This is a genomic window from Amycolatopsis sp. WAC 01375, assembly GCF_003947325.1.
Classification (GTDB): domain Bacteria; phylum Actinomycetota; class Actinomycetes; order Mycobacteriales; family Pseudonocardiaceae; genus Amycolatopsis.
The window spans coordinates 115343-173013 of record NZ_QHHW01000029.1; the positions used below are offsets into that span (position 1 = coordinate 115343).

At 69.1% G+C, this 57671-nt stretch carries 46 protein-coding genes and 1 riboswitch (2 of these 47 running past the window's edge); of the genes, 26 read left to right on the forward strand and 20 right to left on the reverse strand.

All coding sequences use genetic code 11. From position 1 onward, the window contains the following. The 5 genes from DL991_RS19110 to DL991_RS19130 all read left to right on the forward strand — a co-directional run. Positions 1-379 carry the end of an ABC transporter substrate-binding protein gene (locus DL991_RS19110; protein WP_125785691.1) on the forward strand. The gene continues 683 nt to the left of window position 1, outside the view, so only the last 379 of its 1062 coding nucleotides appear in the window; its start codon lies off the left edge, out of view; it ends in the stop codon at positions 377-379. Positions 380-395: 16 nt separating this feature from the next. Further along, positions 396-1178: an ABC transporter ATP-binding protein gene (locus tag DL991_RS19115; RefSeq protein WP_125785692.1), complete on the forward strand. Its 783-nt coding sequence runs from the start codon at positions 396-398 to the stop codon at positions 1176-1178. Further along, positions 1165-2058: an ABC transporter permease gene (locus DL991_RS19120; protein ID WP_125785693.1), complete on the forward strand. Its 894-nt coding sequence runs from the start codon at positions 1165-1167 to the stop codon at positions 2056-2058. The genes DL991_RS19115 and DL991_RS19120 overlap by 14 nt, the downstream gene beginning before the upstream one ends. 27 nt (positions 2059-2085) lie before the next feature. Further along, positions 2086-3102 carry an iron-siderophore ABC transporter substrate-binding protein gene (locus tag DL991_RS19125; protein WP_199754004.1) on the forward strand — a complete coding sequence of 339 codons (1017 nt, stop codon included), beginning with the start codon at positions 2086-2088 and terminating at the stop codon, positions 3100-3102. 89 nt (positions 3103-3191) lie between these two features. Continuing rightward, positions 3192-4124, forward strand: a complete 933-nt coding sequence (locus tag DL991_RS19130; protein WP_125785694.1) for an acyl-ACP desaturase — start codon at positions 3192-3194, stop codon at positions 4122-4124. Positions 4125-4434: 310 nt separating this feature from the next. On the opposite strand, the gene DL991_RS19135 is transcribed toward DL991_RS19130, so the two are convergent. Beyond that, positions 4435-6072, reverse strand: a complete 1638-nt coding sequence (locus DL991_RS19135) for a DEAD/DEAH box helicase (RefSeq protein ID WP_125785695.1) — start codon at positions 6070-6072, stop codon at positions 4435-4437. Between the two features lie 275 nt (positions 6073-6347). On the opposite strand from DL991_RS19135, the gene DL991_RS19140 reads away from it, so the two are divergent. Beyond that, complete coding sequence (locus DL991_RS19140) at positions 6348-7685, forward strand: serine hydrolase (RefSeq protein WP_125785696.1); 1338 nt, start codon at positions 6348-6350, stop codon at positions 7683-7685. Between the two features lie 24 nt (positions 7686-7709). Continuing rightward, the gene (locus tag DL991_RS19145) at positions 7710-9440 is read left to right on the forward strand and encodes an acyl-CoA dehydrogenase (RefSeq protein WP_199754005.1); all 1731 of its coding nucleotides are present in this window, start codon (positions 7710-7712) and stop codon (positions 9438-9440) included. 279 nt (positions 9441-9719) lie between these two features. Here DL991_RS19145 and DL991_RS19150 read toward each other — a convergent pair whose 3' ends face one another. Next, positions 9720-12110 (reverse strand): Tex family protein, encoded by a 2391-nt coding sequence (locus DL991_RS19150; protein ID WP_199754006.1) that lies wholly within the window; start codon positions 12108-12110, stop codon positions 9720-9722. 161 nt (positions 12111-12271) lie between these two features. Between DL991_RS19150 and DL991_RS19155 the strand changes: the two genes are divergently transcribed. Next, positions 12272-13762: a chitinase gene (locus DL991_RS19155; protein WP_125785697.1), complete on the forward strand. Its 1491-nt coding sequence runs from the start codon at positions 12272-12274 to the stop codon at positions 13760-13762. A gap of 135 nt (positions 13763-13897) precedes the next feature. Here the strand turns inward: DL991_RS19155 and DL991_RS19160 are convergent, their stop codons facing one another. The 3 genes from DL991_RS19160 to DL991_RS19170 all read right to left on the reverse strand — a co-directional run bounded on the left by DL991_RS19160 (position 13898) and on the right by DL991_RS19170 (position 18253). Further along, positions 13898-15565, reverse strand: a complete 1668-nt coding sequence (locus DL991_RS19160) for a GMC oxidoreductase (protein ID WP_125785698.1) — start codon at positions 15563-15565, stop codon at positions 13898-13900. Further along, positions 15562-17019 carry an NAD(P)/FAD-dependent oxidoreductase gene (locus tag DL991_RS19165; RefSeq protein WP_125785699.1) on the reverse strand — a complete coding sequence of 486 codons (1458 nt, stop codon included), beginning with the start codon at positions 17017-17019 and terminating at the stop codon, positions 15562-15564. Before DL991_RS19165 ends, DL991_RS19160 begins: the two co-directional genes overlap by 4 nt. Positions 17020-17149: 130 nt before the next feature. Further along, the gene (locus tag DL991_RS19170; RefSeq protein ID WP_125785700.1) at positions 17150-18253 is read right to left on the reverse strand and encodes a winged helix DNA-binding domain-containing protein; all 1104 of its coding nucleotides are present in this window, start codon (positions 18251-18253) and stop codon (positions 17150-17152) included. Positions 18254-18331: 78 nt separating this feature from the next. On the opposite strand from DL991_RS19170, the gene DL991_RS19175 reads away from it, so the two are divergent. Beyond that, complete coding sequence (locus tag DL991_RS19175; protein WP_125785701.1) at positions 18332-19360, forward strand: AraC family transcriptional regulator; 1029 nt, start codon at positions 18332-18334, stop codon at positions 19358-19360. Here DL991_RS19175 and DL991_RS19180 read toward each other — a convergent pair. Next, positions 19287-19952 (reverse strand): TetR/AcrR family transcriptional regulator, encoded by a 666-nt coding sequence (locus DL991_RS19180; protein WP_125785702.1) that lies wholly within the window; start codon positions 19950-19952, stop codon positions 19287-19289. The two genes, DL991_RS19175 and DL991_RS19180, sit on opposite strands and share 74 nt — an antisense overlap. A 125-nt stretch (positions 19953-20077) precedes the next feature. On the opposite strand from DL991_RS19180, the gene DL991_RS19185 reads away from it, so the two are divergent. Then, positions 20078-20356 (forward strand): hypothetical protein, encoded by a 279-nt coding sequence (locus DL991_RS19185; protein WP_125785703.1) that lies wholly within the window; start codon positions 20078-20080, stop codon positions 20354-20356. A gap of 138 nt (positions 20357-20494) precedes the next feature. Here the strand turns inward: DL991_RS19185 and DL991_RS19190 are convergent, their stop codons facing one another. Genes DL991_RS19190 through DL991_RS19200 form a run of 3 tightly spaced genes read right to left on the reverse strand, consistent with a single transcriptional unit; the run spans position 20495 to position 22796 of the window. Continuing rightward, entirely contained in the window at positions 20495-21088 is a 594-nt protein-coding gene (locus DL991_RS19190; RefSeq protein WP_125785704.1) for a TetR/AcrR family transcriptional regulator, read from the reverse strand. Continuing rightward, entirely contained in the window at positions 21085-22371 is a 1287-nt protein-coding gene (gene paaK, locus DL991_RS19195) for a phenylacetate--CoA ligase PaaK (protein WP_125785705.1), read from the reverse strand. The genes DL991_RS19190 and paaK overlap by 4 nt, the downstream gene beginning before the upstream one ends. Continuing rightward, the gene (locus DL991_RS19200) at positions 22368-22796 is read right to left on the reverse strand and encodes a hotdog fold thioesterase (protein ID WP_199746644.1); all 429 of its coding nucleotides are present in this window, start codon (positions 22794-22796) and stop codon (positions 22368-22370) included. The genes paaK and DL991_RS19200 overlap by 4 nt, the downstream gene beginning before the upstream one ends. 216 nt (positions 22797-23012) lie before the next feature. Between DL991_RS19200 and paaZ the strand changes: the two genes are divergently transcribed. The 6 genes from paaZ to paaE are packed head-to-tail and all read left to right on the forward strand — an operon-like array spanning position 23013 to position 28673. Beyond that, a complete protein-coding gene (paaZ, locus tag DL991_RS19205; RefSeq protein ID WP_125785773.1) occupies positions 23013-25043 on the forward strand; it encodes a phenylacetic acid degradation bifunctional protein PaaZ in 2031 nt (676 codons plus the stop codon). Beyond that, complete coding sequence (paaA, locus tag DL991_RS19210) at positions 25040-25978, forward strand: 1,2-phenylacetyl-CoA epoxidase subunit PaaA (protein ID WP_125785707.1); 939 nt, start codon at positions 25040-25042, stop codon at positions 25976-25978. The genes paaZ and paaA overlap by 4 nt, the downstream gene beginning before the upstream one ends. Then, positions 25978-26262 carry a 1,2-phenylacetyl-CoA epoxidase subunit PaaB gene (gene paaB, locus DL991_RS19215; protein ID WP_005168080.1) on the forward strand — a complete coding sequence of 95 codons (285 nt, stop codon included), beginning with the start codon at positions 25978-25980 and terminating at the stop codon, positions 26260-26262. The genes paaA and paaB overlap by 1 nt, the downstream gene beginning before the upstream one ends. A 1-nt stretch (position 26263) precedes the next feature. Further along, positions 26264-27121 carry a 1,2-phenylacetyl-CoA epoxidase subunit PaaC gene (gene paaC, locus DL991_RS19220; protein ID WP_125785708.1) on the forward strand — a complete coding sequence of 286 codons (858 nt, stop codon included), beginning with the start codon at positions 26264-26266 and terminating at the stop codon, positions 27119-27121. Further along, positions 27115-27603, forward strand: coding sequence for a 1,2-phenylacetyl-CoA epoxidase subunit PaaD (paaD, locus tag DL991_RS19225; protein WP_125785709.1), 489 nt, complete (start codon positions 27115-27117; stop codon positions 27601-27603). Before paaC ends, paaD begins: the two co-directional genes overlap by 7 nt. Further along, positions 27603-28673 (forward strand): 1,2-phenylacetyl-CoA epoxidase subunit PaaE, encoded by a 1071-nt coding sequence (gene paaE / locus DL991_RS19230; RefSeq protein ID WP_125785710.1) that lies wholly within the window; start codon positions 27603-27605, stop codon positions 28671-28673. Before paaD ends, paaE begins: the two co-directional genes overlap by 1 nt. A gap of 61 nt (positions 28674-28734) precedes the next feature. On the opposite strand, the gene DL991_RS19235 is transcribed toward paaE, so the two are convergent. Then, positions 28735-30306, reverse strand: coding sequence for an ABC-F family ATP-binding cassette domain-containing protein (locus DL991_RS19235; RefSeq protein ID WP_125785711.1), 1572 nt, complete (start codon positions 30304-30306; stop codon positions 28735-28737). A gap of 353 nt (positions 30307-30659) precedes the next feature. Next, a complete protein-coding gene (locus tag DL991_RS19240; protein ID WP_125785774.1) occupies positions 30660-31838 on the reverse strand; it encodes an HNH endonuclease signature motif containing protein in 1179 nt (392 codons plus the stop codon). 875 nt (positions 31839-32713) lie between these two features. Here DL991_RS19240 and DL991_RS19245 point away from each other — a divergent pair. Further along, positions 32714-33802, forward strand: a complete 1089-nt coding sequence (locus DL991_RS19245; RefSeq protein WP_125785712.1) for a dihydrofolate reductase family protein — start codon at positions 32714-32716, stop codon at positions 33800-33802. A gap of 201 nt (positions 33803-34003) precedes the next feature. Here DL991_RS19245 and cobN read toward each other — a convergent pair whose 3' ends face one another. After that, a complete protein-coding gene (cobN, locus tag DL991_RS19250) occupies positions 34004-37600 on the reverse strand; it encodes a cobaltochelatase subunit CobN (RefSeq protein WP_125785713.1) in 3597 nt (1198 codons plus the stop codon). Between the two features lie 53 nt (positions 37601-37653). Further along, positions 37654-37728: riboswitch (cobalamin riboswitch) on the reverse strand. A gap of 239 nt (positions 37729-37967) precedes the next feature. Here cobN and DL991_RS19255 point away from each other — a divergent pair. Continuing rightward, positions 37968-38771 (forward strand): SDR family oxidoreductase, encoded by an 804-nt coding sequence (locus DL991_RS19255; RefSeq protein WP_125785714.1) that lies wholly within the window; start codon positions 37968-37970, stop codon positions 38769-38771. A gap of 68 nt (positions 38772-38839) precedes the next feature. Beyond that, positions 38840-39730 carry a helix-turn-helix transcriptional regulator gene (locus DL991_RS19260; RefSeq protein WP_125785715.1) on the forward strand — a complete coding sequence of 297 codons (891 nt, stop codon included), beginning with the start codon at positions 38840-38842 and terminating at the stop codon, positions 39728-39730. 110 nt (positions 39731-39840) lie between these two features. Here DL991_RS19260 and DL991_RS19265 read toward each other — a convergent pair whose 3' ends face one another. From DL991_RS19265 to DL991_RS19275, 3 genes are read right to left on the reverse strand one after another with little or no spacing between them, the layout of a single operon-like run. After that, complete coding sequence (locus DL991_RS19265; protein ID WP_005162705.1) at positions 39841-40086, reverse strand: helix-turn-helix transcriptional regulator; 246 nt, start codon at positions 40084-40086, stop codon at positions 39841-39843. 3 nt (positions 40087-40089) lie between these two features. Then, the gene (locus DL991_RS19270) at positions 40090-40941 is read right to left on the reverse strand and encodes an ABC transporter permease (RefSeq protein ID WP_125785716.1); all 852 of its coding nucleotides are present in this window, start codon (positions 40939-40941) and stop codon (positions 40090-40092) included. Beyond that, a complete protein-coding gene (locus DL991_RS19275) occupies positions 40938-41843 on the reverse strand; it encodes an ABC transporter ATP-binding protein (RefSeq protein WP_125785717.1) in 906 nt (301 codons plus the stop codon). The genes DL991_RS19270 and DL991_RS19275 overlap by 4 nt, the downstream gene beginning before the upstream one ends. A gap of 98 nt (positions 41844-41941) precedes the next feature. Here DL991_RS19275 and DL991_RS19280 point away from each other — a divergent pair, with 98 nt between their 5' ends. The 4 genes from DL991_RS19280 (at position 41942) to helR (ending at position 47619) form a co-directional block, all read left to right on the forward strand. Further along, the gene (locus DL991_RS19280) at positions 41942-43048 is read left to right on the forward strand and encodes a precorrin-3B synthase (protein ID WP_125785718.1); all 1107 of its coding nucleotides are present in this window, start codon (positions 41942-41944) and stop codon (positions 43046-43048) included. Continuing rightward, positions 43045-43668: a precorrin-8X methylmutase gene (locus DL991_RS19285; protein WP_125785719.1), complete on the forward strand. Its 624-nt coding sequence runs from the start codon at positions 43045-43047 to the stop codon at positions 43666-43668. Before DL991_RS19280 ends, DL991_RS19285 begins: the two co-directional genes overlap by 4 nt. Beyond that, positions 43665-45170, forward strand: coding sequence for a precorrin-2 C(20)-methyltransferase (locus tag DL991_RS19290; RefSeq protein WP_125785720.1), 1506 nt, complete (start codon positions 43665-43667; stop codon positions 45168-45170). Before DL991_RS19285 ends, DL991_RS19290 begins: the two co-directional genes overlap by 4 nt. Positions 45171-45444: 274 nt before the next feature. Then, positions 45445-47619 (forward strand): RNA polymerase recycling motor ATPase HelR, encoded by a 2175-nt coding sequence (gene helR / locus DL991_RS19295; RefSeq protein ID WP_199754007.1) that lies wholly within the window; start codon positions 45445-45447, stop codon positions 47617-47619. Positions 47620-47717: 98 nt separating this feature from the next. Here the strand turns inward: helR and DL991_RS19300 are convergent, their stop codons facing one another. Genes DL991_RS19300 through cbiE form a run of 5 tightly spaced genes read right to left on the reverse strand, consistent with a single transcriptional unit; the run spans position 47718 to position 54494 of the window. Next, complete coding sequence (locus tag DL991_RS19300) at positions 47718-50822, reverse strand: arabinosyltransferase domain-containing protein (protein WP_125785721.1); 3105 nt, start codon at positions 50820-50822, stop codon at positions 47718-47720. Between the two features lie 33 nt (positions 50823-50855). After that, positions 50856-51599 (reverse strand): cobalt-precorrin-6A reductase, encoded by a 744-nt coding sequence (locus tag DL991_RS19305; protein ID WP_199754012.1) that lies wholly within the window; start codon positions 51597-51599, stop codon positions 50856-50858. After that, positions 51596-52591: a Gfo/Idh/MocA family protein gene (locus DL991_RS19310; RefSeq protein WP_125785723.1), complete on the reverse strand. Its 996-nt coding sequence runs from the start codon at positions 52589-52591 to the stop codon at positions 51596-51598. Before DL991_RS19310 ends, DL991_RS19305 begins: the two co-directional genes overlap by 4 nt. Further along, complete coding sequence (cobM, locus tag DL991_RS19315; protein ID WP_125785776.1) at positions 52588-53349, reverse strand: precorrin-4 C(11)-methyltransferase; 762 nt, start codon at positions 53347-53349, stop codon at positions 52588-52590. The genes DL991_RS19310 and cobM overlap by 4 nt, the downstream gene beginning before the upstream one ends. Further along, on the reverse strand, positions 53346-54494 hold the full coding sequence (cbiE, locus tag DL991_RS19320) for a precorrin-6y C5,15-methyltransferase (decarboxylating) subunit CbiE (RefSeq protein WP_125785724.1): 1149 nt from the start codon (positions 54492-54494) through the stop codon (positions 53346-53348). The genes cobM and cbiE overlap by 4 nt, the downstream gene beginning before the upstream one ends. Positions 54495-54555: 61 nt before the next feature. Between cbiE and DL991_RS19325 the strand changes: the two genes are divergently transcribed. The 3 genes in view from DL991_RS19325 to DL991_RS19335 are tightly spaced (each overlapping or abutting the next) and all read left to right on the forward strand, a layout consistent with a single transcriptional unit that may run on beyond the window. Beyond that, positions 54556-56520: a putative cobaltochelatase gene (locus tag DL991_RS19325; protein ID WP_125785725.1), complete on the forward strand. Its 1965-nt coding sequence runs from the start codon at positions 54556-54558 to the stop codon at positions 56518-56520. Beyond that, complete coding sequence (cobO, locus tag DL991_RS19330) at positions 56520-57134, forward strand: cob(I)yrinic acid a,c-diamide adenosyltransferase (protein ID WP_125681135.1); 615 nt, start codon at positions 56520-56522, stop codon at positions 57132-57134. The genes DL991_RS19325 and cobO overlap by 1 nt, the downstream gene beginning before the upstream one ends. Beyond that, positions 57128-57671: the 5' portion of a cobyrinate a,c-diamide synthase gene (locus tag DL991_RS19335; protein WP_125785726.1), read on the forward strand. Its footprint extends 791 nt past the window's final position; the window shows 544 of its 1335 coding nt (coding positions 1-544); its start codon is at positions 57128-57130; the stop codon falls past the right edge of the window. Before cobO ends, DL991_RS19335 begins: the two co-directional genes overlap by 7 nt.

The following is a 57671-nucleotide window of genomic DNA, read 5'->3' on the forward strand; positions in this document are numbered from 1 at the left end:
GACCACGGTCGTGATCGTCCGCAGTGAGTTCCTGCAGCAGCATCCGGAGACCGTCACCGCCATCCTCAAGGGTGAACTCGCCGCCATCGACTGGGCGAAGACCAACCCCGCCGAGGCGAAGAAGGTGGTCAACGGAGAACTCAAGGCGCTCGCGGGCAGCACACTGAACGAGGCCGTCCTCGACCGCGCGTTCTCCGGCATCGAACTCGGCATCGACCCGGTGGCGTCGACCTTCACCCAGCTCGCGCAGGACTCGGTGACCGCGGGCGTGGTGAAGTCCGCGGTGGACCTCAAGGGGTTCGCCGATTTCGGCCCGCTCAACGCCGTGCTCAAAGAGCAGGGCAAGCCCGGCGTGAACGCGCCAGGGCTGACGAAGTGACCGGAGGGGATCAGCGATGACGACCACCTTGGAGCCCGGCCTGTCCACCGGTGTCGCCGTGCGGCTCGACGGGGTCCGGAAGGCGTTCGGGCCGACCGGCCGCGCCGTCGTGGCCCTCGACGGGATGGACCTGACGGTCGCCCCCGGCGAGTTCGTCTGCCTCCTCGGCGCCTCCGGCTGCGGCAAGAGCACGCTGCTGAACCTGGTCGCCGGTCTCGACCGGCCGACGTCGGGCACGATCACCCTCGAGACCTCCCGGCCGGCGGTCATGTTCCAGGAGGCCGCGCTGATGCCGTGGCTGACCGCGGCCCGCAACGTGGAACTGCCGCTGCGCCTCGCCGGTTTCAGCCGGTCCGAGCGCCGCGAAAAGGCGGCCGAACTGCTCGAACTCGTCCGCCTCGGCGGGGCGGGCGACAAGCGGCCGCACGAGTTGTCGGGCGGGATGCGGCAGCGCGTCGCGCTCGCCAGGGCACTGGCCGCGACCCTGCGCGTCGGCGGTGACCCGGAGCAGTCGCTGCTGCTGATGGACGAGCCGTTCGCCGCGCTCGACGCCATCACCCGCGACGTCCTGCAGGGTGAACTGCTGCGCGTCTACCGCAGCACCGGCACCTCGGTGCTGTTCGTGACCCACGACGTCCGCGAAGCCGTGCGGCTCGGCCAGCGGGTCGTGCTGCTCTCGTCGCGGCCGGGCCGGGTCGTGCGGGAATGGCGCGACGTCCAGGCCTCCGACGCCGAAGAGCTGACCTTGGAGATCACCGGTCACCTCCGGGAGGTGATCAGTACCCATGCCGCGGCTTGACCGCCCTGACACAGCGGCGGAGGAGGCGGACGAGGCCGTCGGCGCGGGGCTCGACTCGCTCGACACCCCCACCGGGGAGCGCCGGGAAAGCCGGGGGAAGCGGTTCCTGCGCGGCTTCGTGCCGCCGTTGGTCTTCCTGGCGTTGCTGGTCGCGCTGTGGCAGGCCTTGTGGGCGGCCGCGTTCTGGCCGGAGTCGATGCTGCCCGCGCCGCTCGCGGTCTGGGACGAACTCGTCGGCATCACCATCGACGGCGAGATCTTCGAGTTCGTCTGGACGTCGGTGCACCGCGCCGCGCTGGGCTTCCTGATCGGCGTGGTCATCGGGACCCCGCTCGGGCTGGTGGTGGCGAAGGTCCGCATCGTCCGCGCCGCCGTCGGCCCGTTCCTGACCGGGCTGCAGAGCCTGCCGTCGGTGGCGTGGGTGCCCGCGGCGATCCTGTGGTTCGGGCTGAACGACGCCTCGATCTACTTCGTGGTCCTGCTGGGCTCGGTGCCTTCGATCGCGAACGGTCTCGTCTCGGGCATCGACCAGATCCCGCCGATCCTGCCGAGGGTCGGCCAGGTGATGGGGGCGAACCGGCTCTCGTCGGCCCGGCACATCCTGCTGCCCGCCGCGTTGCCCGGCTTCCTGGCGGGGCTCAAACAGGGCTGGGCGTTCTCGTGGCGTTCGCTGATGGCCGCCGAGCTGATCGCGCTGTCCCCGGCGCTCGGCAAGGGACTCGGCGCGTACCTCAACGAAGGCTCGTCGTTCAACAGCATGGAAGGCGTGATCTCGGCGATCTTCCTGATCCTGCTGGTCGGCGTCGGTATCGAGCTGGTGGTGTTCCGTCCGCTGGAACGGTCGGTCCTGCGTGCCCGTGGTCTCACCGCGTCCCTTTAGGACTTTGGACAGGCTAGCCTTACCCGCATGTCCGTTACGGGGGTGCGGGTCAAGGCGACCCTGACCGCGCTGATGATGTCGTTGCTGGTGGCCGGTTGCGGTTCTTCGCAATCGGTCGACGAGAGCCTGGTGCCTCCGGAGGCCCGTGGCACCTTCCCGGTGACCGTCGAGCACAAATACGGGTCGGTGACGGTCGAGAAGCAGCCTTCGAGGATCGTCACGCTCGGCCTGTCCGACCACGACGCCGTGCTGGCGCTCGGGATCCGGCCGGTCGGCGCCGTCGACTGGTTCAAGGAGCGGCCGTACGGGAAGTGGCCGTGGACCCAGGCTCGCTGGGGTGACAAGCGGCCGGAGGTCGTCGGCGAACGGGACGACTTCAACTTCGAGAAGATCGCCGCGCTCAAGCCGGACCTGATCCTCGCCCAGTACAGCGGGATGAAGAAGGAGCAGTACGACAAGCTCTCGCAGCTCGCCCCGGTCGTCGCGCAGCCGTCGAAGTACGAGGACTACGCGGCGCCGTGGCAGGAGATGACCCGGATGGTGGGTCGCGCGCTCGGGTTGCCGCAGAAGGCCGACGACCTGATCGCCGGGATCGACCGGCGGTTCGCGCAGGCGCGGGCCGAACACCCCGGGTTCGCGAAGCTGTCGATGGTCGTCGCCGACACCTTCGAGGCGGGCAAGTTCTCCGCGTTCACCACCACCGACCCGAAGATGATCTTCATGACCGAGCTGGGTTTCCGGCCGTTCGATCCGGTCAAGGCGCTGAGCGAACCGGAGAACAACGTCGTCGAGGTCTCGTCGGAACGGTTCGACCTGTTCGACGCGGATCGCCTGGTGTGGCTGAACTCCGACGTCAACGCGGAGACCAGGGTGCGGGCCGACCCGGTGTACCGGAAGCTGAAGGTGTCGGCGGACAAGCGGGACTTGTTCATCACCTACGAGAACCCGCCGGTCGGGGCCGCGATCTCGTTCAACACCGTGTTGAGCATCCCGTACGCGATCGAACAGCTGGTGCCGAAGCTGGCGGCCGTCCCCGGCTCCTGAGCGTTCACCTTCCGGAGGTGGCAAACCTACGACACCGTAAGTTACGGTGTCGTAGGTGGCGTTTTCCGTACCCTGGAAGGACGAAACGCATGACGGTCCCCGAAAGCACCCGGCTGATGCTCGAGCTGGAGGGAACGGTCGAGGAAAACCTCAACCGGCACCTCTCGGTCGCCAAGGAATGGATGCCGCACGAGTACGTGCCGTGGAGCGAGGGCAAGAACTTCGCCGAACTGGGCGGCGAGCCGTGGGATCCCGAGCAGTCGCGGGTGTCGCCCATCGCGCGGACCTCGCTGGAGGTCAACCTCCTGACCGAGGACAACCTGCCGAGCTACCACCGCGAGATCGAGCGGGCGTTCGGCCGCGACGGCGCGTGGGGCACGTGGGTGCATCGCTGGACGGCCGAGGAGGGCCGCCACGGCATCTGCATCCGCGACTACCTGCTGGTGACGCGCGCGGTGGACCCGGTCGAGCTGGAGCGGGCGCGGATGCAGACCATGCAGGCCGGGTACGACAGCGGCGACAAGGCATTGCTGAACGTCTTCGCGTACGTGTCGTTCCAGGAGCTGGCGACGCGGCTTTCGCATCGCAACACCGGCAAGTACACGCAGGATCCGATGTGCGAGAAGCTGCTTTCCCGGGTCGCGATGGACGAGAACCTGCACATGGTCTTCTACCGGAACCTGGTGCAGGCCTCGCTGGAGCTTTCACCCGACGCGATGATGCGCGCCATCACCGACGAGGTCGTCCAGTTCCAGATGCCGGGCGCGGTGATCCCGAGCTTCGTGCGGAAGGCCGCGCTGATCGCGAAGGCGGGCATCTACGACCTGCGGATCCACCACGACGAGGTGATCTGGCCGTTGCTGCGGCAGTGGAAGATCTTCGAGCTCGAAGGGCTCGGCGAGGTGGGGGAGAAGGCGCGGGACGAACTCGACCAGTTCCTGAAGGCCCTCGACACCCAGGCGTCCCGCTTCGAAGAGCGTCGCGCGGCCGCGGCCGCCCGCGCCGCCGCCCGAACCACGTGATACGCCCCCGATCACGCGAGTTGCGCCCCTAGTCACGCGAGTTTCGCCCCCAATCACACGAGTTGCGCCTCCAATCACGTGAGTTCCGCCTCCAGTCACGTGACCAGACGGCCAACTCACGTGATCGGATGGACGGCACGTGTGTTCCGGTGGCCGACTCGCGTGGCCGGGCGGCCCGATCACCTGAGCCGGCCTCCGGAACTCGCGTGTTGGAAGGCGTAACTCACGTGACGGGAGCCGTAACTCGCGTGACGGGAGCCGTAACTCGCGTGACGGCCGCCGGATCACGCGTGGCGGCCGTCAGGGTGAGCTAGCGCGAGCGGCGCGAGCCGGCGCGGGTGCCCGAGGAGAACGCGGCGGCACCGCCCCGGCGGGCCGGAGCGCCACCGGACTGGGCCTTGCCCGCACCGGAAGCCCGGCGCGGCTGGGAGTCGGCGGCGCCGCGACGGCCCTGGCCGCCGCCCTTGGGCGCGCCTTCGCGACGTCCGGTGGACTCGGCCGCGCGACGGCCGCCCTGGCCGGCGGGGGCGCCGCCACGGCGGTCGCCTTCGGCGCGGGGCTGACGCGAACGGCCCTCCGAGGAACCGCCGCGACGCGAGCCGCCACCGGAAGCACCCCTGCCACCGACGGAGGGGCCTCGGCCGCGACCGGCGCGGCTGCCGCGGCCACGGCTGCCTGCCGGACGGTCTTCGTCGTCACCCTTGCCCGGGATGGCTTCGCCGCTGGCGCTGACGCGCTTCGGCCGCATGTCCACGATCGGCTGACGCGGGGACGCGGTGAACGAACGCTCGCCGGGCGCCAGCTCCGACAGCAGCGGGTGGCCGGGGCCGAGTTGCGTCGTGGTCGGCTTGATGCCCGCCTTGCGGGTGAGGTCGCGGACGTCGCCGACCTGCGCGTCGGTCATCAGCGTGACGACGGTGCCGGACGCCCCGGCCCGCGCGGTCCGACCTGAGCGGTGCAGGTACGCCTTGTGCTCGACGGGCGGGTCGGCGTGGATGACCAGCGTGACGTCGTCGACGTGGATGCCGCGGGCGGCGATGTCGGTCGCGACCAGCGTCTTCGCCGCGCCGGAGGAGAACGCCTCCAGGTTGCGCGTCCTCGCGGTCTGCCCGAGGTTGCCGTGCAGTTCGACCGCCGGCACGCCGGAGGCCATGAGCTTGCGCGTCAGCTGCTTGGCGCGGTGCTTCGTGCGGGTGAACACCAGTGTGCGGCCGGGCGCGGCGGTGAGGTCGATCAGCACCGCCAGCCGGTGGGTCTCCTCCAGGTGCAGCACGTGGTGCTTCATGGTCGATACCGGCGACTGGGCCGAGTCGACGCTGTGCGTGACCGGGTTGTGCATGAAGCGCTTGACCAGCACGTCGACACCCGCGTCGAGGGTCGCGGAGAACAGCAGCCGCTGCCCGCGCTCCGGGGTCTCGGCCATGATGCGCCGGACGTCGGGCAGGAAGCCGAGGTCGGCCATGTGGTCGGCCTCGTCCAGGACGGTGATCTCGATGTTGTCGAGCTTCACCTCGCCCGAACGCATGTGGTCGGCGAGCCTGCCGGGGCAGGCGACGACGATGTCGACGCCGTCACGCAGCCGGGTGATCTGCGGGTTGGGGCTGACGCCGCCGAAGATGGTGGTGACCTTGAGGCCGAGCGGCTTGGCCAGCGGCAGGAACGACGCCTCGATCTGGGTGGCCAGTTCGCGGGTCGGCGCCAGGACAAGCGCGCGCGGGCGGCCGGGGCGGCGCCGGGTCGGGCCGGCGGCGAGCCGGGCGAGGACGGGCAGCACGAAGCCATAGGTCTTGCCGGAGCCGGTGCGGCCGCGGCCGAGGACGTCGCGGCCCGCCAGCGAATGCGGCAGCGTGGCGGCCTGGATGGGGAACGGGCTGGTGACGCCCTGTTCGGCGAGCGAGTCCACGAGGGTCTTGGGCAGGCCGAGTTCGGTGAAGGTAGGTGTGCTCATAAGCGTGTGGGCACAGGTGCGCCCTGGTATCTCCGTAAGGATAGAAAGGGTTGTCCTGCCCGGCGCAGACCTCGGGGGGCCGCGGCGCGTGGTCTTCGACAACGAAACGCGGCCCGAGGCAGAACTGAGCGGACCGCGTTGTCCAGTGTACTGGGTCGTGATCTCCGGGGCTACGTGATATCGCCCGCACCGGTCCGCCGATGTTCGTCGGTTCGGACGAGCCGGACGCCGGGTCGCGGTGAAACGCTGGCCTGACCGGACGAAAGGGGACACGGGTGTCGAACGTTCAGGATCTGCGAGGCGTGCTCGAAGAGGAGGCGCGCGGGGCGGGTGTCCCTGGAGCCGTGGTGGGGGTGACGCATCGCGGCGAGGAGTCGGTGTTCGCCACCGGGGTGTCCAGTGTGGACACCGGGCTTCCGGTCGATCCCGGCACCCTGTTCATGATCGGCTCCACCAGCAAGACCTTCGCCGCGGCCGCCGTGCTGGCCCTGGTCGAAGACGGTGTACTGGACCTGGACCGGCCGGTCGTCGAATACCTCCCCGATCTCCCCTTGGCGGATCCGGTGGCGCGGAAGACGGTGACGCTGCGCCAGCTGCTCACGCACTCCGCCGGGTTCCTCGGCGACGTGGACTTCACCACCGGGTGGGGTGACGACGCGCTGGCCCTCGCGATCGCGAAGTTCGGCGACCTGCCGCAGAACTTCCCGCCAGGAGAGGTGTTCTCCTACTGCAACGCCGGGTTCCAGCTGGCAGGCCGGGTCGTCGAGGTGGTGGCGGGTGAACCCTTCGAGGACGTGGTCCGCGCCCGGCTGCTCGAACCGCTGGGCATGACCGAGTCGTATTACCTGCCGTGGGAGGTGCTCACGCGCCGTCACGCCGTCGGGCACGTGCTGCGCGACGGCGGACCGGCGGTCGAGCACACCGTGGGCCTCACCCGCGCGGACAGCGCGAGCGGCGGATTGTGGTCGACGGCGGGTGACCAGCTGAAATGGGCCCGGTTCTTCCTGACCGGCGAGGCCGAGGGCAAGCCGCCGATCAGCGAAGCCACCCGCGACCTGATGCGCGCGCCGCAGCGCAAGGCCGCGCTGCGGTTCGAACAGGTCGGGCTGAGCTGGCTGCACACGACCCACGGCGCTGCCCGGCTGGTCCGGCACGGCGGCAACGTGAGCAATCTGCAGTTGTCGGAGTTCGTGACCATTCCGGAGGAGGACTTCGCCGTCACCGTGCTGACGAACAGCGCGGGCGGCTCCGCGCTGGGCGCGAAGATCGTCGACTGGTGCCTGGAGAAGCTGGTCGGCCTGCCTCCGCTCGCGAGCCCGCCGCCGGTGCCCCAGCCGGACGTCGCCGAGTACCTCGGCCGCTACCAGACCGGTGACTTGGCGTTCGTGGTCAGCGACCGCGACGGCACGCTGTGGGCTCAGCTGGTCGCCGAGATCGAGGACTTCCCGTCGCCTCCGCCGTTCGAGGCCGTTTTCGTGGGCGGCGACGCGATCGCCCCCGCCGCCGACACCCGCAAGCCCACCGCGCGTTTCCTGCGGAACGACCACGGGGAGGTGACTTCGGTCGAGTTCGGTGGCCGGACGGCGAAGCGGCGCGCTACGGTTACCGGGTAGTAACTTCGGCGACCAGGAGTGACGATGAGCGAAAAGGCGACCGCGTTGTTGCTGAACCCGGGTGGGTACGACCCACGGCAGTTCGACCCGGAGACGCGTCGCCTGCTGCGTGCCACCATCGAGTGGTTCGAACAGCGAGGCAAGCGCAAGCTCGTCGAGGACTACCACGAGCGGACCTTCTACGCGGACTTCATCGAGTTCGCGGGCAAGGAAGGGCTCTTTTCGACGTTCCTCACTCCTGGCGCGAACGCCGAGGGGAACCCCGACAAGCGCTGGGATACCGCGCGCGTCGCGGCGCTGTCGGAGATCCTCGGCTTCTACGGCCTGAATTATTGGTACCCGTGGCAGGTCACCATCCTCGGCCTTGGCCCGGTGTGGCAGAGCGCGAACGAGGCCGCCCGCAAACGCGCGGCGGACTCGCTCGCGGCCGGCGGCGTCGCCGCGTTCGGACTGTCCGAAAAGGAGCACGGCGCCGACATCTACTCGTCGGACCTCGTGCTCACACCGGACGGCAAGGGCGGCTACCGCGCGAACGGGTCGAAGTACTACATCGGCAACGGCAACTGCGCGCGCACCGTGTCGGTGTTCGGCCGCATCGACGGCGTCGAGGGACCGGACCAGTACGTGTTCTTCTACGCGGACTCGGAGCACCCGAACTACCGCGTGGTGAAGAACGTCGTCCCGTCGCAGATGTACGTCGCCGAGTTCGAGCTCGATGACTACCCGGTGTCCGAAGAGGACATTCTGCACGTCGGCGCAGACGCGTTCTCCGCTGCGCTGAACACGGTCAACATCGGCAAGTTCAACCTGTGCTTCGGCGGCATCGGGATGTCGACGCACTCGTTGTACGAGGCGATCACGCACGCGCACAACCGGGTGCTCTACGGCAAGAAGGTCACCGATTTCCCGCACGTGCGCCGGGAATTCGTCGAGGCGTACGCGCGGCTCGTCGCGATGAAGCTGTTCTCCGACCGCGCCGTGGACTACTTCCGCAGCGCGAACGCGGACGACCGCCGGTACCTGCTGTTCAACCCGATCACCAAGATGAAGGTGACCACCGAGGCGCAGAAGGTCATCGGCCTGGTCGCGGATGTGGTGGCGGCCAAGGGTTTCGAGGCCGACACCTACCTCGCGATGTCCAAGAACGACATCGACGGCCTGCCGAAGCTGGAAGGCACGGTGGCGGTGAACCTCGCGCTGATCGCGAAGTTCGTGCCCGCGTACCTGTTCGCGCCGCAGGCCTACGAGCCGGTGCCGACCCGGTCCGACGCGGCCGACGACGAGTTCCTGTTCCGCCAGGGCCCCGCGCGCGGCCTGTCGAAGGTGCGGTTCCACGACTGGCGTGAGGCCTACGCCAAGGCGTCCGCGATCCCGAACGTCGCGCGGTTCACCGAGCAGGCCGAGGCGCTGGTGAAGCTGTTCACCGAAGCCGCGCCGGACGAGGCACAGCAGCAGGACATCGACTTCGGCCTCGCGCTGACCGAGCTGTTCACGCTGGTCGTCTACGGACAGCTGGTGCTGGAGCAGGCGGAGATCACCGGCATCGAGACCGAGGTCGTCGACCAGATCTTCGCCATCCTGGTGCAGGACTTCAGCGCCACCGCGATCGATCTGCACGGAAAGTCGTCCTCGACCGAGGCACAGCAGGCGCTCGCGCTGGCGTCGATCCGGAAGCCCGTCGTCGACGCGGCGCGCTTCGACCACGTGTGGTCGCTGGTGCGTGACCTCTCGGGCGCCTACGCCATGAACCCGTGAGCTGAAAGGGACCTTCCCCGCATCTGACGTGGTGAAGGGCGCTTTCCTCGCATCGCATGCGGGGAAAGCGCCCTTTCTATTTGAGGGGTAAGGCGAAGGTGGCAGGTTGCGAAAGCCACTTTGGCAACCTTCAACGTTGCGAAAGTGGCTTTCGCAACGTCGGGGGCAGGGGTGCGGTAGCGAAGAAGGGGTCCTTCGCGACACCTGGGTGCCCCACGGCCGCGAGTGAATCCCCGCGACCCGACGCCATTGCCTTACCCCTCGATAACGTGCCAACCCTTACTTGCCGAAGCCGGCCTTTCGGAGCGCGTCCGCCATGGCACCGCCACCGCCGCCGGAGTTCCCGCCCCGGTTGCCGCCGCCGCGTCCGCCCTGGCCGCCCTGACGCTGTCCGCCGCCCTGACGCTGACCGCCCTGGCCGCGGTCACGACCGCCGCCGCCACCACCGCCGCCGCCCTGCTCGCGGGCGGGACGGCCGGGCTCGTCGTCCAGCCGCAGGGTCAGCGAGATCCGCTTGCGCGGCACGTCGACTTCCAGGACCTTCACCTTGACGATGTCGCCGGGTTTCACGACCTCACGCGGGTCCTTGACGAAGTTCTTCGACAGCGCCGAGACGTGCGCGAGCCCGTCCTGGTGCACGCCGACGTCGATGAACGCGCCGAACGCGGCCACGTTCGTCACGACACCTTCCAGCCGCATTCCCGGCTTGAGGTCGCCGATCTTCTCGACGCCGTCGGCGAAGGTCGCGGTCTTGAACGCCGGACGCGGGTCGCGGCCCGGCTTTTCGAGTTCGGCGAGGATGTCGGTCACCGTCGGGAGGCCGAAGGTGTCGTCGACGAACTGTGTGGGCTTCAGCGCCTGCAGGGTCCGCGAGTTGCCGATCAGCGCGCGGATGTCCGTGCCGGTCGAGCTCAGGATCCGCCGCACCACCGGATAGGCCTCGGGGTGCACCGAGGACGAGTCGAGCGGGTCGTCGCCGTCCGGGATCCGGAGGAAGCCCGCGCACTGCTCGAAGGCCTTGGGGCCGAGCCGCGCGACCTCCTTGAGCCCGCTCCGAGTCTTGAACGGACCGTTCTCGTCGCGGTGCGCGACGATGTTCTCCGCCAGCGTCGTCGTGATGCCCGAGACGCGGGTCAGCAGCGGCGCCGACGCGGTGTTGACGTCCACGCCGACCGCGTTCACACAGTCTTCGACCACCGCGTCGAGTGACCGCGACAGCGAGATCTCCGACAGGTCGTGCTGGTACTGCCCGACGCCGATCGACTTCGGGTCGATCTTCACCAGTTCCGCCAGCGGGTCCTGCAGCCGCCGCGCGATGGAGACCGCGCCGCGCAGCGAGACGTCCATCCCCGGCAGTTCCTGCGACGCGAACGCCGACGCCGAGTACACCGACGCGCCCGCCTCGGAGACGACGGCCTTGGTCAGTTTCAGTTCCGGATGCTTCTTGATCAGCTCGCCGGCGAGTTTGTCGGTCTCGCGGGACGCGGTGCCGTTGCCGATCGAGATCAGGTCCACCTTGTGCCGGGCGCACAGCGCGGCGAGTTCGGCGATGGACTGGTCCCATTTGTTCGCGGGCTGATGCGGGTAGATCACGTGGGTGCCGACGACCTTGCCGGTGTCGTCGACGACGGCGACCTTGACGCCGGTGCGGAAACCCGGGTCGAGGCCCATCGTGGCGCGGGTGCCCGCCGGGGCGGCGAGCAGCAGGTCGCGCAGGTTCGCGGCGAACACGCGGACGGCGTCGTCCTCGGCCGACTGACGCAGCCGCATCCGCAGGTCGATGCCGAGGTGCAGCAGGATCTTCGTGCGCCACGCCCAGCGGACGGTGTCGCCGAGCCACTTGTCGCCGGGTCGGCCTTCGTTGGAGATCCCGAACTTGTGCGCGATGCGGGTCTCGTACTCCGTCGGCCCGGTACGCGGTTCCTCGGTGGGCTCCTCCGACTCCATGGTGAGGTCGAGGATGTCTTCCTTCTCACCGCGGAACATCGCGAGGATCCGGTGCGAGGGGAGCTTGGTGTAGGGCTCGGAGAAGTCGAAGTAGTCGGAGAACTTCGCGCCCTCTTCGGCCTTGCCGTCGCGGACCTTCGACGCGAGGCGGCCCTGCGACCACATCTTCTCGCGCAGCTCGCCGATCAGGTCGGCGTCCTCGGCGAAGCGTTCCACGAGGATCGCGCGGGCGCCGTCGAGCGCGGCCTGCGCGTCGGCGACTCCCTTGTCGGCGTCGACGAACACCGCGGCCGCGGCCTGCGGGTCGGTGTTCGGGTCGTTCAACAGCCCGTCGGCGAGCGGCTCCAGACCGGCCTCGCGGGCGATCATCGCCTTCGTCCGCCGCTTGGGCTTGTACGGCAGGTAGATGTCCTCGAGGCGGGACTTGGTGTCCGCCGCCATGATCGACGCTTCGAGCGCCTCGTCCAGCTTGCCCTGGCTACGGATCGACTCCAGCACCGCGACCCGGCGTTCGCCGAGTTCCCGCAGGTAGCGGAGGCGTTCTTCGAGGGTGCGGAGCTGGGTGTCGTCCAGCATCCCGGTGACCTCTTTGCGGTACCGGGCGATGAACGGCACGGTCGATCCGCCGTCCAGCAGGTCGACGGCCGCCTTGACCTGCCCTTCGCGCACACCGAGTTCTTCGGCGATCTTCTGCTCGACTGTCTGCAGGCCCTGCACGCTCACTCCCACGCTCCTGAATCCGCCCTCGGGTGCTCTCGGACCCTGCATTCTGCCGCTTCCGCCGAGCCGACTTTCGTATGGCCTCCTCTAACCGAACCCTTGACAGTTGTATTGGTCTAGTCCATTTTGATGTGGCCGACATCACCCGTTCGTGGAGGCCAGTCGTGAAAGTGAAGCCGAAACACGCGTTCCTCGCCCTGCTGTCGTCACTGGCCGTGTGCCTGGGGGTGACTTTCGCGGTCTCGGGCAGCGCCTCGGCCGCCAACATCCTGACCAACCCGGGCTTCGAACTCGGGACCACGAGCGGCTGGACATGCACCGGCGCGAACGCGGTGGTCACCACGCCGGTCCACTCGGGCAGCCGCGCGCTCAGCGCCACCCCGGCGGGTCAGGACAACGCCCGCTGCTCGCAGAGCGTGGCCGTGAAGGCCAACACCGCGTACACGCTTTCGGCGTGGGTGCAGGGCAGCTACACCTACCTCGGTGTCACGGGCACCGGGACGGGTGACAAGAACACCTGGACTCCGGGCGGGGCCAGCTGGTCGCAGCTCTCGCTGAGCTTCACCACCGGCGCGTCCACCACGAGCGTCCAGATCTACCTGCACGGCTGGTACGGCCAGCCCGCGTACTTCGCCGACGACGTGAATCTCGACGGTCCCGGCGGCTCGCCGACCACGACCCCGACGACCCCCACCACGCCGACCACGCCCACGACCACCACGTCGAACCCGCCGACGACCACGACGAGCACCCCGCCGACCGGGAACCTGCCGAAGCATGTGATCACCGGCTACTGGCAGAACTTCTACAACGGCGCGAAGGCGCTCAAGCTCGCCGACGTCCCGACGAAGTACAACATCGTCGCGGTGTCCTTCGCCGACGCGACGGCCACGCCGGGCGCGGTCACCTTCACCCTCGACTCGGGGCTGTCGAGCCAGCTCGGCGGCTACACCGACGCGCAGTTCAAGGCCGACATCAAGACGGCGCAGGCACGCGGGCAGAAGGTCATCCTGTCCGTCGGCGGGGAGAAGGGCACGATCCGCGTCGACTCCGCGGCCGCGGCCACGAACTTCTCCAACAGCATGAAGTCGCTCATCGCGACCTACGGCTTCGACGGCGTCGACATCGACCTGGAGAACGGCGTCAACGCGACCTACATGGCGCAGGCGCTGCGCAGCATCCACGCCGCGGGCGGCACGGTCATCACCATGGCGCCGCAGACGATCGACATGCAGAACCCGGCGGCGGAGTACTTCAAGCTGGCGCTGAACGTCAAGGACATCCTGACGATCGTCAACATGCAGTACTACAACAGCGGCACGATGCTCGGCTGCGACCAGAAGGTCTACTCGCAGGGCACGGTCGACTTCCTCACCGCGCTGGCCTGCATCCAGCTGCAGAGCGGTCTGCGGGCCGACCAGGTCGGGCTCGGCCTGCCCGCGTCGGGCTCGGCGGCCGGTGGCGGCTACCAGGCGCCCGGCAACACGGTCAACGCGCTGAACTGCCTGGCGAAGGGCACGAACTGCGGTTCGTTCAAGCCGACGACGACGTACCCGACGATCCGGGGCGCGATGACCTGGTCGATCAACTGGGACGCCTCGCAGGGCTACGCGTGGTCGAACACGGTGAGCGCGGGTCTGGCCGGCCTCCCGTGATGATCCGCTAGACCGGGGCGGGGCACCGTCGTCGCGCGGGCGACGGTGCCCCGCCCTTTCCATGTCGCAATTCGTCACCTACTTGCGAGATTTGCGCGACGCGAACATTGCAAGTAGGTGACGAATTGCGTGGGGTCAGAGCGGAGTGAGGGGGAGACGCAGGGCGCCGGGGGCGTGTGGGGGCACGACGGGCTTGAGCGGGGCGACGGGGTTCACGCGCCGGTAGGGGGAGCCGAGCGGCGGCCGCGGGTCGGCCTCGCCTTTGTTGGGCCACAACGACATCGCGCGTTCCGCCTGCGCGGTGATGGTCAGCGACGGGTTCACCCCGAGGTTCGCCGAGATGGCCGAACCGTCCGCGATATGCAGCCCGGGATAGCCGTACACCCGCTGGTACGGGTCGACGACGCCGGTCTCGGCGCTGTCGCCGATCGCGCAGCCGCCGATGAAATGCCCGGTGATCGGGATGTTCGCCAGATCCGTCCACGCGCCCTGCGCCAGCCCGCCGATCTTGTCCGCCACCCGCCTGGTGACCTCGTGTCCGGCGGGGATCCACTCGGGGTTCGGCTCGCCGACGCCCTGCTTCGTGGTCATCCGGCGGCCGAAGAGCCCGCGTTTCGTGTACGTGGTCACGGAATTGTTCAACGTCTGCATCACCAGCAGCCCGACCATCCGCTCCGACCACCGTCGCGGATTGTGCAGCCGCACCAGCTGCCGCCGGCTCCGCCACAGTTCCCGCGCGCCCAGCACCCACCGGCGCTTGCCCGGCTCGGCGTCGACGAGCACCGTCGTCAGCAGGCCCATGAAGTTGCTGCCCTTGCCGTAGCGCACCGGTTCGACGTGCGTGACGGCATCGGGATGGATCGACGACGTGATCGCGACGCCGCGGGTGAAGTCCGTGTCCTTGCGCAGAGATCGCGCGGCGAGCACGGCCTCGGAGTTCGTGCGGGCGAGCAAGCCGAGGCGCGGTGACAGCTCCGGCAGCGTGCCGGAGTCCTTCAGCGAATGCAGAAGCCGTTGCGTGCCGAGGGAAGCGGCGGCGAACACGACCTCCGAGGCGGTGAAGGTCCGCTTGCGCTTGCGCACCCAACGTCCTGTTCGGACGGTGTCGATCGCGTAGCCGCCGTCGATCGGCCGGACCGACACGGCGGTGGTCAGCGGATGGACCTCCGCGCCCGCCTTTTCCGCCAGGTACAGGTAGTTCTTGACGGTCGTGTTCTTCGCGCCGACCCGGCAGCCGGTCATGCACTCGCCGCAGTGCGTGCACGACTTCCGCAGGGGGCCCTCGCCGCCGAAGAACGGGTCGACGTCGCGCTTGCCGAAGTGGACGCCGACCGGCGTCGGCCGATAGGTGTCCGCGATGCCCATGTCCTCGGCGACCTCGCGCAGTACGCGGTCGGCCGGGGTGACCAGCGGGTTCTCCACCACGCCCAGCATTCGTCCGGCCTGGTCGTAATGCGGGGCGAGTTCGGCCTTCCAATCGGTGATGTGCGCCCACTGCGGGTCTTCGTAGAAGGTGTCCGGGGGTTCGTAGAGCGTGTTCGCGTAGACGAGCGAGCCGCCGCCGACGCCCGCGCCGCTCAGCACGAAGGTGTTCTTCAGCAGGGTCAGCCGTTGGATGCCGTAGCACCCCAGTTTCGGGGCCCACAGGTACTTCCGCAGTCGCCACGACGTCTTCGCGAACTCGTCGTCGGCGAACCGGCGACCGGTCTCCAGCACGCCGACGCGGTACCCCTTCTCGGTGAGCCGCAGCGCGGTCACGCTGCCGCCGAAACCGGAGCCGATCACCAGCACGTCGTAGTTCATCGCGCTCCCGCCGTCCGGTAGTCGCCGAGGTCGAGTTTCTTCGTCCGACGGTCGTATTCGGTGACCAGACCCGGCCAGTTCGTGCTCACGCGGCCGTTCTCCTGGCGGTACCAGCTGGCGCAGGTCGTCCAGACACTGCGCCCGAGGCGTCGCTGGATCTCCTCGTCGTATCGCTGCTCGACCTCTGGCACGACGTCCATATAGGACACTTCGGGCCTGGCGAGGTGTTCCACGGCCTGGCGGATGTAGCGGGCCTGCCGTTCGATCATGTAGATGATGGAGCCGGCACCGAGGTTCGTGTTGGGCCCGTAGACGCAGAACAGGTTCGGAAAACCCGGCACGGTCATGCCGAGGTACGCTCGCGCGCCGCCCTTCCAAGTGTCGGACAACGCCCGTCCGCCGAGACCCTCCACCTTGAGCTCGCCGAGGAAGTCGGTTGCCGCGAAACCGGTCCCGTAGACGATGACGTCGGCCTCGTGTTCGACGCCGTCCTCGGTGAGCACCCCGGACGGCGTGATGGCGCTGATGCGCCGCGTCTCCACGGCGACGTTGTGCTGCGCCAGCGCGGGCAGATACTCGTTGGTGAACAGGATCCGCTTGCAGCCCAGCGGATAGTCCGGGGTGAGTTTCTCGCGCAGCGCCCGGTCCTTGATGTGACGACGGCGCAGCTGGGCCGTCCGCAGTTCGAAGACCTTGGCCAGCAACGGATGTTCGGTCATCGCGTAGGTCGCGTACTCGGCGAGGAGGAAGATCCGCAGCCTGCCGAGCAGCTGGGTGGCGGGCAGATGCCGGAACAACCGTTGCTGCCAGCGCCGGTAGCGGGTGTCCCGTTTGGCCATGATGTAGGGCGCGGTGCGCTGGAACACCGTCAGTTCACCCGCCTGGCGCTGGAGTTCGGGCACGAACTGGATCGCGCTCGCGCCGGTGCCGATCACCGCGACCTTCTTGCCGCGCAGGTCGACGTCGTGGTCCCAGCGCGCGGAGTGGAAACTGGCACCCTCGAAGGTTTCCTGGCCGGAGATGTCCGGCTGGACCGGCCGCGAGAGCTGGCCGACGGCGGGGACGAACACGGTGGCCTCGAACGTCTCGCCGCCCGCGGTCTCCACCCGCCAAAGCCCGCGCTCCTCGTCGAAGGCCGCGGCGGTGACGCGCGTGTCGAAGCGGATGTGCGGTTCGAGCCCGTAGCGGCGCACCACGCGTTTGAGGTACGAGTGGATGTCCGGTTGCAGCGAGAACCGCTTAGGCCAGTCGGGATTGGGCTCGTAGGAGAACGAGTACAGCGGCGACGGGATGTCGCAGCCGGCGCCGGGATACGTGTTCTCCCGCCAGACGCCGCCCGGTTCGGCGGCGCTCTCCAGGATGGTGAAGTCGTCGAAGCCGGCGCGTTTGAGCTCGATCGCCGTCCCGACCCCGCCGAAGCCCGTCCCTACGATCAGCACGCTCGTCTTGCCCATGCCGATCGAAGTTACGCACCCGTCAGCCCTGGTGGAAGTACACGACCGGCCACTCAATCGAGATTTTCGGCCACTCACCTCCCGCGATTCGGCACCTGGTTGCGGTCGTTGGCAGTGCGAACTGACGCAATCAGGTGCCGAATTGCACGGAGTGGCTCTCGGCCTTCGGGTGAGCCCAGGCCAGGAGGCGGTGAGCGGAGCCTTCGAGGGCATCCATGTCGCGCTTCGGGACGCGTTCGAACGGCGTGATCACCACTGAAGCGGCCTTCTTCGCGGCCTTGATCTCCCAGAAGCCCTTCACGGACCCGTCGACCAGGATGGTGCCCTTGACCAGGCCGTTCTGCGTGATGACGACCTTGCGATGCTCGTCGCTGATCACGCGGGTGCGGTCGGCGTAGGACAGGATGGTCTGGTCGAACGGCCCCAGCAGCCTGGCAGGCGCGGGCGTGTCCGGGTCCGGGCGCGGGGCGTCTTCGAGATCGAAGAGTTCGCGTCCGTTCTCGTCGCGGAACGTCCGCAGTTCCGGTCGCAGCCGTTCGGCGACCTCGCCGAGCTTCGTGATCCCGGCCCACGCCTGCGCGTCCTGCACGCCGGCGGGCCCGAACGCGGCCAGATAACGCCGGAACATCGCTTCCGGCGACGGCGTCGCGTCCGGCTCGGCGCCCAGCCAGTCCCCGGTGGTCTGGTAAGTCGGCTGCCCGGACTTGCCCCAGATCCCGCGCGGCGGGATCTGCACCAGCGGCAGCAGCGCCCGCGCGACGTGCACCAGCGCCGACGGTCCCGCGCTGTCCCAGCGTTTTGCCAGTTCCGCGCCGAGTTCGGCGGACGACAGCGGCCGCTCGCCGAGCAGTTTGCGGGCAGTGCGGGCGATCTCCTGGTGGTCGAGGCCCTTGATCTCCGGGGTGAACTGGGTGTTGCCGTCCACCGAGCGGTTGTAGAGGGGCTGCACGATCGGCCGCCACGCCAGCGCGTCCGCCGGTTTCACCAGGTGCACCGTGCCGCGCATGAGCGCGATCCGCACGACACTCTTGTCCAACAGCAGGTTCGCCAGCTCTTCCTGGCGGAAGCCGTGCAACCGCGTCCACAGCGCGAAGTACGGCGGATTCGGCGCCTGCGCCTGCAATCCGGCCAGCTGCTCGACCGCTTCGAGCGCGGTCATCTTCGAACGCCGGAGCAGCAGCTGCCGGTCCAGCATGGCGCGGTTCAGCGCGCGCCTGCTCAACGTGTCGGACATGCCGCTCACCCTAAACGGGATCAAGGACAGTTACGGTCCTCAATGCGCCGATCGCCGCCGCGATCCATAATCCCGGCCATGGAACTACCGCCGCCGGTGATCCGGGACTGGGACTACCCGCGCGGCACGGCGAGCATCGTGCTCATGGCGCGCTTCGCCGCCGAGAACGGCGTCACGGGGCTGGAGTCCTACGAGTACGCGCCCGTGGACGGCCAGGTCGACGCGCGTCAGGAGCTCGCGGTGGTCCGGGCACTGGTCCGCGGGCTCGGCGCCGGGGACGACGTCGCGCTGCGGCTGAGCAGGCGGTACCGCGTGAGCGCGTTCGGCATCTTCGGCTTCGCGTGCATCAGCAGCCCGACGCTGGGAGACGCGATGCGTTTCGCCCTGCGATACCTGGACCTGAGTTTCACCTTCTGCATCCCGCACGTGACCGTCGAGGCCGGGCGGCTCGGGCTGGCCATGGACGACAGTCGCGTACCGGGCGACGTCGCCCGCTTCCTGCTGCTGCGCGACCTCGGCGCCATCCACACCGTCATGCGCGACATTCTGCCGGACATCTCCCTGCGCTCCTTGGCCTTCCGTCACGAGCGACCCTCCACAGTGGACGAATACGTGCGGACGTTCGGCCTGGCGCCGTCGTTCTCCGCGCCGTCACACTTGGCCACCCTGGACCCGCTGTTCCTCGACAAACCGCTGCCGCAGGCCAACGACCAGACGGTCGCGGTGTGCGCCGCGCAATGCGACCTGCTGGTGTCGCGGAAACGCGAACGATCCGGGATCGCGCAGCAAGTCCGGGAACGGCTGGTGCGGCTCGGCGGCGTCGACGCGGGAATGGAGGAGGTCGCGCGGCAGCTCGCGCTCAGCCCGCGCACGCTGCGACGGCGCCTGTTCGAGGCCGGGACCGGCTACCGCGCGCTGCTGGACGAGGTCCGTCAGACCCTGGCGGAGGAAATGCTCGACACCGGCGCGCTCAGCGTGGAGGACGTCGCGCTGCGGCTGGGCTACGCCGAGGCGTCGAGTTTCATCTACGCGTTCAAACGCTGGAAGGGGATGACGCCGGCGGCGTACGCCCGGCGGAACGCGTTGCGAGCACGGCCGGGTAGGTGACCCGCAGCAGGTGGAGGATCGACTCGGTGAGGAAGACCCGCAGCTCCTCCCGGCCGAGCGTGCCGCGGATCAGCCATTCGCGTGACGCGGCCCGCAGCATCCCGCCGTACGAACGGATCATCGCGCGCAGTTCCTCGCGACCCTCGGTGACGTCGCTCATCAGCGCGGCCGCGAGCACGCGATCGGCGGCGATCTCGTCGGCCTCCCGCATGATCCGCTCGATCTCCGGATCGCGACCCACCGCCTCCGGCCCGATCGCCGTCAGCCACGCCTGCTCGTTGCGTTCGACGACCTCGATCCAATGCCGGACGCTCATCGCGAGCCGTTCTTCGGCCGTCGTGTCGGGCAGGTTCTCGATCACCGGCGCCGGCACGATCATCATCTGCCGGACGACCTCCAGATACAGCTCCCGCTTGCCGCCGAAGTAGTGGTTGATCAGCGGCCTGGCCACCCCCGCGGCCTTCGCGATGTCCGAGGTCGAAACCGAGGCGTACGTGCCCGCGCCGAACAACCGCCGGGCCGCGGTCAGGATCTCGGCACGCCGGGCGGCCGGTTCGAGGCGGCGCCGCCGGATCTCCGGATCGGTGCTCATGGGCCGAGCGTAACCGTTTCACGTGACCGCCTGCCGTTACTCATTCGGAACAACCCGCCGGTAACCCCAGGGGCCCTCTCGGCGACGTTCGGGGCGGGGGGACCGGGCGTTATGGGTAGGGACGAATGGCCAGTGCCGAACGCGAGCCGGTTTGCCGTACCGGCCGGTGGGTCAGTGTGCGGCTGCAGCATCGTGACGTCCGGATCCAAGGTGACAGCGGGGCGGAATCCGTCTCGTACGCGGGGATCGTGATCACCAGTTTCGAGAACGGCGCCGAGGTCGGCGAACGCTGGATCCCGCTCGGGCTCGATCCGTCGGAGGCCGACGACGAACAGCTCATCCAGCAGTTGCGCGACGCCCTGATCTGGCAGGCGCGACGGCCGCCCAAGGCCGCGGGAGAGTAGCGGGGCGTGAGATGAAGGAGCCTTTCATTGCAAATTTTGCAATGAAAGGCTCCTTCATCTCACGCGGAAGGCATGAAGGTCGAGTTTCCTCGGCTGAGCCGAGGGAAGGGGGCCTTCACGCGCCATCGGCGTCCAGCCTCACTGGGTCCGAAGGCCGTCGAAGGCGATCTTGCACACCGCGTCCGCCAGTTCCGTCCCGGCCGAACCCCGCCGCGGCCGGTACCACTCGATGAGCGAGTTCACCATGCCGTACAGCAGTCGCGCGGTGACCGCGGGATCGATGTCGGGCCGCACGTCGCCTTCCGTTTCGGCCTGTTTCACCAGTTCCGTGACGAGCCGGTCGAATTCCCGCCGCCGCGCCAGCGCCGCGCGCTCGATCTTGGTGTTGCCGCGCACCCGCAGCAGCAGCGTCACGAACGGCAGCTGCTCGACCAGCACGAGGACACTGCCCCGCACCAGGTGCTCCAGCTTCTCGATGGCCTTGCCCTCGAAGGATTCCGTCTCGGCGGCGACGGCGAACAGGCCGTTCAGCGCGCGGTCGACGGCGAGCCGCAGGAGTTCCTCTTTGCTCGGCACGTGGTGGTAGATCGCGGATTTCGTGATGCCGAGCTTGCGGGAGAGGTCCTCCATACTGGTGCCGTCGTAGCCGCGCTCATTGAACAGTTTGACCGCGACCTGCAGCAGCGACTCGAGGTCGTAGCCGGGGCGTCCCCGGCGGGCGGGGGTGTTCAACCGCGGTCCCGTTCGTCGAGTACGCGACGCATCTTGCCCAGCGACCGTTCGAGGGTGTCCGGGTCGACGACCTCGACGCCGACACTCACGCCGACCCCGTCCTTGACGCCGGCGATCAGCCGGGCGGCGGCCTCGGCGCGCTGCTCGGCGGACGCGTCCGGACGCGCTTCGACCCGCACCGTCAGGTGGTCCATCCGGCCCTTCGTGGACCGGATCAGCTGGAAATGCGGCGCGAGCGCGGGGGTCACCAGCACGACTTCCTCGATCTGCGTGGGGAAGACGTTGACGCCACGCAGGATGATCATGTCGTCGCTGCGCCCGGTCACCTTCTCCATCCGCCGGTACGCCGGCCGCGCGGTGCCCGGCAGCAGCCTGGTGAGGTCGCGCGTGCGGTACCGGATGATCGGCAGCGCCTGTTTGGTGAGCGAGGTGAACAGCAGTTCACCCTCGGCGTCGGTGGGCTTCTCGGTGAACGGGTCGATCACCTCGGGGAAGAAGTGGTCCTCCCAGATGTGCAGCCCGTCCTTGGTCTCGACGCATTCCTGCGCGACACCGGGGCCCATCACCTCGGACAGGCCGTAGATGTCGACGGCGTCGATGCCGACGCGTTCCTCGATCTCCGCGCGCATCTGTTCGGTCCACGGCTCCGCGCCGAAGATGCCGACCTTCAGCGAACTCGTCTGCGGGTCGACACCCTGGCGTTCGAACTCGTCGAGCAGCGTGAGCATGTACGACGGCGTGACCATGATGATCTCGGGTTTGAAGTCGGTGATGATCTGCACCTGGCGCGCGGTCATGCCGCCGGACGCCGGGATCACCGTGCAGCCCAGTTTCTCGGCGCCGTAGTGCGCGCCGAGACCGCCGGTGAACAGGCCGTACCCGTAGGCCACGTGGACCTTGTCGCCGGGACGCCCGCCCGCCGCGCGGATCGAGCGGGCCATCACCGTCGCCCACGTGTCGATGTCTTCGGACGTGTACCCGACGACGGTCGGCTTGCCGGTGGTGCCGCTGGACGCGTGGATGCGGCTGACCTGCGCTTCCGGCACGGCGAACATGCCGAACGGGTAGTTGTCGCGCAGGTCCTGTTTGGTGGTGAAGGGAAACTTCGCCAGGTCTTCGAGCGCCTTGCAGTCGTCCGGGTGAACGCCTGACTCGTCGAACTTCCGTTTGTAGAACGGCACGTTGTCGTAGGCGTGCCGCAGCGTCCACCGGAGGCGCTTCAGCTGCAGCGCCTGGAGTTCGTCGATGGTCAGGTTCTCGGCTTCGTCACTGAAGGCGGTCATCGTGATGCTTTCTCGATGGTGCGGCTGCGGCCGCGGAATTCGGCGACGACCTCCGGCCCGTCGGGGGTCTCCCGGTGCACGGTGACGTCGTAGATGCCGTTGCGGCCGTAGCGGGTCCGCTCGGTGGCGGTGGCGATGAGGTGGTCGCCGAGTTTGCCGGCCGCGACGAACGAGATCTCCGCGCCGGACGCGACGGTCATGGGGCCGTGCCGTCCCGAGGTACTTTCTCCCGCCGAGGGCGCGTGAACACTGTTGCAGGCGCAGGCGAACGTCGTGTCGGCCAGCAGGAAGACGTAGCCGCCGTGGGCGATGTCGTGGCCGTTGACCATCGTCTCGGTGATCCGCATGGTGGCGACGGCGTGCCCTTCGGCGGCCTCGACCAGCTCGATGCCCAGCGCCTTCGACGCCTGGTCGTCGGCGAACATCGTGTGCGCGGCGTTAGTCAAGCCAGACCACCTAGTTACTGACCGAATGGACGGTTGTTAAAGGGTGTCGCAAGTAAAGGCGCGCTTCCGGGTGGATGTCAAGGATCCGCCGCCGTCCGGGGGTTTGCAAGACCCCGGACGCGAGCTACAGTGAATTACTGAACGGACGGTCTGTTAATCACTCAAGGTATCCAGCCCACCATGAAGGGTCGCCCCATGGCATTGCTGCGCAGCTACGTCTCCGGCGGATGGCACACGGCGGACAAAGACGGCGTACCGCTGCACGACGCCTCGACCGGTGAGGAGGTCGCCCGGGTCTCGTCCGAGGGCGTCGACTTCGCCGCCGCCCTGGAGTACGGCCGCCGCGTCGGCGGCCCCGCGCTGCGTGAGCTGACCTTCCACCAGCGCGCCGCACTGCTGAAGGCACTGGCCTCCCACCTGCGTGAACACCGCGACGAGCTCTATGCGCTCTCCGCGCGCACCGGCGCGACCAAGACCGACTCGATGGTCGACATCGACGGCGGCATCGGCGTCCTGTTCGCCTACTCCAGCAAGGGCAAGCGCGAGCTGCCGAACGACACCGTCTACGTCGACGGCAACGTCGAGCCGCTGAGCAAGGGCGGCACCTTCGTCGCCCAGCACATCGCCGTGCCGCTGCGCGGGGTCGCCGTCCAGATCAACGCGTTCAACTTCCCGGTCTGGGGCCCGCTGGAGAAGTTCGCGCCCGCGTTCCTCGCCGGGGTGCCGAGCCTCGTCAAGCCCGCCAGCCAGACCGCGTACCTCACCGCGCGGCTGGTGGAGATCATCATCGACTCCGGCATCCTGCCCGAGGGCACGCTGCAGTTCGTCGCGGGCAGCGTCGGCGACCTGCTCGACCATGTCACCGCGCAGGACCTCGTCTCGTTCACCGGCTCCGCGTCGACGGCGCAGAAGCTGCGCGCGCACCCCGCGGTCGTGCGCAACTCCGTCCGGTTCAACGCCGAGGCCGACTCGCTGAACCTGTCGATCCTCGGTCCGGACGCCAAACCCGGCACCACCGAGTTCGACCTCTTCGTCAAGCAGCTGACCACCGAGATGACGGTCAAGGCGGGCCAGAAGTGCACCGCCATCCGCCGTGCCTTCGTCCCCGCCGACCTGCTGGACGACGTCGCCGAGGCCGCGAGCGCGCGGCTGGCGAAGGTCACCATCGGCAACCCCACCGCCGAAGGTGTGCGGATGGGCGCCCTGGCCAGCCTGGAGCAGCGTGAGGAGGTCCGGCGGTCGCTCAAGGCGCTGCTGGACGTCGGCACGGTCGTCTTCGGCGACCCGGAGCAGGTCGAGGTCGTCGGCGCGGACGCCGAACGCGGCGCGTTCATCTCGCCGGTACTGCTGAAGGCGGACCCGGAGCGTTCCGAGCCACACGAGGTCGAAGCGTTCGGCCCGGTGTCGACGCTGCTGCCGTACACCTCCACCGACCAGGTCATCGAGCTCGCCGCACGCGGCGGCGGCAGTCTCGTGGGTTCCGTCGTCTCCGCGGACCAGGAGTTCGTGCGCGAGGTCGTGCTCGGCGTCGCGCCGTATCACGGCCGTCTGCTGGTGCTGGACGCCGACGACGCCAAGGAGTCCACCGGCCACGGTTCCCCGATGCCGCAGCTGGTGCACGGCGGTCCCGGCCGCGCCGGCGGTGGCGAGGAGATGGGTGGTATCCGCGGCGTGCTGCACCACATGCAGCGCACCGCCGTCCAGGGCAGCCCGAAGGTGCTCAGCACGGTCACCGGCCGCTGGGTCACCGGCGCCCCGCGCACCGAAGGCGACGTCCACCCGTTCCGGAAGTCCTTGGCGGAGCTGAAGATCGGCGACTCCGTCGTCGCCGGGCCGCGCGAGGTCCTGCAGTCCGACGTCGACCACTTCGCCGAATTCACCGGCGACACCTTCTACGCCCACACCGATCCCGAAGCCGCGGCAGCGAACCCGCTCTTCGGCGGGATCGTGGCGCACGGGTACCTCGTGGTCTCGTTTGCCGCCGGCCTGTTCGTCTCGCCGGAGCCCGGCCCGGTGCTGGCCAACTACGGCCTGGAGAACCTGCGGTTCCTCACCCCGGTCAAGGTCGGCGACTCGTTGACCGTGACCCTGACCGCGAAGCAGATCACCCCGCGCATCGACCAGGAGTACGGCGAAGTCCGCTGGGACGCCGACGTCACCAACGCCGACGGCGATTCGGTCGCCAAGTACGACGTGCTCACCCTGGTCGCGAAGGAGCAGTCATGACGGCCACCCTTCCCGAGGAAGATCTGGAACGGCATTTCGAAGCGACCATCGCGCGTGATCAGCGCATCGAGCCGCGCGACTGGGTGCCCGAGGGCTACCGCAAGACGATGATCCGGCAGATCGCGCAGCACGCGCATTCGGAGATCATCGGCATGCAGCCGGAGGGAAACTGGATCACCCGCGCGCCTTCCTTGCGGCGCAAGGCGATCCTGCTCGCGAAGGTGCAGGACGAGGCCGGGCACGGGCTGTACCTGTACTCGGCGGCGGCCACGCTCGGCGCCGACCGCGCGGACCTGACCGACAAACTGATCAACGGCAAGCAGAAGTACTCGTCGATCTTCAACTATCCGACGCTGACCTTCGCCGACGTCGGCGTGATCGGCTGGCTGGTCGACGGCGCCGCGATCTGCAACCAGGTTCCCTTGTGCCGCAGCTCGTACGGGCCGTACGCGCGCGCCATGATCCGCATCTGCAAGGAGGAGTCCTTCCACCAGCGGCAGGGCTTCGAGTTGCTGATGACGATGATGCGCGGCACCGAGAAGCAGCGGGAAATGGTGCAGGAGGCGGTGAACCGCTGGTGGTGGCCGTCGCTGATGATGTTCGGCCCGCCGGACGCGGATTCGCCGAACACCGCGCAGTCGATGGCGTGGAAGGTCAAACGGCACACCAATGACGAGCTGCGCCAGCGCTTTGTCGACATGTCCATCCCACAGGCGGAGGCGCTGGGCGTCACCTTCCCGGACCCGGACCTGAAGTGGAACGCCGAACGCGGGCACTACGACTTCGGCGCCGTCGACTGGGACGAGTTCAAGAACGTGTTGAAGGGCAACGGCCCCTGTAACGCTCAGCGCGTCGCGCACCGGCGTCGGGCCCAGGAAGACGGCGCGTGGGTGCGGGAAGCCGCCACGGCGCACGCAGCGAAGAAGGGTTCGTGATGAAACACGACTGGCCGTTGTACGAGGTGTTCGTCCGGGGCAAGCGCGGCCTGAACCACGTGCACGTGGGTTCGCTGCACGCCGCCGACGACGACATGGCGCTGCACCACGCGCGGGATCTGTACACCCGTCGCAACGAGGGCGTGTCGATCTGGGTCGTGCGCGCGTCGGACATCACGGCGTCCTCGCCGGACGAGAAGGATCCGTTCTTCGCGCCCAGTGGCGACAAGGTGTACCGGCACCCGACGTTCTACGACATCCCCGACAACGTTCCGCACATCTGACATGAGCTTCGACAACGCCTACGAGGCGATCACCGAGGAGAACGACTCCCGCTGGGCCTTCGGCACCGGATTCGAGGATCCGCTGTCCGGTGTGGACACCACGGTTCCGTCCGGTGTGGACGGTGCGCGGCTGGCGGCCTACTGCCTGATGCTCGGCGACGACGCGCTGATCTTTTCGCACCGGCTGCAGGAGTGGTGCACGAACGCGCCCGAACTCGAGGACGAGGTCGCGATCGCGAACATCGCGCTCGATCTGCTCGGACAGGCGCGACTGCTACTCGCCCGCGCGGGCAAGGCAGACGGCAGCGACCGCACCGAGGACTCGTACGCCTTCTTCCGGAGCGAGCTGGAGTACCGCAACGTCCGGCTCGCCGAACTCGACGGCGGGCATTTCGGGCATCTGATCGCGCGGCTGCTGGTGTTCTCGATCTGGCGCCTGGCCCTGTTGCAACGGTTGCAGACCAGCGTGGACCCGGTGCTGGCGGCCATCGCGGACAAGGGTGTCAAGGAAGTCGCGTATCACCGTGACTACGCCGCCCAATGGGCCGTGCGCCTCGGCGACGGCACCGAGCTGTCGCACTCGCGGATGCAGGAGGGCCTCGACGCGGTCTGGCCGTACGTCGACGAGCTTTTCACGGCGCACGAAGCCGAGTTCGTCGAGTCGCCGTCGCTGCGGCCGGAGTTCGACGCGATCCTGGACCAGGTGCTGGCCGTCGCGAAGCTGACGCGGCCCGAAATCGGCGCCATCGCAGGGGTTTCCGGCCGGATGGGCCGCGACGGCGTGCACACCGAGCGGATGGGCTTCCTGCTGGCGACCCTGCAGAGTGTCGCCAGGGAACACCCGGACGCGACATGGTGACCGCGTACGCCGTGGCGGCGACGGTGACCGATCCGGAACTGCCGATGCTCACCCTCGCCGACCTCGGCGTGCTGCGTGAAGTGTCCGAATCTGGCGGTCGGGTGGTCGTCGCGATCACCCCGACCTACACCGGCTGCCCGGCGATGGACACCATGCGCGACGACCTCGTGCACGCGCTCACCGGCGCGGGCTACGGCGAGGTCGAGGTCCGCACGGTGCTCCAGCCCGCCTGGTCCACGGACTGGATCACCGAGGACGGCAAGCGGAAGCTGGCCGAAGCGGGCATCGCGCCGCCGGGGGCAGCACCGCGCCGGACCGGCCCGATCCCGCTCGCACTGAGCGCGCCGGTGTCGTCGGTCCGCTGCCCGCGCTGCGGCTCGGCGGACACCGAAGAGCAGTCCCGGTTCAGCGCGACCGCGTGCAAAGCCCTGCGCCGCTGCCGGTTCTGCCTCGAACCGTTCGAACACGTCAAGGAGATCTAGTGACAGCGACCCTGCGCCGCACGGGTTTCCATACCCTCAAGGTGTCCGACGTCCAGCGCTTGTGTGACGACGCCGTCGCGGTGACCTTCGACGTGCCCGAAGACCTCGCGGACACCTTTCGCTTCAAGCCCGGCCAGTCGCTGACCCTGCGCCGCCGGATCGACGGCCGCGACGAGCGCCGTTCGTACTCGATCTGCGCGCCCGCCGGCGCGGCACCGCGCGTCGGTGTCCGCGAAGTTCCGGGCGGACTGTTCTCGTCGTGGCTCGTGCACGACGTGAAGCCCGGCGACGAGATCGAGGTCGCGCCGCCGACCGGTAGCTTTACCCCGGACCTGAACGTTCCTGGGCATCACGTGCTGATCGCGGCCGGATCCGGGATCACGCCGGTGCTGTCGATCGCGTCGTCGCTGCTCAGCGATTCCGACGCCACGGTGACCGTGCTCTACGGCAACCGCCGGACGGACACCGTCATGTTCGCCGACGACCTCGCGGATCTTAAAGACCGGCACCCCGCGCGGCTCGAACTCGTCCACGTGCTCTCCCGCGAGCCGCGCGAGGCCGAACTGTTCACCGGGCGGCTCGACGTGGAGAAGCTGCGGCGCCTGTGCACCGTGCTGATCCCGGTCGAGGACGTCGCGCACTGGTGGCTGTGCGGGCCGTTCGAGATGGTGACCGGCGCACAGGAACTGCTGCGCTCATTGGACGTCTCCGACGAACGCGTGCATCAGGAACTGTTCTATGTGGACACTCCACCGGAGCCGGTGCACCACATTGATCCGGCCGTCGTGGGTGCGTCCAGCGAGGTCACGCTGGTGCTCGACGGCCGGTCGACGACGATGACGCTGCCGCGAAGCTCCTCCCTGCTCGACGGTGCGCAGAAGTTCCGCCCGGACCTGCCGTTCGCCTGCAAGGGTGGCGTATGCGGCACCTGCCGGGCGAAGATCTGCGACGGCAAAGTGGACATGCGGCGCAACTTCGCCCTGGAGAAGGCCGAAGTCGACGCCGGTTTCGTGCTCACCTGCCAGTCGGTGCCGATCTCCGACGCGGTGACGGTGGACTTCGACGCCTGATCGCCCCGCATTTCGTCATCTGAATGCGGTAGTCGCACACACAAGTACCGCATTCAGATGACTAGTTGCGGAGAGGTAGCCACCGGGTGATGCCGATGTCGGTGAGGAACGGCCGGTCGTGGCTCGCCACGATCAGCGTGCCCCGGTAGGCCAGCAACGCCTCGGTGAGGCGCCGCACGCTCGCCAGGTCGAGGTTGTTCGTCGGCTCGTCGAGCAGCAGTAGGCGCGGCGTGGGCTCGGTCAGCAACAGGGTCGCCAGTGCTGCCCGGAAGCGTTCCCCGCCGGACAGCGACGCCACCTCGCGGTCGGCCGCCTTGCCGCGGAACAGGAACCGCGCCAGCCTCGCGCGGATCTCGTTGTCCGTGAGCGACGGCGCGACCAGCCGCACATTGTCCACAATGGACAGCGACTCGTCGAGGATGTCGATCCGCTGGGGGAGCAGCCTGGCGGGCACGAACAGTCCCACGTCACCCGACTCCGGCGGGAGTTCACCGGTGATCGTGCGGAGCAGGGTGGTCTTGCCCGAACCGTTGGGGCCGACGAGCGCGATCCGCTCGGGCCCCATGACGTGCAGGTCCACCGGCGGGCCGAACCGGGGCACCGCGTCGATCCGCAGTACGTCCGTTCCGCGCGGGACCGTGGTCTCCGGCAGCTCGACGCGGATCTCGGCGTCCTCGCGCACCAGTTCTTCGGCGGCCTTCAGCGTCTCGACGGCGTTCTCCAGCCTGTCGGTGTGCAGATTCCGGTACTTGCCCGCGGCGATCTGCGCGTCCTCCTGCCGTTTGCGCATCCTTCCCTTGGGCTCGCGTTTGGTGTCCCACATCTTCTGGCCGTAGCGGGCGCGCCGGGCGAGTTTGGTCCCGGCCTCGACCAGCTCCCGCTTCTGCCGTTTGACGTCCGACTCCGCCGCGCGCACGTGCCGCCGCGCGGCTTCCTGCGCGACCTCGACGGCGTGCTCGTAGTCGTCGAGATCGCCGCCGTACAGGGTGACCTCGCGCTCGCGGACCTCGGCGATCCGATCGACCAGCCGCAGTAGCTCGCGGTCGTGCGAGACCACCACGAGGATGCCGCCCCAGCTCTCCACCTCTCGGTGCACGAGTTCGCGTGCCCGCAGGTCGAGGTTGTTGGTCGGCTCGTCGAGCAGCAGTGCGGCGGGCCGGCGCAGGAGCAGGGCGGCCAGCCCGAGCAGCGTGAGCTCGCCGCCGGACAGCTCGCCCGCCCGCTGGTCCAGGCGGACGGTGTCGAGGCCGAGCCTGCCGAGGATCGCGTGAATGCGTTCCTCGACGTCCCAGTTGTCGCCGATGGTGGCGAAATGCGCTTCGGCCGCGGAACCGCTCTCCACAGCCTTGATCGCCGCGCGGATCGCGGTGACGCCCAGCAGGTCGTCGACGCGGCGCCCGGTGTCGAGGACGAGGTTCTGGGGCAGGTACCCGAGTTCGCCCGGTGTGGTGATCGAGCCTGTGGTGGCTCGCAGGTCGCCGGCGAGCAGCCTGAGCAGCGTGGACTTACCGGAACCGTTGGTGCCGACCAGGCCGGTGCGGCCGGCTCCGATGGTGAGCGAAAGGCGTTCGAACACCGGAACACCGTCCGGCCAGGTGAAGGTGACGTCGGAAAGCGTCAAGGAAGAAGACATGAGACTCCCTGCGAAGGAGGTGGGTTAAGGGCGCAGGTTCGTCTCAGAAGATCACCGCGACAGGCTAGCCGACCGCCGGCTTCGGTGCGACCGATTTTCTCCGGGGCCTACTGTTGTCCGCCGCGGTCTCGACGCGCGAGTGTGACCGGAGCGAAGTGGGAGGCCGGTTGCCGTTTCGCGGCAACGGAGCGGTCAGGAATGCTGGGCCGGGCCCGGCACGGTTTCACCGCTGCCGCGCAGAATGTGAAAGCTATCGCCGAACATCCCAGCGCGTAAGGAAGACTGTTTCGTGCGGAAGCAAGGCAGTCCCGTGGATCACCTGAACAAGCCGTCGCCGTTTAGCGGCAACCGGGTCAGAACGGTGGTTCCTCGGTACGGGGTGTGTGCAAAGGCGGCGGCGTGCTGTCGTAGGTCTGGCCGGTCGGTGTGGTGATCGTCAGGGTTCCGTCCGGTGCCAGCCGGTAGATCCACCCGGGTTCGTCCTTGAGCCGATGGTCGCGGCGGCAGAAGTCGATGAGGTCGCCGGCGTCGGTGTTCCCCTGGAACTGCCACGGGATGGAGTGGTCGAGATCGCAGGCCTGAGCGGGCCGGTGGCACCCTGGTCTTCGGCATTCGCGGTCGCGGACCCGGACGAACTCGTCGAGACCGGCCGTCGGGCGATACCGGTCCCGGCCGAGGTCTGCTACCTGACCTGATAGCGGGTCGGTGATGATCCGCCGCAGCACCGTGTTGGGGCCGCTCGCGATGTGCCGCGCCAGCGACGCCGGGATGTGGCCGTGTCCGGCCATTTCCGCCGGGTCGTCGTTGAGGCCGAGGTAGGTGAAGAGGTCCAGATAAAGGAATACTTCGGCGCGTTCACTTTTCCCGCCGCTGCCGCCCAACAGGAGGTCGAGGGCGACGTCGGCGCGGAGCTGGTCCAGAGTGCGGGTCTCGTCGCCGGTCTTGAGCGCGCGGGCTTCCCGGTTGATCCGGTTGTAGGCGGCGGTGACCTTCTCCACGGGGCCGTCCTCGATCTCCAGCGAGGCCACACCCGCCTCACCCTGACTCACCACGAGCCGGCGGCCTTCGCGGGCCTGCTTGCAGCGCTTGTCCGCCCCCTCACGATCGACAGTCGCCGCGGCGTGGTTCGCCGCTTTGCGGATCTGTTCGGCATTCTTGCCGGGCAACCGGTCTTCCAGCAAGGCGTCGGCGGCGAGCGCGTGCTCGTCGGACAGCCACGCTGTGGCCGTCACGACTTTCATCGCGCCGAACCCGTCCACCTGCCCCTTGTCCATCAAACCAAGCGTGCGGGGAAGCCTGGTGGTCAACGCGTCGGCGGCGGCGACCAGCCCGGCCGCGTACTTGTCACCCACCGACAAGGCGAACGCGACTTCCTGAGCGACGCTACGCGCGCCTTCGCGATGCCGGTTCAGCTGGGACAGGGCACGGTAGCGGATCGCTTCCAGCCGGGCGATCCCCGCCGATGCCGCTTTCGCGAGGGCGACGGATTCGTTGTCGTCCAACGAATCCGCGGCGGCATTGATGGTCTTCAGGTTGTCGGGGGCGACGATTTCCTCGAGTAGCGCCACAGCGGTGGCTCGGTAAGTGTCCACCCGACGAACCTACAACCCCCCACCGACAGTTCTGGATCACGCGACTGCCGCCGCCGTCGTCGATATTCGGTAATGCTGGCTGGGCAAGGGAAAACTGGGATGTGCGCGCGTGGTGATGTTCGCCCGGTAGTGGTAAGCGATGCGCTTGGCAGGATTTCTTGAGCGCTGTCCTTGGGGTTCGCGGGGTCTCTTGTTGTCGGGTTTCGGTGATGGTCCGGTGGGTGGTCTCGGTTGCTGGGGGTGTTCCGTGTGTCCCGCGGGCGACCGTTGCCGTATTGCGGTAATGGCCCCAGTGGGTTGCCTCGGTCGTCGGGGTTGTTCTGCGGATCCGACGGGCAGCTGTTGTCGGGTTTCGGTGATGGTCCGGTGGGTTGCTTCGATCGTCGGGGTTGTTCTGCGGATCCGACGGGCAGCTGTTGTCGGGTTTCGGTGATGGTCCGGTGGGCGGTCTCGGTTGCTGGGGGTGTTCCGTGGGTCCCGCGGGCGACCGTTGCCGTATTGCGGTAATGGCTCCGGCGGTTGCCTCGGTCGTCGGGGTTGTTCTGCGGATCCGACGGGCGGCTGTTGTCGGATTCCGGTGATGGTTCCGGCGGGTCGCTTCGATCGCCGGGGGTGTTCCGTGGATCCCGCGGGCGACCGTTGCCGAATTCCGGTAATGGCTCCGGTGCGTCGACCTAGATCACCGGGTCGTCCCCGGATCCCACGCCCATCCGTTGCCGAATTCCGGCAACGGCGCACCTGGCACAAGCCCCACCGCCCCGAGACACGGTCTGTCACCTCGGCGACCCGCGACCGGCCGGGGCATACTGACGGGCGTGACCGAACGCCCCCATGTCCTGCTGTCCGCCGCGGTCTCGCTGGACGGCTACCTCGACGACGCGACCGACACCCGGCTGGTGCTGTCCAACGAGGAGGACTGGGCCAGGGTGGACGGGCTGCGCGCCGCGTCGGACGCGATCCTCGTCGGAGCGAACACCGTCCGCACGGACGACCCCCGGTTGCTGGTCCGTTCGCCGGAGCTGGTCGCCGGACGGGTCGGCCAGGGACGCCCGGAGCAACCGGTCAAGGTCACTCTCACGCGGAGCGGGTCACTCGATCCGGCGGCCCAGTTCTTCACCGTCGGTGACGCCGAGAAGCTGGTCTACGCCCCGCCTGGCGTCGTCACGGGAGTGAAGGCGACCGTCGTCGAACTGTCCGGCCTAAGGGAAATGCTGGCCGATCTCCACGCGCGTGGGATCCGGCGGCTGATGGTCGAAGGCGGTGGCGCGATCCACACCCAGTTCCTCACCGAAGGCCTGGTCGACGAACTGCACCTGGCCATCGCGCCGTTCTTCGTCGGCGACCCGCGCGCGCCCCGGTTCACCGGGCCCGGCGCGTTCCCGCGCGGGCTGACTTTGACCAGCACGACGAGGCTGGGTGGCATCGCCGTACTGGAATACCACGCGACGCCGGAACCGTCCGAAGTGGACATTCGGCGGTTGCGGGAGGCCATCGCGCTGGCGGACCTTTGCCCGCCGCGCACGTTCCGCGTCGGCGCCGTCATCACCGCCGCCGACGGCGAAGTGATCTCCACCGGTTACTCGGGCGACGGCGATCCCGCCAACCATGCGGAAGAAGCCGCCCTCGCCAAGCTCGAACCGGGAGATCCGAGACTGGCGGAGGCGACGATGTACACGTCGCTGGAGCCGTGCAGCTCGCGGACGTCACATCCGCGAAGCTGCACCCAGCTCATCCTCGACGCCGGCATCCCGCGCGTCGTTTTCGCCTGGCGCGAGCCGTCGGTGTTCGTCGACTGCGTCGGCGCCGAAACGCTGGAGGCGGCCGGACGCCGGGTGATCGAGGTATCCGCCCTCGCCGCCGACGTCCGCCGCGCGAACACCCATATCCCGGGTGTCCACCTCTGAACTACTTGCAGGCGTCGCAGCAGCCGCAGCCCAGACCGGTGCACGCCGAGCAGCAACCGTGGCGAAGCACGACCTTCAACAGACGCTTGATCATCGCTGTCCTCCCGATCATTGACGTCCCACCGCCCTTGTCACGCTAAGTTCTGCGCATATGACAGTGGTACCGCCGGGAGTGCCATGGCGCTGCTCCAGCGGGTGACGTCAGGATTCGAGGTCGCCCTCCAGTGAGAGATAGACCTCGCGCAGCTGAGCCAAAAGATCGGCGTCCGGCTCCGCCCAGAGCCCACGGTCGGCCGCCTCGTTCAGCCGTTCGATGATGCCGCGCAACGCCCACGGGTTGGCCTGGCGGAGGAACTCCTGGTTGACCTCGTCGAGCACGTAGGACTCGGTGAGCTTCTCGTACATCCAGTCGCCGACCACCCCGGCCGTGGCGTCGAAACCGAAGAGGTAGTCGACGGTCGCCGCCAGCTCGAAGGCGCCCTTGTAGCCGTGCTTGCGCATCGCCGCCAGCCAGCGCGGGTTGACCACGCGGGCACGGAAGACGCGGGCGGTCTCCTCGCCGAGGGTGCGCGTGCGGACCGCGTCCGGGGTGGTGCTGTCGCCGACGTAGGACGCGGGCGCGGTGCCGGTGAGCGCGCGGACCGTCGCGATCATCCCGCCGTGGTACTGGAAGTAGTCGTCGGAGTCGGCGATGTCGTGCTCACGGGTGTCTGTGTTCTTGGCCGCGACCACGATCCGCTTGTACGAGTTCTCCATGTCCTCGCGCGCCGGCCTGCCGTCGAGGTCGCGGCCGTAGGCGAAACCACCCCAGACCGCGTAGACCTCGGCGAGATCCTTGTCGTCGCGCCAGTTCCCGGAATCCATCAGCGGCAGCAGGCCCGCGCCGTACGCGCCGGGCTTGGAGCCGAAGATCCTCGTGGTGGCACGGCGTTCGTCGCCGTGCGCGGCCAGATCCGCGCGGGTGTGGGCGCGGACGAAGTTCTGCTCGTCCGATTCGTCGAGATTCGCCACCAGGCGGACGGCGTCGTCCAGCAGGGTGATCACATGCGGGAAGGCGTCGCGGAAGAAACCGCTGATCCGCACGGTGACGTCGATCCGCGGGCGGCCGAGTTCGGCGAGCGGGATGGCCTCGATCCCGGTGACCCGTCGCGAGGCCTCGTCCCAGACCGGCTGGACACCCAGCAGGGCAAGGACTTCCGCCGCGTCGTCGCCCGACGTGCGCATGGCCGACGTGCCCCACACCGAAAGGCCGACCGAACGCGGCCAGTCGCCCGTGTCGTCCTTGTAACGGCGGAGAAGCGAGTCCGCGAGCGCCTGCCCGGTCTCCCAGGCGAGACGGCTCGGGATGGCCTTCGGGTCGACGGTGTAGAAGTTGCGGCCGGTCGGCAGCACGTTGATCAGGCCGCGCAGGGGAGAACCGCTGGGCCCGGCCGGGATGTAGCCGCCGTCGAGCGCGTGGAGCACGGCGTCGATCTCGGCGCCGGTGCCCGCGAGCCGCGGCACGATCTCGGTGGCGGCGAAGGTCAGCACGCGGGCGACCTCCTGGTGTTCCGGCACGTCGGCGACGACCTCCGCGACCGCGGCGGGGGACCAGTCCTTGGCCTCCATCGCCACGACGAGCGACCGGGCTTTCTGCTCGATGGCGTCCACTTCGGACAGTGGAGCGTCGCTGTTCTCCTTGAGCCCCAGCGCGGAACGCAGACCGGGGACCGCGCCCTGTTTGCCGCCCCACATCTGCTGGGCACGCAGCATCGCGAGCACGAGGTTGATCCGCGCCTCGCCTTCCGGTGCGGCGCCGAGGATGTGCAGGCCGTCGCGGATCTGCGCGTCCTTGACCTCGCACAGCCAGCCGTCGATGTGCAGCAGGAAGTCGTCGAACTCGGCGTCGTGCGGACGTTCCTCGACACCGAGGTCGTGATCCAGTTTCGCGGCCTGGATCAGCGTCCAGATCTGCGCGCGGACCGCGGGCAGCTTCGCCGGGTCCATCGCGGCGATGTTGGCGTGCTCGTCGAGAAGCTGCTCCAGGCGGGCCATGTCGCCGTAGCTTTCGGCGCGCGCCATCGGCGGGATCAGATGGTCGACGATCGTGGCGTGCGCACGCCGTTTCGCCTGCGCGCCCTCGCCGGGGTCGTTGATCAGGAACGGGTAGATCAGCGGCAGGTTGCCGAGGACGGCGTCCGGCGCGCAGGAGTCCGACAGCCCCGCGGTCTTGCCGGGAAGCCATTCCAGCGAACCGTGTTTGCCGAGGTGGACGACGGCGTGCGCGCCGAACTCCTCTTCCAGCCAGCGGTACGCGGCCAGGTAGTGGTGGCTCGGCGGGAGGTCCGGGTTGTGGTAGATCGCCACCGGGTTCTCGCCGAACCCGCGCGGCGGCTGGATCATCAGGATGACGTTGCCGGACTGCAGGGACGCCAGCACGATGTCGCCCGCCTTGTTGACGGAACGGTCGACGTAGAGCTCGCCGGGCGCGGGGCCCCAGTGCTCCTCCATGCCCTCGCGCAGTTCCGCGGGCAGCTCGGCGAACCACGCGCGGTACTTGTCGGCCGGGACACGGATCGGGTTGCCGGACAGCTGTTCCTCGGTGAGCCACTCCGGATCCTGGCCGCCCGCGGCGATGAGGGCGTGGATGAGCGCGTCACCGTCGGGCTGGTCGGTACCGGTGGGCTCGACGCCGGGGAACGGGTCCTCGCCCAGGTCGTAGCCGCGTTCGCGCATGCGGCGCAGCAGTTCGATCGCGGACGCGGGCGTGTCGAGACCGACGGCGTTGCCGACGCGGGAGTGCTTCGTCGGATACGCGGACAGCATCAGCGCGATCTTGCGCTCCGGGGGCGGCGTGTGCCGCAAACGGGCGTGGGCCAGCGCGATCTTCGCGACGCGGGACGCGCGTTCGGCGTCCGGCACGTACTTGGGCAGGCCGTCGTCGTCGATCTCCTTGAACGAGAACGGGACGGTGATGAGGCGGCCGTCGAACTCGGGGACAGCCATTTGGTTGCCGGCGTCGAGCGGGGAGAGGCCGTCGTCGTTCGCGGACCACGTCTCGCGGTCGCTGGTGAGGCAGAGGGCCTGGAGGATCGGGATGTCCAGTGCGGCCATCTCGGCGACGTCCCACGCCTCGTCGTCCCCGCCCGCACCGACCTCGGACGGCTTGGTGCCGCCGGCGGCCAGCACGGTGACCAGGAGCGCGTCGGCCTTGGCCAGCTCGGCCATCATCTCCGGCTCGCGGGTGCGCAGGGACGCGCAGTGGATCGGGAGCGCGCGGCCCCCGGCGTCCTCGACGGCGTCGGAAAGGGCGTGGACGAACTCGGTGTTGCCGGACAGGTGATGCGCCCGGTAGTAGAGGATCGCGATGACCGGACCCTCGGTGGTCTTGGGCGTGCGATCGAGGACACCCCAGAGCGGCTGCACCGCGGGCGGCTCGAAGCCGTCACCCGTCAGAAGGAGCGTGTCGCTCAGGAAGCGGTGCAGTTGGGTGAGGTTCTCCGGCCCGCCCTGCGCGAGGTACGCGTGTGCCTCCGCCGCCGTGCCCGCCGGGACCGTGGACAGCTTCATGAGCTGCGCGTCCGGCGTCTGCTCACCACCGAGGACCACCACGTGCGCGCCGCTCGCGCGGACCGTGTCGAGTCCCTCTTGCCAGCTGCGTTCGGAGCCGAGGATCCGGACGACGACGATCGGGGCGCCTTCGAGCAGGGCCGGCAGCTCCGCCAGGTCGAGCCGGGCGGGGTTCGCCAGCCGGTACTCGGCCTCGCTGGAACGGGCGCTGAGCAGGTCGGTGTCCGAAGTGGACAGAAGCAGGATCACAGCAGTCCTCACTCGGGGTGTCCGCGCCCCGGGTCGTGCGGTCGCGCCGGCCGGAGTTCCTGGCTTCCCCTCCTTGCTCGGGAGGGGTGACAGTGGCGGGACCGCCCCGGACTCTCACCGGGTTCCTCCACCTGCCGACGCGTGGGTTCGGAGCTCACTCTCCGGTGCGGCTCGGCTCGGCGTCAAGGTGATGTGCCCATCAGGGGTGGCCGCGTCGCGCGTTTGGTCGACTACTTGCGGTGTTGGGGGCCCTCGCGGTGCCCGGATCGCCAGGAACTCCCGGACGTCCAGGACGACTGTCAGCCTGTTCGAGCCGGCTCGCAGCCACGGGAGGCACATGCTTCCACGACAGAAGGAACGAAGACCGATGGCGGACAACCAGTTCACCACTCACGCAGACCTTTTCGATCTGAGTGGGAAGCTCGCACTTGTCACTGGCGGAACCAGGGGCATTGGGATGATGATCGCGCGCGGCCTTCTGCAGGCAGGTGCCCGCGTCGTCGTCAGCTCACGTAAGGCGGACGCGTGCGCGGAGGCACAGCGTCTACTGTCCGAATTCGGCGACGTTCGAGCGATCCCCGCCGACCTGTCCAGGTACGACGAGTGTCAGCGCCTCGCCGATCTGGTCAAGGCCGGCTCGGAACACCTGGACATTCTCGTCAACAACGCGGGAGCGATGTGGCGCGAGCCGCTGGAGACGTTCCCGGCCGAGGCCTGGGACACGGTGATCGACCTCAACCTCAAGTCGCCGTTCTGGCTGGTGCAGGCGCTGCTGCCCGCACTGCGCGGGGCGGGCACGGCCGATGATCCCGCGCGGATCATCAACATCGGCAGTATCGCCGCCATCCACGTCGCCGAGGCGCCCAACTACTCGTACGCCGGCAGCAAAGCGGCACTCCATCAACTCACCAGGGTGCTTGCCAGGGAACTGGGCCCACAGCACATCACGGTGAACGCGGTAGCCCCAGGAGTGTTCCCGTCGCGGATGATGGCGGCCACGATCGACGCCATCGGCGACACGATCGCGGCGAAGGCCCCTCTGCGCCGGCTAGGCCGCGACGACGACATGGCAGGTGTCGCCGTGTTCCTCGCCAGCCGGGCCGGGTCTTACCTGACGGGCGCCATCGTCCCGGTCGACGGCGGCACGGCCACGACCGCATCGGGTACCTAGGCGTCGGATCTCGACGGGGGCACCAGCAGTACCTCCTTTCGCATGCGGACAGGGCCTACGGTGAAGGGGTGGCCACGATCGATCTGCGCACTGAGATCAAGGAGTTCCTGAGCTCGCGTCGCGCGCGGATCACACCTGAGCGGGCCGGACTGTCCGCTTACGGCGGCAACCGCCGGGTCAAAGGTCTGCGTCGCGAAGAAGTAGCACTACTGGCTGGGGTATCTGTCGACTACTACGTGCGTATGGAGCGCGGCGGCCTCGCCGGCGCCTCCGACGGGGTGCTCGACGCGTTGGCCTCTGCCTTGCACCTTGACGAGGCGGAGCGCGATCACCTGTTCCACCTCGCGCGGCAGTCCAGGGCGCCCGGCGGTCCACGCCGTCCGCGATCCACCGTGACGGTGCGTCCGGCGCTTCATCAGGTGCTCGACGCCATCACCGATGCGCCGGCGTGGATCTGCAACGGCCGTTATGACGTGCTGGCCATGAACCACCTCGCCCGCGCGCTGTATGCACCGGTGCTGGCCGACCCGCGACGGCCGGCGAACACCGCGCGGTTCGTGTATCTGGATCCCGAGGCGGCGAAAACGTTCTTCGTCGACTACGACCGGATCGTCTGTGATGTGGCCGCGAAGCTACGCATGGAAGCCGGCCGCAATCCGCACGACGAGGAGCTGATCACCCTGGTCGGCGAATTGGCGACAAGCAGTGAACTGTTTCGGCGGCGGTGGGCATCTCAGGACGTTCTGCTCCACCGGTCCGGACGCAAACGGATGCACCATCCGGTCGTGGGCCGGCTCGACTTGGACGTCGAGTCGATGGAGTTGTCCGCCGAACCCGGCCTGCTCCTGACCGTCTACACCGCGCCCGCCGGCACGGCGACCGCGGACGGTCTGGCCCTCTTGGCGTCGTGGGCGGCAGGGCAGGAGAAGCCGGCGACCGAGATTCAAGCACTGAGCTGATATTCGACCCTTTTAGGTTAAGGCAAAGGTGTCGGGTCGTGGCGGTTCACTCGCGACCTGCCACGTTTGCCTTACCACTCAATCAGTCGACGAATTGTGGTTCCCGGAAGTCACGCCGACCGCTCCGACGAAGAGTCACCGATCCGCGGGAAAGGCGCGGTGGAGAAGATGATCTCCACCGCGACCTCGAAGAACTCCGCGATCCGCAACGCGAGGTAGAGGCTCGGGCTGTACTCGCCGCGTTCGAGGTAGCCGATGGTCTGGTAGTGCACGCCCAGCGCGTCGGCGAGCTCGCGGCGGGAGATGCCTCGTTCCGCGCGCAGCATCGCGATCCGGTTGTAAACGACCTCGCTCATGAACTAACCAATTCGCTGCATCGCCTTTTCCCGTCGTGCCGCCACCGAGGACCCGGACTCGCGCCGCGCCATGCGCCGCAGGACGACCGGGGCCAGTGTCAATCCGATCACGGCCCAGACGGCCAGTACGCCGAGGGTCTCCCATGGCCGCCAGGACTGCCCGATCTCGATGATCACCGTCGAGTCCGGCAGCAGCGCCGACCGCATGCCGAGGCCGAGCCAGTACATCGGGAACACCTGCCCGAGGCCCTGCAACCATTCCGGCAGCGCGGTGATCGGGTAGAAGATCCCCGAGATCGCGCCGATTCCCAGTGTGGGCAGCATGATCAGGCCGATGCTGCGCGCGTTCGAGGTCAGCGAGCCGAAGATCGCGCCGATCGGCATGGTGGCGAGCAGGCCGAGCGCCAGTACCCACAGCAGGCCCAGCCACGACGTCAGCCCGCCGGGCGCGATGCCGTCGAACAGGAACAGGCTGGGGATCAGCACCAGCAGCATCCCGATGACGGTGCTCAACGACACGGTGACGACTTTGCCGACGAGGTAGCCGATCATGCCGTTCGGGGTGGCCTTGGCGCGCAGGAGCGTGCCGTCTTCGCGTTCGACGGCGAGGACGCCCGCCATTCCGAGCATGCCGGTGAACACGATCGACGCGCCCAGCACGCTCGGCACGGTGGCGGCACCGAGCGAGAACTCCGTTCCCGGGAGCTTCGAGTCGCGCATGAAGAACATGACGACCACGAAGATCACCGGGAAGAGGAAGGTGTTGAAGAGGTCTTCCCTGTTGGTCATCATCTGGCGGCCTTCGAGCAGACCGCGCCGGACGCCCAGCCGGACACTGTGCTGAATCGTGTTCATCGCGCGCCCACCGCCTCGAGGGATTCGGCCTTGCGGACCAGGGTCATGTACGTGTCTTCGAGCGAGGCCCGCCGGACTTCCAGATCGCCGATTGCGTCCCCGTGTTGCTTGAACAGTTCGTGCACGTACTTCGTCGATTCGGTGGTGGAGTGCACGAACCGCTGGCCGTCCAGCGTCCAGCGCACCTCGGCCTCGCCGGCGATCTGCCTGCTCAGCGCGTCTGCCGAACCGTCGGCGACGATCCGGCCGTGGTTCAGGATCAGGATCCGGTCGGCCAGTTTCTCGGCCTCGTCGAGGTCGTGGGTGGTCAGCAGGATCGTCGTGTCGTCGTCATCGGTCAGCCGGTGGACGAGTTCGTGGAACTCGCGCCGGGCCTCCGGGTCCAGTCCGGCGGTCGGCTCGTCGAGGAACAGCAGTTCCGGGCGGCCGACGATGCCGATCGCGACGTCGAGGCGGCGCCGCTGCCCGCCCGAGAGCATCCGGACCCTTTTGTCCGCGTGTGCGGTCAGCCCGACCGCGGCGACCAGTTCGTCCGGATCCCACGGCCGCTTGATGCGGTCGGTGGAATACGGCGCGTAGTAGCCGCCGAGGTGCTCCAGCAGTTCCCGCACCCGCCACTTCGCGTGGTCGCGCCAGGCCTGGAGGACGACCCCCAGCCGCGCCCTCCAGTTCTCGTCCGCGTGTGCCGGGTCACTGCCCAGCACGCTGACCTCGCCTTCCGAGCGCATCCGGAAGCCTTCGAGGATCTCGATCGTCGTGGTCTTGCCCGCCCCGTTCGGACCGAGCAGGCAGATCACCTCGCCACGGTGCGCGGTGAAGTCCACGCCGTGGAGGACGTCGTTCGTCCCGTAGCGCATCCGGAGATCTTTGACGGAGATCATCACGTCCTGTGGATCTCTCATTGGTCACCCCCATCTCAGTGCTGCGATCGAATGTAGCACACCTACTACATATGATCTGAGACATACTCTCGTCCAGAACGGCCATCTACAGTGAGCGCATGTCCACGAGCGCACGTGTCCGAGCCGACGCGTGCCCTGGTGTTTTCGCCACGCACGACGCCGCGGACGGTCCGCTCGCCCGCGTCCGGCTGCCCGGAGGCGCGATCACGCGGGCCCGGCTCGGGGCGCTCGCGGACGCCGCCGACGACCTCGGCGACGGCGCCCTGCACCTGACCTCCCGCGGCAACGTCCAGCTGCGCGGCGTCACCCGGCCCGGTCTCGCCGGCAGACTTTCCGCGGCAGGGCTCCTGCCGTCGCCGTCGCACGAACGTGTCCGCAACATCCTCGCCTCGCCGGTGAGCGGCGTCGCCCAGGGACTCGCCGCCGCACTCGACAAGGCCCTGTGCGCCGTCCCCGAGCTGGCCGAACTCCCGGGCCGCTTCCTTTTCGCCCTCGACGGAGGCCAAGGTGACGTCGCCGGAGAAGGCGCCGACGTCTGCTGGCGCGACGGCGCGTTGCTGCTCGCCGGCGGAGACACCGGCCTGCGCGTCCCCGCCGAGCACGCCGTCGCAGCGCTGCTTTCGGTCGCCGGCGCGTTCCTCCGGACGAGAGGAACCGCTTGGCGGGTCAGCGAACTGCCCGACACGGGACCGCTGCTCAAGGGCGTACCAGGCGAAACCGGGGAGCCGCGGAAGTTCGCGGTGAATCCCGGCCTTCCCATCGGACCGATCGGCGAAGCGATCGTGGTCGCCCCCGTCTTCGGCAGGCTGACCTCGGCTCAGGCTCGGGCGATCGCGAAGGCCGGGGACGCCGTGGTCACCCCGTGGCGGTCGATCCTGGTCCGCGGCGCTCTCGAAGCGGGTACAGGGCTGGTCACCGATCCGGGTGCGCCGTCGCTCGGGGTCAGTGCCTGCATCGGACGACCGGGTTGCGCGAAGTCGCTCGCCGACGTCCGGGCCGACGCGGCGAGGGTCGGCAGGACGCCGAGGGTTCATTTCGCCGGCTGTGAACGGCGATGCGGGAAGCCCGCGCGCGAGCACGTCGACGTGCTCGCGACGGAGGACGGTTATCTGGTCGACGGGGCGTACGTCCCGGTCGGCGAGCTCACAGAGACCTTGGCGACGTTGGCGGAGAAGGACAGTGCCGAATTGAAGGGGCAGCAGTGATCGACTACATCCGGGACGGGGCCGAGATCTACCGGCATTCGTTCGCCACCATCCGTGAGGAGGCGGATCTCGCGATCCTGCCCGACGACGTCGCGGTGCTGGCCGTGCGGATGATCCACGCCTGCGGGATGGTCGACCTGGTCGACGACCTCCGCTACAGCCTGGACGTGGTGGAATCCGGCCGCGCCGCGCTCGAAGCGGGCGCGCCGATCCTGTGCGACGCGAACATGATCGCCTCCGGGGTGACCCGCAAACGTTTGCCTGCCGCCAACGAGGTGCTGTGCACACTGTCCGACCCGAAGGTGCCGGGGCTGGCGGAGCGGATGGGCACCACGCGGTCCGCGGCCGCGCTGGAGCTGTGGCGGGACAAGCTGCCCGGTTCCGTGGTGGCGATCGGCAACGCGCCCACCGCGTTGTTCCGGCTGCTGGAACTGCTCGACGAGGGGGTCGGTGCCCCGGCGGCGATCATCGGGGTCCCGGTGGGCTTCATCGGGGCCGCCGAGTCCAAAGTGGAGCTCGCGAAGCGGGCACCCGCGCCGTATCTGGTGGTGCACGGACGTCGCGGCGGCAGCGCGATGGCCGTGGCCGCGATCAACGCGATGGCGAGTGAGGTCGAATGAGCGGGCTCGGGAAACTGTGGGGTGTCGGGCTCGGTCCCGGTGACCCGGAACTGATGACGGTCAAGGCCGCGCGGCTGATCGGCGAGGCCGACGTCATCGCCTATCACAGCGCGCGGCACGGCCGGAGCATCGCGCGTTCGGTCGCCGAGCCGTATCTGCGGGACGGCCAGGTCGAGGAGAAGCTGGTCTATCCGGTCACCACCGAGACCACCGACCACCCCGGCGGCTACGAAGGCGCCATCGCCGACTTCTACGAGCTGAGCGCGAAACGGCTCGCCGAACACCTCGACGCCGGACGCGACGTCGTCGTGCTCTGCGAAGGCGACCCGTTCTTCTACGGCTCCTACATGTACATGCACGAGCGGCTCGCCGACCGCTACGAGGCGACCGTGGTGCCCGGCGTGACGTCGGTCAGCGCGGCGTCCTCGGTGCTCGGCCGCCCGTTGGTGCAGCGCGACGAGGTCCTCACCATCCTGCCCGGCACCCTGCCCGCGCCGGAACTCGCGCGGCGGCTGGCCGACACACAGGCGGCGGCGGTGCTGAAGCTCGGCCGCACATTCGGCAACGTCCGCGAGGCGCTGGCCGAAGCCGGGAAACTGGACGACGCCTTCTACATCGAACGGGCGACCTGGCAGGCGCAGCGCGTCGAGCCGTTCGCCGACGTCGACCCGGAGTCGGTGCCGTACTTCTCGCTGGCGTTGCTGCCCAGCCCCGCCTACGCCTCCCGGCTCGCCGACGAACCGGAAACGCCCCGGGAGCGGGAAACGCACACCGGAGGTGAAGTCGTGGTCGTCGGCCTCGGCCCGGCGGGCCCCGGCTGGCTGACCCCCGAAGCGACCGAGGAACTGGCCGCGGCGGAGCACATCGTCGGCTACGGCCCGTACGTCGCGCGGGTGCCGCAGCGCGCGGGTCAGCAGCGGCACGCGTCGGGCAACCGCGTCGAGGCCGAGCGCGCCGTCGAAGCACTGGAGCTGGCCGCGAACGGCGCCAAGGTCGCCGTCGTCTCGTCGGGTGATCCCGGCGTGTTCGCGATGGCGTCGGCGGTGCTGGAGCAGGTCGCCGCCGGGCACGGCAAGGGTTCGCGGGTGCGGATCGTGCCGGGGGTGACCGCCGCGCAGGCGGCCGCGTCCCGGGTCGGCGCGCCGCTCGGCCACGACTACTGCGTGCTTTCGCTGTCCGACCGGCTCAAGCCGTGGGAGATCGTCGAACGACGGCTCGACGCGGCGGGCGCGGCGGATCTGGTGCTCGCGTTGTACAACCCGGCGTCGCGTACGAGGACCACGCAGCTCGCGCAGGCCCGCGAAGTCCTGCTCCGGCACCGTGCGCCGGAGACCCCGGTCGTCGTGGCCCGTGACGTCGGCGGGCCGGAGGAGGACATCCGCGTGGTCACCCTCGGCACCCTGGAGCCGTCGGAAGTGGACATGCGCTGCCTGCTGATCGTGGGTTCGTCGAAGACCCGCGCCGAGAACGGCATCGTCTGGACGCCGCGCACCTACGAGTAACGGCCCAGGCCGGCGTTGCGTGCCTTGGGAGCAGATGTCCTGAAGGGCCCCTTTGAGGCGATGAAGGTCTCAAAGGGGCCCTTCACGACATAGGAGTTCGACGCTGGCCGAGGGAGCCGGGGAAAGGTCTGAACGGGAGGCGTTCGCGCGCGCCGCGATGCGGGGAGTAACTCCCTCCGTAATAAACATATAGCGCATAGGGGGACTTGCCACAAGACCCCGGTCATGCCTCACACTCACTCGCCGTAGCCGAAACCTGGCGAAATGGGAGTCTGTGTCAACTCAGGGTCATGAACAAGAGCTGCGGTCCGAACGCGAATACGTCGCCGGGCTCTACGCGCGCCTGGACGCCGAACGCGCGCGCGTGAAGGGGGAGTACCAGGCGGCGCTCGGGGGAACCGGCGGGACGGCCATGGAACGCGACGTCGAGGTGCGCGCGCTGGCCAGGGAGTCGCGGCGGCTGGACGTCGTGGACAACGGCCTTTGCTTCGGCAGGCTGGACAGCGTCGCGGGGGAGACCTCCCACATCGGCCGCATCGGTCTCTTCGACGAGGAAAACGACTACGAACCCGCGTTGCTCGACTGGCGGGCACCGGCGGCGCGCCCGTTCTACACCGCGACCGCCGCGACACCGGAGAAGATGCGCCGTCGCCGTCAGTTCCACACGCGCGGGCGTGAGGTGCTCGGGTTCACCGACGAGGTGTTCGGCCGTCCCGGCGGGGACGCGGAAGGCGACGCGGCGCTGCTCGCGGCGGTCAACGCGCCGCGGGGCGAGGGGATGCGCGACATCGTCGCGACGATCCAGGCCGAACAGGACGAGATCATCCGGCACGAACACCCCGGGGTCCTGGTGATCGAGGGCGGGCCGGGTACCGGGAAGACCGTGGTGGCGCTGCACCGCGTCGCGTACCTGCTCTACACGCAGCGCGAGCGGATGGAGCGCCACGGCGTGCTCGTGGTCGGGCCGAATCCGGCGTTCCTGCACCACATCGGCCGGGTGCTGCCTTCGCTGGGCGAGACCGATGTGGTGTTCATGACCACCGGCGATTTCGTGCCGGGCAAGCACGTCACCGCGGAGGACGGACCGGAGGCGACGCGGCTCAAGGGCTCGCTGAAGATGCTGGACGTCCTCAAGGCCGCGGTCGCCGACCGGCAGCGGCTGCCGGAGGAGCCGGTGCTGATCGACCTGGCCGACGTCATCGTCCGGATCGACGCCGAGACCGCGGAATGGGCGAGGGACGAGGCGCGCAAGAGCGGCCTGCCGCACAACGAGGCGCGCGGGACGTTCACCGACATCGTCACCTACGTCCTGACCGAGCGGGCGATCGCGCGGATCGGCCGCGGCTGGCTCAGCCGCGACGACCGTGACGAATGGGAGCGGCTGCGGAAGGACCTGCTCAAAGAGCTGGCGGAGAGCGAGACGTTCACCACCGCCATCGAGGGACTCTGGCCGATCCTGACGCCCGAAAGCCTGCTGGGCTCGCTTCTGTCGTCGCCGGAACGGCTTGGCGCGGCCGGTGCCGACCAGGCGCTGCTGCGTGCGGACGGGGAAGCCTGGACGGTGTCGGACATGCCGCTGCTCGACGAACTCGTCGACCTACTCGGCCGCGACAAGCGGGCGGAACAGGTGGCAGAAAAGGCGCTCGCGCGGGAGAAGAAGGCCGAGGCCGAGTACGCCGAAGGTGTGCTCGACACGATGAAGCTGGACCGCGAGGAGATGGACGAGGACGTCATGCTGTCGGCGGAGAACCTGCTCTTCGCCGACGAACTCGCCGACCGGTTCGTCGAGCACGACACGCGTAGCCTCGTCGAACGCGCCTCCGCGGACCGGGACTGGACGTACCGGCACGTCGTCGTCGACGAGGCACAGGAACTGTCCGAAATGGACTGGCGGGTGCTGATGCGGCGCTGCCCCAACCGGTCGTTCACCGTTGTCGGTGATCTGGCGCAGCGCCGGTCCGAGGCAGGGGCGCGGTCGTGGGGCGCGATGCTGGAGCCGTACGTGCCGGGCCGCTGGGTCTACCGGTCGCTGACGGTGAACTACCGCACCCCGGCGGAGATCATGGCCGTCGCCGCCTCGGTGCTCGCCGAGTTCGCGCCGGACGTCCGGGCGCCGGAGTCGGTCCGGTCCAACGGGGTCCGGCCGTGGGCGCGGCAGGTCACCGAGGATTCGTTGGCGGGCGCCATCGAGGAGTTCGTCAAGGACGAAGCCGGTCGTGAAGGCACCAGCGTCGTGATCGGGCCGCCGGGCGTGCCCGGCACCGTGCCCGCCTCGGAGACGAAGGGACTCGAGTTCGACGCCGTCCTCGTCGTGGACCCGGCGCGGATCCTCGCCGACGGTCCGCGCGGCGCGGCTGAGCTCTACGTCGCCCTCACGCGCGCTACGCAGCGCCTCGGAGTCCTGCACGAGGGCCCGCTGCCGCCCGCGCTGAAGGGCCTGAACTCGTAACTCGCGTGATCAGAGACCGCACTCGCGTGATTGGAGGCGTAACTCACGAGTTACGTCTCCAATCACGTGAGTTACGGATTCAAACACGCGAGTGACGCCTAGCGTGTCGGGTCCTTGCCGTTCGGCTGCCGCGGCCCGGGACCCGGCGACCACCAGCCGGGGACGACCTTCTCGCCGTGGACGATCGTCGGCGCGATCCCCTCGGTGAACGGTTCGACCTGCAGCAGCTGTCCCCAAGACTGGCTCGGCTGGCCGATCAGGTAGCTGGGCACCTCGGGTTCGGCGGCGACTTCTTCGAGCCAGCCGATCGGGCCGCCGTTGGTGCTGGAGGCCCAGTTCGCCTCGTCGGCGACGGCGCCGGCGGTGATCCGGTATTCGGGCATCTTCGAGATGCCGTCGTGCGAGGTCACCGGCTGGACGCACGGGTACACGAACGACGCGGGCCAGTCGACGTACACCGGTTTGCCCGCGATCTTCTCGGTCAGCGTGGTGAACGTCGGCACGCGGGGCGCCGACGCGGCGATCCAGCCGTCCTCGGTGAGGTCGTTGTCGACGATGTTGATCCGCACGGACGTCGTCTCGGCGGGGAGGTCGCGCAGGTTGATCCGGGTGTCGTTCCAGCCGTTGGTCCCGGCGCCCGGCGGGAGCACGAACTGGCTGCGGACGACCTTCACACCTTCGCTGGTGTTCACGCCGTAGTCGAGGCTGACCGACGTCGGACGCCGCGCCGCGCCCGCGGTGGCGACCACGATCTGGCCGTCGGCGGGCTTTTCCGAGAGGGCGTACCAGTCGCTGCGCAACCGCCCGGCCCGCGTTTCGGGGTCGAGGAAACTGCTCCACATCGGCACTTCGTCGGGTTTGAAGCCGTGCGGCGGTTCGGCGAGCGGGTCCTTGTCGTCGATCGCGCGGGTGTGGAACCCGGTCTGCACGCGGCCGTTGTCCTGCTCCGGATCGGGCAACGGCGGCGGGGTCTGGCCGGCGGGCGGGTCCTCCTTCTTCACCGGCACCGTCCGCTGTTCGGGCTGGGCCCGCAGGATGCTGGTGGCGGCGTCCCGTTCCACCATCACGTGGTCGGAGAGGTTGCAGCTCTTGCCGGACAGATGCCCGAAGTTCGCGGCGCCGAGGCTGTAGGAACCGGCCTGGTTGTGGATCGCCCACGCCATGCTGACGAATTCGCCCGTGGCCATCAGACCGCAGACGACCACCAGCGAAAGCGACCCGAGCCGCAGCGAGCGGCTCCGCCCTTCCTGTGGCACGGCCTGTAGCCCCGGCCGATGCGCGCGGACGTTCTCCACGAACGCGTACACGCCGGAGATCCCGGCCGCGATGAGCAGGATCGTCGACAGCGGGATCCCGCCGATCGAGGGCGCGACCGCGGTCCACTGCACGCCGAGTTTCGAGACGAACCAGAACGAGTTCGGCCCGGTCGCGGCCAGCGCGCCGACCACCAGCAGCCCGGCGAGGAACGCCGCCCGGTTGCGCCTGGACCGCAGCACCGTCGAGCTGGTCGCCAGCGCGGTCAACGCCGCCATGGCCGCACCGACCGCGGCGAACGCGCCGAAGTGGTGCGTCCACTTGGTCGGGGTCAGCGCCAGCAGCAGGAAGAACAGCGCGACCGTGCCGATCAGTCGGCGACTGGGACCGAGCGCGGCACCGGGGATCCGGCCGCGGCGCAGCAGCACCACCAGACAGGTCCCGACGCACAGCAGCACCAGCAATACGGGGAACCGGCGCGACACGGAACCGTCCGGCAGGCTTTCGAAGAGCAGTTGGTACCGCGCGAGTTCCTGGAACCACGACAGGTTCGGGCCGACCTGGGTGCGGATCCGGGTCGCCTCCTGCACGGTGGCGAAGGTCTGGTCGGCGAACACCACGACCAGCACCAGCAGCCCCGCGGCCAGCACCGGCGCGAGCACCGGCAGCCAGCCGTTCTCGGCGCGCTGGCGGACCAGTTTGAACAGCGGGCGGGCGGCGACGAGGAACGGCGCGACCGCGATCAGCCCGGTCGGCGTCGCGGCCAGGGTGAACCCGGCCGCGGTGAGCCCGAGGGCGAGCGGCAGCAGACGGCGTGTCACCAGCGCGCGCTCCACGGCGCAGATCGCCAGCAGCGAGCCGAGCGCGGCGACCGGTTCCGGCCGGACGCCGTTGTTGTACGGCATCCACCAGACCAGGAAGACCGCGGCGGCGGCCCAGCCCGCAGCGCGGCTCGTCCGGACCTGGGTGCCAAGGCGCGGCATGACCTCGCGGCTGATCAGCAGCCAGCTCAGCACGCCGAGCAGGAACGACGGGAGCCGGATCCACGGCGGCACCGTGCTGACGTGCGCCATCAGCTGATACACGTGGTAGAACCAGCCGAACGGCGCCTCGGCGACGCCGAACCAGCGGTGATAGTTGGTGAGGTAGCCGGTCTCTTCGGCCACTCTCGACATCGTGAGGATGTAGCCGTCGTCGGAGGTCACCGGGCCGATGAAGACCCACGCGCCGAGCGCGACGATCACCGTCGCGTCGCGGGCGGTCAGCCGCCACCAGCCGATCGGTGCCCAGCGCGGCGCGCGGCGGGCGAACCCGGAGTCCATCCGCCACACCGCGATCAGGCAGCCGATGAACGACAGCGCCGCGATCAGGCCGATGATCCACTTCAGCAGTGTGGGCGAGGTCTGGTAGCGGGTGTCCGGGACGACCGAGACGTGCAGGCCGGCGATCGGGTCCTTGCCCGCGTTGATCGACGAGTAGATCCCGACCAGCCGCGGCCGGACGTCGCCCTCCGCGTGGAACACCACGGTCTTGGCGACGGACAGCGTCATCTGGTTCGCGTCCGCCGACAGTTTGACGTCGCAGTTGGCCTCCGGCAGCGGCTGCTGCGCGATCTGCTGACCCTGGCTGGAGGCGAGCAGCACGCCGTTGTCGATGCGCAGCTGGAGACCGACGCCCTTGCCCGCGCGCGGGTCGGTGCGGCCGTCGGGCACGGTGGAAAACAGCAGTGCCTGTCCCTGCGAACGCGCGTCCAGCGACCGGACGGTCGTGCACGGCAGATCGACGCGCAGATCCTGCGCCCAGTACCCGGTCAAGGGCGCGTTGACGGAGCGGGTGTCGCCGCCCGTTGGCCAGACGACCTCCGCTGTGTCCTGCACCACCGGCAGGAAGGGGAAAGCCAATGCGCACAAGGCGGACAGCAACCCCAGCGTGACAGCGATCAAACGCATCGGCGCAACGCTAACGGGTCTGGTCCGAACGGCTTACGCAGGGCTGCCCTTCTCCTGGGCACCGATCCAGCCGACAGCGTCCTGAACTGTCGTTACGCTGGCCGTTTCGGGTCGCTGGGGCCGGCGGACGACGACCACCGGGAGGCCGAGCCCGCGGGCCGCGGTGAGCTTCGCGGCGGTCATCGCGCCCCCGCTGTCCTTGGTGACGAGGACCTCGACGCCGTGCCGTTCCATGAGCTCGCGTTCCCCGTCCACCGTGTACGGCCCGCGGTCCAGCAGGACTTCGTGACGGCGGGGGAGCGGTGCCTCGGGCGGGTCGACGCAGCGGATCAGGAACCAGAGATCGAGCTCGGCGAAGGCTGCGAGCCCTTGACGGCCGCTGGTGAGGAACACGCGCTCGCCGAGCGCCGGGAGCAGCCGCGCGGCGTGGTCGAGGTCGTCGGCCCAGTGCCAGCTGTCGCCGGGCCGTTCGGTCCAGCCGGGCCTGGCGAGCCTGAGCAGCGGTGTTCCCGTTTCCCTCGCCGCGAAGACCGCGTTGGCGCCGATGCGTTCGGCGAAGGGGTGCGTGGCGTCGATCACCGCGTCGATGTCGTTCTCGGTCAGCCAGCGCGCGAGACCTTCCGGGCCACCGAAGCCGCCGACGCGGACTTCGCCGTCGGGCAGTTTCGGTCGTGCGACGCGGCCTGCCAGCGACGAGACGACGTGCTCGCCACGCGCCACAAGCTCCTTCGCGAGGTCGCGTGCTTCGCCTGTCCCGCCCAGGATCAGCAGCTTCATCGCGCCACGGCCGCGCGCCACCGTTCCAGCGTGCGCAGGTTGGCGAGCGTTTCCGGCCAGGTGAGTTCGGGCGCCTGACGGTCTTCGAGGTGCGCGGCGACGTGGTCGGCCTCGCGAGCAAAGAGGCCTTGAGTCGCTTCGACCTCGATCACCTCGGGTTCGCCGCCTTCCGGCGTGAGGATGATCTGCGAGGTCTTCGGCTTGCGCATTTCGTGGATCCACGCCGGTTTCGGCACGTACAGCTGCCCTTGTGAGCCGTACACGCGGATGTGGTCGTCCTGCGTCAGCTGGAAGCCGCACGCCAGCTGCGCGAGGATCCCGCCGGGCAGCCGCAACAGCCCGAACGCGACCTCGTCGACGCCGTTCTCGTCGAGCCTGGCCATCCCGAGTACCTCGTCGGGCTCGACGACGTCCTGCCCGGTCGCGGCCTGCGAGACCAGCCGCGCGAGCGAGGTGCAGTAACAGCCGACGTCGAAGATCCCGCCCCCGCCCAGCGCAGGATCGGTCAGCCGGGGAACCGCGAAGTTGTAGCTGAAGGTGACATCCACGGCGCGGACCTCGCCGATGGCGCCGCACGAGATCAGCTCGGCCAGCCGCCGGATCTGCGGATGCAGCCGGTACATGAACGCCTCCATGAGGAAGACGTCGTTGACGCGGGCCGCCTCGATGACCTTCTCGGCTTCGGCGACGGACACGGTCAGCGGTTTCTCGCACAGGATGTGCTTGCCCGCCTCGGCCGCGCGGATCGCCCATTCGCCGTGCAGCGGATGCGGCGTCGAGATGTAGACCGCGTCGACGTCCGGATCGGCGAGCAGGTCTTCGTAGGCGCCGTAGCATTTCGGGATCTCGAAGCGGCTCGCGAACTCGGCCGCCCGGTCACCGGACCGCGCGGCGACGGCCTCCAGCACGCCGTGCTTGCTCTCTTCGACGCCCGCCGCGAACTCGGCGGCGATGGTCCCGGCGGCCAGCAGGCCCCAGCGAACGTTCTTCACAGCGACTCCGGTTGGTTGGCGCGATCACGGGTGGCCGAATACAGGAAGCTGTCGGGAAACCCTTCGGCGGCAAGGACTTCCCCGACGAAGATCATCGCGGCGCGGCTGATCCCGGCCTCGCGGGACTGCGCGGCGATGGTGCCGAGCGTGCCGCGCAGCACCTGCTCACCGGGCTGGCTCGCCAGCGCGACCACCGCCGCCGGGCAGTTCTCTTGATAAAAGGGCCGCAATTCGTCGACTACTTGCTCGATGCGGTTGATCGCCAGATGCAACGCGAGCGTGGTGCCGGTGCGCGCGAAGTTCTCCAGCGTTTCACCCGGTGGCATGGCGGTGGACCGGGCCTGCGCCCGCGTGATGACCAGGCTCTGGCCGACTTCGGGCACGGTCAGTTCGCGCTTGAGCAGCGCGGCCGCGGCGGCGAACGCCGGCACACCCGGCGTGACGTCGTAGGGAACGCCGGCCGCGTCGAGCCGGCGCATCTGCTCGGCGACCGCGCTGTAGATCGACGGATCGCCGGAACAGAGCCGCGCGATCTCGTGGCCGGCCTCGTGGGCCTCGACCATGCGCTCGACGATCGCGGGCAGATCGAGGTTCGCGGTGTCGATGAGCACCGCCTCCGGAGGGCAGTACTCCAAGAGCGCCGTGGGCGTCATGCTGCCCGGATACAGGCAGGTTTCGCAGCGCCCGAGCAGGTCACGGCCCCGGACGGTGATGAGGTCGGCCGCGCCGGGACCCGCGCCGATGAAATGCACTGTCAAGGTTTGCTCCGATATGTCCACTGTGTGACGACCCGCGCCGGGGTCCAGCCGGTGAAGCCGCCCAGCGGCGCGGCCTGTTCGACGGCGACGCGGATCAGCTCACCGCCGTGTTCGCCGTACGCGCGGGCCAGCGCCTGTTCGGATTCGAGGGTCACGCCGTGCGCGACGATCCGCGCGCCGGTCGCCAGGCAGGCGTCCAGCACACCGGGCACGGTCAGCCCGCCGCCGACGAAGATCGCGTGCGGCCTGGTCAGTCCTTCGAGTGCTTCCGGCGCGGGGCCGATCACCACGTCGAGTTCCGGGACCCCGAGCGCGTCCGCGTTCCGGGTGATCCGGGCGGCCCGCTCCGGGAGGCGCTCGATCGCGATCGCCCGGTTCAACGGATGCACCCGGGACCATTCGATCCCGACGCTGCCCGCTCCCGCACCGACGTCCCACAGCAGTTCGCCGGGTGACGGCGCGAGCCTGGCCAGCGCGGACGCGCGAAGGTCGCGTTTGGTGAGCTGCCCGTCGTGCTCGAAGGCGTCGTCCGGGAGACCGGTCAGCGGCAGCGCGGGCCCGTCGGCCTCGACGGCGAACACGGTCAGCGAGCCGGGTCCGATCCGCTCGTCGGGGCCCCCGAGGTCGGACAGCGCGGTGACGCGGCTCTTGCCGTAACCGCGGGCTTTGAGCAGGTCGAGCAGGTCTTCGGCGTTCGCGCCGAGGACGAGGATCTTCCGGCCGGGCGCCAAGGCGCGGCTCACCCGGCCGATCGCGCGGCCGACGACGGTGACCACCTCGGTCTCCTCCGCGGACCAGCCGAGCCTCGCGCGGGCGAGCGTCACCGAGGACAACGCGGGCAGGATCTCGACGTCGTAGCCGCGCTGGACGAGCGTCGTGCCGATGCCGGACAGCAGGGGATCACCGCTGGCCAGCACGCAGACGCGGCCTTCTCGTCCGGCGAGGAACTCGTCCAGTCCGGGAAGCAGCGGGCTGGGCCAGGGTTCGCTTTTCATCCCGGCGGGCAGGTACGCGAGCTGACGCGGAGCGCCGACGACCAGATCCGCGTTCACCACCGCTTCCCTGGCCTGCGAGGACAGACCGGGCCAGCCGTCGGCTCCGATCCCGACGACCGTCAGGGGTGATTTTTCGCGCACGTTCGTCACCGTAGATGACGGTTTTCCTATGCGATGATCGGCCGGAGGTCGTCGACGATGAGGGAGTGCTGTGAAGCCGTACCCGTTCACCGCCGTTGTGGGGATGCCGGATCTGCGCCTGGCGCTGGTGCTTTCCTCCATCTCGCCCGCCGTCGGCGGGGTGCTGGTGCGCGGGGAGAAGGGCACGGCGAAGTCGACGATGGTCCGCGCGCTGGCCGGTCTGCTGCCCGGCGTCGACGTCGTGGACGCGTGCCGGTTCTCCTGCGATCCCGTCGAGCCCGACCCCGCGTGTCCCGACGGCCCGCACGCCGAAGGTTCGCCCGCGCACCGCCGTCCCGCACGACTCGTGGAGTTGCCGGTCGGCGCGGCGGAAGACCGGGTGATCGGCTCGCTGAACCTGGAACGCGCGCTGGCCGACGGCGTCACCGATTTCCAGCCCGGCCTCCTCGCGGCCGCGCATCGCGGCCTGCTGTACGTGGACGAGGTCAACCTCCTGCACGACCACCTGGTCGACACGCTGCTCGACGCCGCCGCCATGGGCCGCGCGACCGTCGAGCGCGAGGGCGTTTCGGTCTCGCACGCGGCCAGGTTCGTCCTCATCGGCACGATGAACCCCGAGGAAGGCGAACTGCGGCCGCAGCTGCTGGACCGTTTCGGCCTCACCGTCGAGGTCGCGTCCAGCCGGGATCCCGAACTGCGGGTCGAGGTCGTCCGGCGGCGGCTCGCCTACGAGGCGGATCCCGACGGTTTCGCCGGCCAGTACGCCGCTGCCGACGCCGAACTCGCCGCGGACATCGAGGCGGCACAACGACTTCTGCCGTCGGTCAAACTGCCGGACGACGCGCTGCGGCAGATCGCCGAGGTCTGTGCGTCCTTCGAGGTCGACGGTATGCGCGCGGACATCGTGACCGCGCGGACGGCCGTCGCGCACGCCGCCTGGGCCGGCCGCACCGAGGTGACCACCGAGGACGTCCGGGTCGCGGCCCGGCTCGCGCTGCCGCACCGCCGTCGCCGGAATCCCTTCGACGCGCCCGGGATCTCCGAGGAACAGCTGGAACAGGCGCTGCAGGACGCCGAGCCGGAAGGTCCGGGTCCCGACGACGACGGCCCCGGTTCCGGTGCACCGCCTGAGGGTGGCGAAACGTCGGGCCCGCCGCCGTCGGAAGGCGGCGAGGAGCCATCGGGCGGTGGCCGGAGCGGCGGTGAGCAGAAGCCGGTCGGCGCCGGGGAAGCCTTTCGTGCCAGGCGTTTCGAGGTGAAGGGCACCGGCGAGGGTGCCGCGGGCCGCCGGTCCCGCGCCATCACCACCAACGGGCGGACGATCGGCGTCCAGCCCGCCGGGACCAAGGACGGGCATCCGCATCTGCTCGCGACCGTACGCGCGGCCGCGCCGCATCAGCGGTCTCGCGGCCGCAGCGGCGCCGGACTCGTCGTACGGCCCCAGGACCTGCGGTTCGCGCGGCGGGAAGGGCGCGAGGGCAACCTGGTGCTGTTCTGCGTCGACGCGTCCGGCTCGATGGGCGCGCGCCAGCGGATGCGCGAGGTCAAGACCGCCGTGCTGTCCCTGCTGCTCGACGCCTACCAGCGACGCGACAAGGTGGGCCTGGTGACCTTCCGGGCCTCCGGTGCCGAACTCGCGCTCCCGCCGACGATCAGCGTCGACGCCGCGGCGTCCCGTTTGGACGGTCTCGCGACCGGCGGCCGGACCCCGCTGGCGGAGGGACTTCTTGAGGCGGCGCGGGTTCTGCGGATCGAAGCGGTCCGTGATCCGCTGCGGCGTCCGCTGCTCGTCGTCGTCACCGACGGCCGCGCGACCAGCGGCGCCGACGCCGTCCAGCGCGCGAAGCAGGCGGCCGGGCTGCTGGCCGGGAACGTGACCTCGGTCGTGATGGACTGCGAGAGCGGGAAGATGCGCCTCGGGCTCGCCGCGGAACTGGCGGAACACCTCGGCGCGGAACACGTCCCGGTCGCCGAAGTCGCCGCCGACACACTGGCGGGCGCCGTCCGCACGCGTATTTCCGGGAGGGCCGCGTAATGCCGCAGGGTAAACCGGAAACGGTGCCGAACGACGGGCTCACCACCCGGCAGCGCCGCAACCGCCCGCTGCTCGCCGTGCACACCGGCGAGATGAAGGGCAAGTCCACGGCCGCGTTCGGCATGGCGTTGCGCGCGTGGAACCAGGGCTGGTCGATCGGCGTGTTCCAGTTCGTCAAGTCGGCGAAATGGCGCGTCGGCGAGGAAGCCGCGTTCCGCGCGCTCGGCAAGTTGCACGACGACACCGGCCAGGGCGGCGCGGTCGAGTGGCACAAGATGGGTGAAGGCTGGAGCTGGGCGCGTAAATCCGGTTCCGAAGAGGACCACGCCGAGAACGCCCGTGAGGGCTGGGCCGAGATCAAACGCCGTCTCGCCGCCGAAACCCACGACTTCTACGTCCTCGACGAGTTCAGCTACCTGCTCAAATGGGGCTGGCTCGAAGTGGACGACGTCGTCTCGACGCTGACCGCGCGCCCCGGTCACCAGCATGTGGTGATCACCGGCCGGTACGCGCCGCCGGAGCTGATCGAAGCGGCGGACCTGGTGACCGAGATGACGAAGGTGAAGCATCCGATGGACGCCGGGCAAAAAGGCCAGCGAGGCATCGAATGGTGAACCGCGTGGTCATCGCCGCGCCCGGTTCCGGGCACGGCAAGACCACGATCGCCGCGGGCCTGATGGCGGCGTTGCGGGCGCGGGGGCTGAAGGTGTCCGGGCACAAGGTCGGCCCCGACTTCATCGACCCGAGCTACCACGCCCTCGCCACCGGACGGCCGCCGCGCAACCTCGACCCGTTCCTCCAGGGTGAGGACCGGCTGATTCCCTTGCTACGGCACGGTTCCGCCGGTGCCGACATCGCGATCATCGAAGGCGTGATGGGCCTGTTCGACGGGGCGCTCGGCACCGAGGGATACGCGTCGACGGCGCATGTCGCGCGGCTGCTGGACGCGCCGGTGGTGCTCGTCGTCGACGCCTCGGCCGCTTCGCGCAGTGTCGCCGCGACCGTGCTCGGGTTCGCGCAGTACGACACGCGCGTCCGGCTCGCCGGCGTCATCCTCAACAAGCTGGGCTCGCAGCGGCACGCGGACGAGATCGTCACCGCACTGGAAGCGACCGGCGTCCCACTGCTGGGAACGTTGTACCGCAACGAAG

Bases quoted from the DNA above. Each gene is read 5' to 3' on its own strand.
- DL991_RS19145 (WP_199754005.1), top strand. From the start codon at position 7,710: ATGAGCGAAAAGGCGACCGCGTTGTTGCTGAACCCGGGTGGGTACGAC.
- DL991_RS19270 (WP_125785716.1), bottom strand. From the start codon at position 40,941: ATGAACACGATTCAGCACAGTGTCCGGCTGGGCGTCCGGCGCGGTCTG.
- cobO (WP_125681135.1), top strand. From the start codon at position 56,520: ATGCCGCAGGGTAAACCGGAAACGGTGCCGAACGACGGGCTCACCACC.
- DL991_RS19115 (WP_125785692.1), top strand. From the start codon at position 396: ATGACGACCACCTTGGAGCCCGGCCTGTCCACCGGTGTCGCCGTGCGG.
- DL991_RS19165 (WP_125785699.1), bottom strand. From the start codon at position 17,019: ATGGGCAAGACGAGCGTGCTGATCGTAGGGACGGGCTTCGGCGGGGTC.
- DL991_RS19180 (WP_125785702.1), bottom strand. From the start codon at position 19,952: ATGAGCACCGATCCGGAGATCCGGCGGCGCCGCCTCGAACCGGCCGCC.
- DL991_RS19275 (WP_125785717.1), bottom strand. From the start codon at position 41,843: ATGAGAGATCCACAGGACGTGATGATCTCCGTCAAAGATCTCCGGATG.
- DL991_RS19160 (WP_125785698.1), bottom strand. From the start codon at position 15,565: ATGAACTACGACGTGCTGGTGATCGGCTCCGGTTTCGGCGGCAGCGTG.
- paaK (WP_125785705.1), bottom strand. From the start codon at position 22,371: ATGACCGCCTTCAGTGACGAAGCCGAGAACCTGACCATCGACGAACTC.
- paaA (WP_125785707.1), top strand. From the start codon at position 25,040: ATGACGGCCACCCTTCCCGAGGAAGATCTGGAACGGCATTTCGAAGCG.
- DL991_RS19120 (WP_125785693.1), top strand. From the start codon at position 1,165: ATGCCGCGGCTTGACCGCCCTGACACAGCGGCGGAGGAGGCGGACGAG.
- DL991_RS19280 (WP_125785718.1), top strand. From the start codon at position 41,942: ATGTCCACGAGCGCACGTGTCCGAGCCGACGCGTGCCCTGGTGTTTTC.
- DL991_RS19305 (WP_199754012.1), bottom strand. From the start codon at position 51,599: ATGAAGCTGCTGATCCTGGGCGGGACAGGCGAAGCACGCGACCTCGCG.
- DL991_RS19130 (WP_125785694.1), top strand. From the start codon at position 3,192: ATGACGGTCCCCGAAAGCACCCGGCTGATGCTCGAGCTGGAGGGAACG.
- DL991_RS19125 (WP_199754004.1), top strand. From the start codon at position 2,086: ATGTCCGTTACGGGGGTGCGGGTCAAGGCGACCCTGACCGCGCTGATG.
- DL991_RS19235 (WP_125785711.1), bottom strand. From the start codon at position 30,306: ATGTCTTCTTCCTTGACGCTTTCCGACGTCACCTTCACCTGGCCGGAC.
- paaC (WP_125785708.1), top strand. From the start codon at position 26,264: ATGAGCTTCGACAACGCCTACGAGGCGATCACCGAGGAGAACGACTCC.
- DL991_RS19300 (WP_125785721.1), bottom strand. From the start codon at position 50,822: ATGCGTTTGATCGCTGTCACGCTGGGGTTGCTGTCCGCCTTGTGCGCA.
- DL991_RS19185 (WP_125785703.1), top strand. From the start codon at position 20,078: ATGGCCAGTGCCGAACGCGAGCCGGTTTGCCGTACCGGCCGGTGGGTC.
- DL991_RS19255 (WP_125785714.1), top strand. From the start codon at position 37,968: ATGGCGGACAACCAGTTCACCACTCACGCAGACCTTTTCGATCTGAGT.
- paaB (WP_005168080.1), top strand. From the start codon at position 25,978: ATGAAACACGACTGGCCGTTGTACGAGGTGTTCGTCCGGGGCAAGCGC.
- DL991_RS19290 (WP_125785720.1), top strand. From the start codon at position 43,665: ATGAGCGGGCTCGGGAAACTGTGGGGTGTCGGGCTCGGTCCCGGTGAC.
- DL991_RS19135 (WP_125785695.1), bottom strand. From the start codon at position 6,072: ATGAGCACACCTACCTTCACCGAACTCGGCCTGCCCAAGACCCTCGTG.
- DL991_RS19170 (WP_125785700.1), bottom strand. From the start codon at position 18,253: ATGTCCGACACGTTGAGCAGGCGCGCGCTGAACCGCGCCATGCTGGAC.
- DL991_RS19175 (WP_125785701.1), top strand. From the start codon at position 18,332: ATGGAACTACCGCCGCCGGTGATCCGGGACTGGGACTACCCGCGCGGC.
- DL991_RS19265 (WP_005162705.1), bottom strand. From the start codon at position 40,086: ATGAGCGAGGTCGTTTACAACCGGATCGCGATGCTGCGCGCGGAACGA.
- paaZ (WP_125785773.1), top strand. From the start codon at position 23,013: ATGGCATTGCTGCGCAGCTACGTCTCCGGCGGATGGCACACGGCGGAC.
- paaD (WP_125785709.1), top strand. From the start codon at position 27,115: ATGGTGACCGCGTACGCCGTGGCGGCGACGGTGACCGATCCGGAACTG.
- DL991_RS19200 (WP_199746644.1), bottom strand. From the start codon at position 22,796: ATGTTCGCCGACGACCAGGCGTCGAAGGCGCTGGGCATCGAGCTGGTC.